59 protein-coding genes and 5 pseudogenes (1 of these 64 running past the window's edge) are annotated in these 57,671 nt (G+C 36.1%); 38 read left to right on the top strand and 26 right to left on the bottom strand.

What is annotated here, in order from left to right; all coding sequences use genetic code 11:
• Window positions 1-876: the 5' portion of a SulP family inorganic anion transporter gene (locus tag B371_RS22260; protein ID WP_019416199.1), read on the bottom strand. 408 nt of this gene lie to the left of the window's left edge; only the first 876 of its 1,284 coding nucleotides appear in the window; it begins with the start codon at window positions 874-876; its stop codon lies beyond the left edge, outside the window.
• Window positions 877-2,175: 1,299 nt separating this feature from the next.
• Here B371_RS22260 and B371_RS0120455 point away from each other — a divergent pair.
• Both B371_RS0120455 and B371_RS0120450 read left to right on the top strand, forming a co-directional pair.
• On the top strand, window positions 2,176-2,754 hold the full coding sequence (locus B371_RS0120455) for a hypothetical protein (RefSeq protein ID WP_019416197.1): 579 nt from the start codon (window positions 2,176-2,178) through the stop codon (window positions 2,752-2,754).
• Window positions 2,755-2,804: 50 nt separating this feature from the next.
• Window positions 2,805-3,527, top strand: coding sequence for a hypothetical protein (locus B371_RS0120450; protein ID WP_019416196.1), 723 nt, complete (start codon window positions 2,805-2,807; stop codon window positions 3,525-3,527).
• A 55-nt stretch (window positions 3,528-3,582) separates the two neighbouring features.
• Here the strand turns inward: B371_RS0120450 and B371_RS24545 are convergent, their stop codons facing one another.
• Window positions 3,583-3,999 carry a transposase gene (locus B371_RS24545; protein ID WP_019416195.1) on the bottom strand — a complete coding sequence of 139 codons (417 nt, stop codon included), beginning with the start codon at window positions 3,997-3,999 and terminating at the stop codon, window positions 3,583-3,585.
• Window positions 4,000-4,151: 152 nt separating this feature from the next.
• Here B371_RS24545 and B371_RS0120440 point away from each other — a divergent pair, with 152 nt between their 5' ends.
• The 11 genes from B371_RS0120440 to B371_RS0120390 all read left to right on the top strand — a co-directional run bounded on the left by B371_RS0120440 (window position 4,152) and on the right by B371_RS0120390 (window position 10,530).
• Window positions 4,152-4,535 (top strand): DUF302 domain-containing protein, encoded by a 384-nt coding sequence (locus B371_RS0120440; RefSeq protein ID WP_019416194.1) that lies wholly within the window; start codon window positions 4,152-4,154, stop codon window positions 4,533-4,535.
• A 217-nt stretch (window positions 4,536-4,752) separates the two neighbouring features.
• Window positions 4,753-5,136, top strand: a complete 384-nt coding sequence (locus B371_RS0120435; protein ID WP_019416193.1) for a DUF302 domain-containing protein — start codon at window positions 4,753-4,755, stop codon at window positions 5,134-5,136.
• A 473-nt stretch (window positions 5,137-5,609) separates the two neighbouring features.
• Entirely contained in the window at window positions 5,610-5,870 is a 261-nt protein-coding gene (locus B371_RS0120430; RefSeq protein WP_019416192.1) for a metal-sensitive transcriptional regulator, read from the top strand.
• Between the two features lie 147 nt (window positions 5,871-6,017).
• Window positions 6,018-6,497 carry a DsrE/DsrF/DrsH-like family protein gene (locus B371_RS0120425; RefSeq protein ID WP_019416191.1) on the top strand — a complete coding sequence of 160 codons (480 nt, stop codon included), beginning with the start codon at window positions 6,018-6,020 and terminating at the stop codon, window positions 6,495-6,497.
• Between the two features lie 51 nt (window positions 6,498-6,548).
• Window positions 6,549-6,905 carry a rhodanese-like domain-containing protein gene (locus B371_RS0120420; protein ID WP_369751129.1) on the top strand — a complete coding sequence of 119 codons (357 nt, stop codon included), beginning with the start codon at window positions 6,549-6,551 and terminating at the stop codon, window positions 6,903-6,905.
• A gap of 20 nt (window positions 6,906-6,925) precedes the next feature.
• Window positions 6,926-7,222 (top strand): rhodanese-like domain-containing protein, encoded by a 297-nt coding sequence (locus tag B371_RS0120415; RefSeq protein ID WP_019416189.1) that lies wholly within the window; start codon window positions 6,926-6,928, stop codon window positions 7,220-7,222.
• Window positions 7,223-7,275: 53 nt separating this feature from the next.
• Window positions 7,276-7,845: a sulfurtransferase TusA family protein gene (locus tag B371_RS0120410; RefSeq protein WP_019416188.1), complete on the top strand. Its 570-nt coding sequence runs from the start codon at window positions 7,276-7,278 to the stop codon at window positions 7,843-7,845.
• Window positions 7,846-7,877: 32 nt separating this feature from the next.
• A complete protein-coding gene (locus tag B371_RS0120405) occupies window positions 7,878-8,276 on the top strand; it encodes a DsrE/DsrF/DrsH-like family protein (RefSeq protein WP_019416187.1) in 399 nt (132 codons plus the stop codon).
• 32 nt (window positions 8,277-8,308) lie between these two features.
• A complete protein-coding gene (locus B371_RS0120400) occupies window positions 8,309-9,436 on the top strand; it encodes an MBL fold metallo-hydrolase (RefSeq protein WP_019416186.1) in 1,128 nt (375 codons plus the stop codon).
• 35 nt (window positions 9,437-9,471) lie between these two features.
• Window positions 9,472-9,699 (top strand): sulfurtransferase TusA family protein, encoded by a 228-nt coding sequence (locus tag B371_RS0120395; protein WP_019416185.1) that lies wholly within the window; start codon window positions 9,472-9,474, stop codon window positions 9,697-9,699.
• A gap of 51 nt (window positions 9,700-9,750) precedes the next feature.
• Entirely contained in the window at window positions 9,751-10,530 is a 780-nt protein-coding gene (locus tag B371_RS0120390; protein WP_019416184.1) for a sulfite exporter TauE/SafE family protein, read from the top strand.
• A 591-nt stretch (window positions 10,531-11,121) separates the two neighbouring features.
• Here B371_RS0120390 and B371_RS22250 read toward each other — a convergent pair.
• Both B371_RS22250 and B371_RS23160 read right to left on the bottom strand, forming a co-directional pair.
• A pseudogene (locus B371_RS22250) lies at window positions 11,122-11,611 on the bottom strand (peroxiredoxin family protein).
• Window positions 11,612-11,653: 42 nt separating this feature from the next.
• Window positions 11,654-11,968 (bottom strand): annotated as a pseudogene (locus B371_RS23160) (thioredoxin family protein).
• A gap of 354 nt (window positions 11,969-12,322) precedes the next feature.
• On the opposite strand from B371_RS23160, the gene egtB reads away from it, so the two are divergent.
• The gene (egtB, locus tag B371_RS0120375) at window positions 12,323-13,594 is read left to right on the top strand and encodes an ergothioneine biosynthesis protein EgtB (RefSeq protein WP_026023153.1); all 1,272 of its coding nucleotides are present in this window, start codon (window positions 12,323-12,325) and stop codon (window positions 13,592-13,594) included.
• Window positions 13,595-13,874: 280 nt separating this feature from the next.
• Here the strand turns inward: egtB and B371_RS22245 are convergent, their stop codons facing one another.
• On the bottom strand, window positions 13,875-14,234 hold the full coding sequence (locus B371_RS22245) for a glutaredoxin domain-containing protein (RefSeq protein WP_019416181.1): 360 nt from the start codon (window positions 14,232-14,234) through the stop codon (window positions 13,875-13,877).
• Here B371_RS22245 and B371_RS0120365 point away from each other — a divergent pair.
• A complete protein-coding gene (locus tag B371_RS0120365) occupies window positions 14,233-14,913 on the top strand; it encodes a Crp/Fnr family transcriptional regulator (protein ID WP_019416180.1) in 681 nt (226 codons plus the stop codon). The two genes, B371_RS22245 and B371_RS0120365, sit on opposite strands and share 2 nt — an antisense overlap.
• A gap of 211 nt (window positions 14,914-15,124) precedes the next feature.
• On the opposite strand, the gene B371_RS0120360 is transcribed toward B371_RS0120365, so the two are convergent.
• The 5 genes from B371_RS0120360 to B371_RS0120340 form a co-directional block, all read right to left on the bottom strand.
• On the bottom strand, window positions 15,125-15,568 hold the full coding sequence (locus B371_RS0120360) for a hypothetical protein (protein WP_019416179.1): 444 nt from the start codon (window positions 15,566-15,568) through the stop codon (window positions 15,125-15,127).
• Window positions 15,569-15,843: 275 nt separating this feature from the next.
• Window positions 15,844-16,284, bottom strand: a complete 441-nt coding sequence (locus B371_RS0120355; RefSeq protein WP_019416178.1) for an OsmC family protein — start codon at window positions 16,282-16,284, stop codon at window positions 15,844-15,846.
• A 289-nt stretch (window positions 16,285-16,573) separates the two neighbouring features.
• Window positions 16,574-17,719 (bottom strand): nitric oxide synthase oxygenase, encoded by a 1,146-nt coding sequence (locus B371_RS0120350; protein ID WP_019416177.1) that lies wholly within the window; start codon window positions 17,717-17,719, stop codon window positions 16,574-16,576.
• A 130-nt stretch (window positions 17,720-17,849) separates the two neighbouring features.
• A complete protein-coding gene (locus tag B371_RS0120345; RefSeq protein ID WP_019416176.1) occupies window positions 17,850-18,374 on the bottom strand; it encodes a hypothetical protein in 525 nt (174 codons plus the stop codon).
• A 778-nt stretch (window positions 18,375-19,152) separates the two neighbouring features.
• Complete coding sequence (locus B371_RS0120340) at window positions 19,153-20,481, bottom strand: FMN-binding glutamate synthase family protein (RefSeq protein ID WP_019416175.1); 1,329 nt, start codon at window positions 20,479-20,481, stop codon at window positions 19,153-19,155.
• Between the two features lie 352 nt (window positions 20,482-20,833).
• Between B371_RS0120340 and B371_RS22240 the strand changes: the two are divergent.
• Window positions 20,834-21,583 (top strand): annotated as a pseudogene (locus tag B371_RS22240) (sulfite exporter TauE/SafE family protein).
• Between the two features lie 179 nt (window positions 21,584-21,762).
• On the opposite strand, the pseudogene B371_RS0120330 reads toward B371_RS22240, so the two are convergent.
• Both B371_RS0120330 and B371_RS0120325 read right to left on the bottom strand, forming a co-directional pair.
• Window positions 21,763-22,017, bottom strand: a pseudogene (locus B371_RS0120330) (SDR family oxidoreductase); the annotation flags it as partial.
• Between the two features lie 72 nt (window positions 22,018-22,089).
• On the bottom strand, window positions 22,090-22,542 hold the full coding sequence (locus tag B371_RS0120325) for an SRPBCC family protein (RefSeq protein WP_019416170.1): 453 nt from the start codon (window positions 22,540-22,542) through the stop codon (window positions 22,090-22,092).
• 486 nt (window positions 22,543-23,028) lie between these two features.
• Here B371_RS0120325 and B371_RS23670 point away from each other — a divergent pair, with 486 nt between their 5' ends.
• From B371_RS23670 to B371_RS0120315, 3 genes are all read left to right on the top strand, one after another.
• Window positions 23,029-23,178: a hypothetical protein gene (locus B371_RS23670; RefSeq protein ID WP_019416169.1), complete on the top strand. Its 150-nt coding sequence runs from the start codon at window positions 23,029-23,031 to the stop codon at window positions 23,176-23,178.
• A 29-nt stretch (window positions 23,179-23,207) separates the two neighbouring features.
• Window positions 23,208-23,543 (top strand): DUF2798 domain-containing protein, encoded by a 336-nt coding sequence (locus tag B371_RS22235; protein WP_192811920.1) that lies wholly within the window; start codon window positions 23,208-23,210, stop codon window positions 23,541-23,543.
• Between the two features lie 300 nt (window positions 23,544-23,843).
• Complete coding sequence (locus tag B371_RS0120315; RefSeq protein ID WP_019416167.1) at window positions 23,844-24,407, top strand: DUF2179 domain-containing protein; 564 nt, start codon at window positions 23,844-23,846, stop codon at window positions 24,405-24,407.
• An 805-nt stretch (window positions 24,408-25,212) separates the two neighbouring features.
• On the opposite strand, the gene B371_RS24200 is transcribed toward B371_RS0120315, so the two are convergent.
• Complete coding sequence (locus B371_RS24200) at window positions 25,213-25,323, bottom strand: hypothetical protein (protein ID WP_237721565.1); 111 nt, start codon at window positions 25,321-25,323, stop codon at window positions 25,213-25,215.
• Window positions 25,324-26,470: 1,147 nt separating this feature from the next.
• On the opposite strand from B371_RS24200, the gene B371_RS0120300 reads away from it, so the two are divergent.
• Window positions 26,471-27,406, top strand: a complete 936-nt coding sequence (locus B371_RS0120300; protein ID WP_157185253.1) for a C45 family peptidase — start codon at window positions 26,471-26,473, stop codon at window positions 27,404-27,406.
• A 244-nt stretch (window positions 27,407-27,650) separates the two neighbouring features.
• Entirely contained in the window at window positions 27,651-27,923 is a 273-nt protein-coding gene (locus B371_RS0120295) for a hypothetical protein (RefSeq protein ID WP_040681357.1), read from the top strand.
• 254 nt (window positions 27,924-28,177) lie between these two features.
• On the opposite strand, the gene B371_RS0120290 is transcribed toward B371_RS0120295, so the two are convergent.
• Window positions 28,178-29,389, bottom strand: coding sequence for an NAD(P)/FAD-dependent oxidoreductase (locus tag B371_RS0120290; RefSeq protein ID WP_019416162.1), 1,212 nt, complete (start codon window positions 29,387-29,389; stop codon window positions 28,178-28,180).
• A 761-nt stretch (window positions 29,390-30,150) separates the two neighbouring features.
• On the opposite strand from B371_RS0120290, the gene B371_RS0120285 reads away from it, so the two are divergent.
• Entirely contained in the window at window positions 30,151-30,915 is a 765-nt protein-coding gene (locus tag B371_RS0120285; RefSeq protein ID WP_019416161.1) for a GTP cyclohydrolase II, read from the top strand.
• Between the two features lie 18 nt (window positions 30,916-30,933).
• Here the strand turns inward: B371_RS0120285 and B371_RS0120280 are convergent, their stop codons facing one another.
• On the bottom strand, window positions 30,934-31,245 hold the full coding sequence (locus tag B371_RS0120280; protein WP_019416160.1) for a hypothetical protein: 312 nt from the start codon (window positions 31,243-31,245) through the stop codon (window positions 30,934-30,936).
• Between the two features lie 675 nt (window positions 31,246-31,920).
• Window positions 31,921-32,244 carry a LacI family DNA-binding transcriptional regulator gene (locus tag B371_RS0120270; RefSeq protein ID WP_019416158.1) on the bottom strand — a complete coding sequence of 108 codons (324 nt, stop codon included), beginning with the start codon at window positions 32,242-32,244 and terminating at the stop codon, window positions 31,921-31,923.
• Between the two features lie 360 nt (window positions 32,245-32,604).
• On the opposite strand from B371_RS0120270, the gene B371_RS24335 reads away from it, so the two are divergent.
• Both B371_RS24335 and B371_RS0120260 read left to right on the top strand, forming a co-directional pair.
• Window positions 32,605-33,015, top strand: coding sequence for an MFS transporter (locus B371_RS24335; RefSeq protein ID WP_019416157.1), 411 nt, complete (start codon window positions 32,605-32,607; stop codon window positions 33,013-33,015).
• A gap of 22 nt (window positions 33,016-33,037) precedes the next feature.
• The gene (locus tag B371_RS0120260; protein ID WP_019416156.1) at window positions 33,038-33,889 is read left to right on the top strand and encodes an MFS transporter; all 852 of its coding nucleotides are present in this window, start codon (window positions 33,038-33,040) and stop codon (window positions 33,887-33,889) included.
• A gap of 727 nt (window positions 33,890-34,616) precedes the next feature.
• Here B371_RS0120260 and B371_RS0120250 read toward each other — a convergent pair.
• Together B371_RS0120250 and B371_RS0120245 are read right to left on the bottom strand one after the other, a co-directional pair.
• On the bottom strand, window positions 34,617-35,108 hold the full coding sequence (locus B371_RS0120250) for a hypothetical protein (protein WP_019416154.1): 492 nt from the start codon (window positions 35,106-35,108) through the stop codon (window positions 34,617-34,619).
• 4 nt (window positions 35,109-35,112) lie between these two features.
• Window positions 35,113-36,675: a sodium/proline symporter gene (locus B371_RS0120245; protein WP_019416153.1), complete on the bottom strand. Its 1,563-nt coding sequence runs from the start codon at window positions 36,673-36,675 to the stop codon at window positions 35,113-35,115.
• Window positions 36,676-37,135: 460 nt separating this feature from the next.
• On the opposite strand from B371_RS0120245, the gene B371_RS0120240 reads away from it, so the two are divergent.
• The 12 genes and pseudogenes from B371_RS0120240 (at window position 37,136) to B371_RS0120180 (ending at window position 45,405) form a co-directional block, all read left to right on the top strand.
• Window positions 37,136-37,609 carry a GNAT family N-acetyltransferase gene (locus tag B371_RS0120240; protein WP_019416152.1) on the top strand — a complete coding sequence of 158 codons (474 nt, stop codon included), beginning with the start codon at window positions 37,136-37,138 and terminating at the stop codon, window positions 37,607-37,609.
• A gap of 787 nt (window positions 37,610-38,396) precedes the next feature.
• Window positions 38,397-38,951: a putative glycolipid-binding domain-containing protein gene (locus tag B371_RS22225; protein WP_019416150.1), complete on the top strand. Its 555-nt coding sequence runs from the start codon at window positions 38,397-38,399 to the stop codon at window positions 38,949-38,951.
• A gap of 22 nt (window positions 38,952-38,973) precedes the next feature.
• A pseudogene (locus B371_RS22220) lies at window positions 38,974-39,524 on the top strand (GNAT family N-acetyltransferase).
• Window positions 39,525-39,605: 81 nt separating this feature from the next.
• The gene (locus B371_RS0120220) at window positions 39,606-40,499 is read left to right on the top strand and encodes a DNA-3-methyladenine glycosylase (protein ID WP_019416149.1); all 894 of its coding nucleotides are present in this window, start codon (window positions 39,606-39,608) and stop codon (window positions 40,497-40,499) included.
• Complete coding sequence (locus B371_RS0120215; RefSeq protein WP_019416148.1) at window positions 40,492-40,986, top strand: methylated-DNA--[protein]-cysteine S-methyltransferase; 495 nt, start codon at window positions 40,492-40,494, stop codon at window positions 40,984-40,986. The genes B371_RS0120220 and B371_RS0120215 overlap by 8 nt, the downstream gene beginning before the upstream one ends.
• Before the next feature lie 143 nt (window positions 40,987-41,129).
• The gene (locus B371_RS0120210; RefSeq protein WP_019416147.1) at window positions 41,130-41,420 is read left to right on the top strand and encodes a hypothetical protein; all 291 of its coding nucleotides are present in this window, start codon (window positions 41,130-41,132) and stop codon (window positions 41,418-41,420) included.
• Window positions 41,404-41,901 carry a glycine/sarcosine/betaine reductase selenoprotein B family protein gene (locus tag B371_RS0120205; protein WP_019416146.1) on the top strand — a complete coding sequence of 166 codons (498 nt, stop codon included), beginning with the start codon at window positions 41,404-41,406 and terminating at the stop codon, window positions 41,899-41,901. Before B371_RS0120210 ends, B371_RS0120205 begins: the two co-directional genes overlap by 17 nt.
• A 27-nt stretch (window positions 41,902-41,928) precedes the next feature.
• Window positions 41,929-42,213: a hypothetical protein gene (locus B371_RS22215; protein ID WP_019416145.1), complete on the top strand. Its 285-nt coding sequence runs from the start codon at window positions 41,929-41,931 to the stop codon at window positions 42,211-42,213.
• A 351-nt stretch (window positions 42,214-42,564) separates the two neighbouring features.
• Window positions 42,565-42,999 (top strand): MarR family winged helix-turn-helix transcriptional regulator, encoded by a 435-nt coding sequence (locus B371_RS0120195; protein ID WP_019416144.1) that lies wholly within the window; start codon window positions 42,565-42,567, stop codon window positions 42,997-42,999.
• Window positions 43,000-43,063: 64 nt separating this feature from the next.
• Window positions 43,064-44,047: a ring-cleaving dioxygenase gene (locus B371_RS0120190; protein ID WP_019416143.1), complete on the top strand. Its 984-nt coding sequence runs from the start codon at window positions 43,064-43,066 to the stop codon at window positions 44,045-44,047.
• Between the two features lie 12 nt (window positions 44,048-44,059).
• Window positions 44,060-44,662 (top strand): NAD(P)H-dependent oxidoreductase, encoded by a 603-nt coding sequence (locus B371_RS0120185; RefSeq protein WP_019416142.1) that lies wholly within the window; start codon window positions 44,060-44,062, stop codon window positions 44,660-44,662.
• A gap of 137 nt (window positions 44,663-44,799) precedes the next feature.
• Entirely contained in the window at window positions 44,800-45,405 is a 606-nt protein-coding gene (locus B371_RS0120180; protein ID WP_019416141.1) for an alpha/beta hydrolase, read from the top strand.
• Window positions 45,406-45,620: 215 nt separating this feature from the next.
• Here B371_RS0120180 and B371_RS0120175 read toward each other — a convergent pair whose 3' ends face one another.
• Window positions 45,621-46,172, bottom strand: a complete 552-nt coding sequence (locus B371_RS0120175; protein ID WP_019416140.1) for a Uma2 family endonuclease — start codon at window positions 46,170-46,172, stop codon at window positions 45,621-45,623.
• Window positions 46,173-46,592: 420 nt separating this feature from the next.
• Window positions 46,593-47,576, bottom strand: coding sequence for a GMP reductase (guaC, locus tag B371_RS0120170; RefSeq protein ID WP_019416139.1), 984 nt, complete (start codon window positions 47,574-47,576; stop codon window positions 46,593-46,595).
• A gap of 402 nt (window positions 47,577-47,978) precedes the next feature.
• Here guaC and B371_RS23660 point away from each other — a divergent pair, with 402 nt between their 5' ends.
• Entirely contained in the window at window positions 47,979-48,149 is a 171-nt protein-coding gene (locus B371_RS23660; RefSeq protein WP_019416138.1) for a hypothetical protein, read from the top strand.
• A gap of 590 nt (window positions 48,150-48,739) precedes the next feature.
• On the opposite strand, the gene B371_RS22210 is transcribed toward B371_RS23660, so the two are convergent.
• From B371_RS22210 to B371_RS0120130, 6 genes are all read right to left on the bottom strand, one after another.
• Window positions 48,740-49,759, bottom strand: coding sequence for a GTP-binding protein (locus B371_RS22210; protein WP_019416136.1), 1,020 nt, complete (start codon window positions 49,757-49,759; stop codon window positions 48,740-48,742).
• Entirely contained in the window at window positions 49,756-50,109 is a 354-nt protein-coding gene (locus B371_RS0120150) for a hypothetical protein (RefSeq protein ID WP_019416135.1), read from the bottom strand. Before B371_RS0120150 ends, B371_RS22210 begins: the two co-directional genes overlap by 4 nt.
• A 73-nt stretch (window positions 50,110-50,182) precedes the next feature.
• Window positions 50,183-51,067, bottom strand: a complete 885-nt coding sequence (locus tag B371_RS0120145; RefSeq protein WP_019416134.1) for a polysaccharide deacetylase — start codon at window positions 51,065-51,067, stop codon at window positions 50,183-50,185.
• A gap of 125 nt (window positions 51,068-51,192) precedes the next feature.
• Complete coding sequence (locus B371_RS22205) at window positions 51,193-52,623, bottom strand: NCS1 family transporter (RefSeq protein WP_019416133.1); 1,431 nt, start codon at window positions 52,621-52,623, stop codon at window positions 51,193-51,195.
• Window positions 52,624-52,731: 108 nt separating this feature from the next.
• Complete coding sequence (locus B371_RS0120135; RefSeq protein ID WP_019416132.1) at window positions 52,732-53,550, bottom strand: carbon-nitrogen hydrolase family protein; 819 nt, start codon at window positions 53,548-53,550, stop codon at window positions 52,732-52,734.
• Between the two features lie 210 nt (window positions 53,551-53,760).
• A complete protein-coding gene (locus tag B371_RS0120130) occupies window positions 53,761-55,434 on the bottom strand; it encodes a sigma 54-interacting transcriptional regulator (RefSeq protein WP_019416131.1) in 1,674 nt (557 codons plus the stop codon).
• A gap of 1,005 nt (window positions 55,435-56,439) precedes the next feature.
• On the opposite strand from B371_RS0120130, the gene B371_RS0120120 reads away from it, so the two are divergent.
• On the top strand, window positions 56,440-57,630 hold the full coding sequence (locus B371_RS0120120) for a sodium:proton antiporter (protein WP_019416130.1): 1,191 nt from the start codon (window positions 56,440-56,442) through the stop codon (window positions 57,628-57,630).
• Window positions 57,631-57,671 lie beyond the last annotated feature (41 nt).

The following is a 57,671-nucleotide window of genomic DNA, read 5'->3' as shown; positions in this document are numbered from 1 at the left end:
TAACCCAACCAACTCCTGATTCGTATTGATTTGCTCCTTATCTCTAGCAGCCAGCGTTTTTACAACTGCATAAGATTCAAGAAATGATATGAAAGCAATAGTAAAGGCGATTGGTAATAATAATTGAATTATATCTAGTGTTGGGATGTTTAAGGAAAGTTCAGGAAGGCCTTTAGGGATTTCCCCAACGATATCAACACCTTTTTTCTGTAGAGCATAAAAATTAACAAATAGAGTATAAATAATAACGACAATTAAAGGACCGAGTGACATGGATGTTGTTTTTTTTATAATTATTAACATACAGATGCTACCAATGCCAATTAATATAGTATAGGGATTTGTCTCATGTAATTTCTTTATAATTTCTAAGGTATAACTAAAAAAATCATTATAAGGGGGAAGTGAAACACCTAATAATGACTTAATTTGATTTAGAGCTATAATTATGGCTACTGCAGATGTAAAGCCACTTATGACAGCTGGAGAAATATAATCAAAGAAGTATCCTGTTTTGAGCAACCCCATAATTAGATGAATAGACCCGACTATTAATCCAAGGAGTAATATTAACTCCAAAAAGTAAGAGGAATCAGGTTGAGCGAAACTTGAAATACCCGAAAAGGCTAAAAGTGAGACAATAGATACTGGCCCAATTGATAAATATTTAGAACTTCCAAATAGTGCATATACAATAAGGGGTAGCGTTGCTGCATATAACCCTATAACCAATGGAACCCCTGCAATGATTGCATAGGCCATACTTTGGGGAATAAATAAAATAGCAACAATTATTCCAGCTGTTAAATCTCCAGTTATATATGACTTTTTGTAATGATAAATTCGTTTTAATCCCGGCATTAATCTAAAAATCATAGTTTGATCCTCCCGTGGTATCTTTTCCGACTGGGACATATTGAAAAGTTTTTTATAAATGATATTTTCATTGGTAAATTACCAATTTTATTGCATAGGTCGGTAAATTTTTACCGCTTAACCAAACAGGAAGAGCAAATATTTTTTCCAATGCTTGTCGTATTTATATGTGTTAAATATAGAAAAAATTCGAGAACTATGAAATCATAATGGGAAAATGACTATGTGCAGTAAGTTACATTCTTTTCTTTTTAACTTCTATGCACGTTTTTAAGTATCTTATGACTGTATTAGCGTTAATCGTTTTTATCATATTTTGGGCTTTTTAAGAGAAAACTCCTTATCGAAATGCCTATTTGTCAAGGTTTATAAAAATCTGAATTAGGAAAATTAAAATATAGTGACCTAATATCCGATTTATACCTTGAAAAAATCTTGGTATTTTGAAACACTTATAGTATGATTTTTCAACTTTCAAACAATCGATATTTTATAGAAGAAAGCAGTATGTTCACAGATATATGTTGTAGAAATAATACAATCGGTTCATTTGTAGTGACCAAATTAAACAATCAAATCGCTTTGTAACGGGGTTTTTCTGCCCTTCTACCGAAAGTTGGGCTAAGACGGTTTTATTAATAGCATTAAAATTTTTCGTTGAATCGACTCCAGCAAGGCTTTTAAATCTAGTACTTGTGGCGTTAAAGAAATTCCAACTTTATATGTAGAAGGGGGGTTCAACCACAATGGAATTTCTGAAGGTAGTATCCGTACATGTCCTAGTGTTATTCCTGTTCAGATTAGATGTTAATCACTCTGCTTTACTGAGTGGAGCAATGAAAAAGTGACACCTCTGCCATGAGGGAAGCCACCTTCTGTACATTGAATTTACACAATATTCGATAAAGCGAGTTGAAACTGCTTGTAAAAGAGCATGATCCTATTCACCAAAACCGAACTTTTCTAGCGAAAAAACCATTTTGAAGATAGGTCAAGCAAATTACATTCGACTTAAGCGAACCTCGGTATAATTTCATCCGCTTTTGAATTTCCTTATAGTTTTGAAAAGCCTGAGGGTCTTCAACAAAAGGTGACACCTAAGTTGAATTTAGATGCCATTTCTAATCAAATCTGTGGATAAATTTCAATTAATTGATAAAGTCAATACTTTTCTAACTAAATACCCCAATAAGTTACTTGGGTAGCCTCTATATAACATAATCATTTATTAAAAATATTTAGAATAAACATATTACATTTGAACAAACTATAGTTACAATGCTAATCAGGAGGTTAACAATGTTAAAAGTAATTGACGTGGGTCTAATGGCGAACCACTTGTCTGCTCACAAAGGTGCTATAAAGAGATTTGAGCTTTACTCTAATCTCACAAAGAATCCAAATTTGTTAACGATATTGGGACAGCAAATTGGTATGATGCAAAATCATGTACAAGTAATGAACATGCTTCTCGACCCAAATCATACAAATCAAGTTACACTCCAACCAGTTCCACAGGTCACTTCACAGTTAAACCAGAATTCGGTTGCTATCGACATTGAGATAGAGGACAGAGATATGGCATTTGACTCCCACTTTACTGCTACTTCCATGGCCAATGATAATTTTATTTCATCAACAAATATGAAAAACCCACAAGTCAAACGTATTCATAGCGAAATGGCTTTACAACAATCTCAAATAGCGAAGCAATATGAAATGTTTGCGGAACAAATGGGGTGGATGGACCATCCAATTGCAACGAGTATTCAGCAACAGGGGGCAATGAGTCCTTTACAAAACCAAACCTTTAACCCTTTACATCAAAATGGAAAGCAAGCGCAAATGAATACCCAAAACTCTCAAAGAATCCAATAATTTTTGACTTTTTAATTTAAGGTGATCTGCAATAGTAGGAGGTATATTATTTGGAACAACATCATCCTCAGCACCAACAAGGCCATATGAAGAGTAGTGTAATGGAAAGTGAAATTAAAACAACCCTTACCTATCGGGATAGTGTTTTACAAATACGTCTGGAAGATAATGAGGGCAAAGCACCAGAACTAACACTAACTCATGAAAAGTATATGCATGTTATTGTAGTTAGTAAGGATTTAGACGAGTTTTATCACGTTCATCCAGAACGAATAGATAAGCACACATATGAGATTAATCTGCCTGTTACAGGCCAATCTTATAAGGCCTTCATTGACATCAATCCAAACGGAAAACAATACCTAATCGAGCCGAATTCTATAGAAATTCAAAATCATATCCACACTCATTCAGACAGTATGAAACCACTAAAAGTTGATAAAGAAAGAGTAAAAGAAGTGCGTGGGAAAACTGTGGAGCTTAATCATGATTCATTTGTTGTCGGTAACGATGTTAACCTAAGTTTTGATACTAAAGGTGCAAAACTCTCAACATATTTAGGTGCATTAGGACATGTCGTAATCATTGATGCCAAAGTAGAGAAATTTATTCATGTCCATCCTATATCTGAAAACGAGACCAGCTTTGTTGCTCATTTTGAAGAAGAAGGGATATACAAGCTTTGGGCAGAATTTAAATTTGGACAAGAAGTAATTGCTTTTCCCTATATAATTGAAGTAGGGAACAACATTTCAAATTTAATGAGCCATTAATTATCACTAACTCAAATCCCCAACAGTATGTTTGTTGGGGATTACTTTTATTACACTAGTTTCCTGTTCTTCTCTCAAAAATTAGAGGTGCCATAATTGAAACAGAAGCTTTAGTTAAGTTTTTAAGAGGGGAATTGATTGAAAGATTACAAAGAGGCCATATTGCAGTGGTCAATTCCATTCGGATTCTCCATTTAATATGCAAGTCATCACAAAGAAGCAGGCGCTGAAAACCTGCGAATGACAACGGTTTACAAGTCGATTGTTTCCCACCTTTAACGTGAAGCCACTTAAGTAAAACAGAAGCGATTACCCCTGCGAACAGTTGATTAAAGACGGCATTTTCTGTCGTGCCGAACAGAACAGGTACATTCAAGTTCTGCTTGATCCAACGAAAAGAGGATTCGATTGCCCATCGAGACTTGTACATGTCCGCAATTTCTCCCGCTGCTACGTTCAGTATACTTGTCACGACACGCATTTCCTTGCAATAAATATATTATAGCCATTTTTAATGGAAGCGTCGCTTAAGCATTGGAACTAATAATAGATATGTGATAAGTTTTAATTGGTTGAATTGGGGAATTATAATGGAGTAAAAGATTAAAGAAGGAGTGGGATAAAATGTTTGACTATACTGTTGTAACATCAAAAACTGTTGAAGAAGCTGTTCGTTCATTGGAAGAGAATTTAAAGGAGGAAAAGTTTGGAATCTTATGGAATTTTGATTTAACGGCGAAGTTACAGGAAAAAGGCGTGGATTTTGACATACCCTATATAGTACTCGAAGTATGTAATCCCCACGAAGCGAAACGTGTGCTGTCTGAGAACTTGCTAGTCGGTTATTTTTTGCCATGTAAAATTGTCGTCTATAAGGATGGAAACAAGACCAAGATTGGTCTTCCAAAACCAACAATGTTAATTGAGATGCTCCAAGATAATAAAATCAAGGGAATTGCTGAAGATATTGAAATAAGACTAATCTCTTCTATAGATAAATCTGTTTAATAATAAGGATTTATCCTTTTTAATTTAGCGGAAGGAGGACAAATGGATGAATAAAATCCAAATGCCCTTCTTTTCTATTTCTTCAAATATGGTTTATAAAATTTTAAACTTTATTTCTATTGACATTATACCCCACAGGGTATAATGTGAGGTTATCTAAGTTTTATTTTGTTCAAATTGGGGAATAATAACGGAGATTAAAGAAGGAGTGGGATAAATGTTTGACTATACTGTTGTAACATCAAAAACTGTAGCAGATGCGGTTCGTTCATTGGAAGAGAATTTGAAGGAAGAAAAGTTTGGTGTTTTATGGAATTTTGATTTGACAGCGAAGTTACAGGAAAAAGGCGTGGATTTTGATATACCCTATACGGTACTCGAAGTGTGTAATCCCCATGAAGCAAAACGTGTGCTTTCCGAGAATTTGCTAGTCGGTTATTTTTTGCCTTGTAAAATTGTAGTCTATAAGGATGGAAACACGACAAAGATCGGTCTTCCGAAGCCAACAATGTTAATTGAGATGATACAAGATAATAAAATTAAGGGTATTGCTCAAGATATTGAAAAACGACTAATCTCTTCTATTGATAAATCTGTTTAACAATAAATGAATTATACTTGACCTTACCTGAAGGAGGACAATTGGTTTAATTAGAAACCTAAGTGTCCTCCTTTACTTTTAGATTTTTTCAAAGAATGTCTTATAAAATATTCAATTTAACTCTCTTGACATTATACCCGCAGGGGTATATTATAAGTTTATGACTTACAGGTTGCTGAATTTTTATAAGCCTTTATTGTTCATAATGTTATAGTATTTTGGTTAGCCATTCTATATAAACGCTATGTTCTAATATATTGAAAGAAGTAATGATATTAGTAGTGACTCAGCTTCGAATATGCTACATTCATATTTGAAAGTCTAGAATAAAGATTCTCCATTAGCTGACAACATATTGTTGCTTAGATTATTCGAATTGAACATTGGCATACGCTTCTTGTTAGTAAAGGATAAAAGTATAAAGTTAAGTTATGAAATAATAGACTACTTTTTTAAGAAACGGAGGATAGATCATGGAATACGATAAAAGTGTTATCAATCGCTTAAAGAGAATTGAAGGACAAATTAAAGGCGTTCTTGGAATGATGGAACAGGGAAAAGACTGCAGAGATATCGTCACGCAATTATCAGCTGCTCGTAATGCAATAGATCGTACAATGGGCGTTATTGTCAGTACCAATCTTGAACAATGTGTAAGAGAAAATGTTGAAAAAGGTGAAGGTACCGGTGATCTGGTTAAAGAAGCTGTTGAATTATTAATAAAAAGTAGATAAAGAAAGTTCTAGACACTCAAAATCTGGGGGTTGACGAACCTTTCTTTTTATCATAACATATACCCATACCGGTATATGTAATCCGGAAAAAATTTTAAATAAATATATACCTGACAGGGTATAAATAAAATCAAGGGAGATAAAATAATGACTACAAAGAAAAAGACCACAATTATATTGTTTAGCGGAGATTATGATAAGGCAATGGCTGCTTATATTATTGCTAATGGAGCTGCAGCTTATGATCATGAAGTCACCATCTTCCATACTTTCTGGGGATTGAATGCAATGCGTAAAGATGAGCCGTTAGCTTTGAAAAAAGGTTTTCTTGAAAAAATGTTTGGCAAAATGATGCCTAGAGGTGCAGACAAGATGGGGTTATCCAACATGAACTTTGCTGGAATGGGACCTAAAATGATCAAACATGTTATGAAAAAACATAATGTCTTGACGCTTCCTGCACTTATTGAGATGGCACAGGAACAAGAAGTGAAACTAATCGCATGTACAATGACAATGGATTTATTAGGACTGCAAGAAAAAGAGTTGCTGGATGGAATTGAATACGCCGGCGTGGCAGCTTATCTGGCAGACGCAGAAGATGGTAACGTAAATCTATTTATTTAACACAGGAAATTTTCGACTCCACAAACAGAGAGGTGTTTTTTCACGATGGATATGTTGCTAAATGTCATATTAATTGGTGCAGTCGGTTGGTTTATATATAAGCGAATTGCTCCGACCAAAGGGATTCGAACTATTAGTACAACCGAGTTGAAAGCTGAGTTAAAAAATAAGGATAAACAGTTTATTGATGTTAGAACGCCGAATGAATTTAAAGGGAATCACATTAAAGAATTTAAAAATGTTCCATTAAGTGATCTTCAGAAGAAAGCAAGTGAACTTTCTAAAGACAAAGAAGTTTTTGTGATTTGCCAAAGTGGAATGAGAAGTAGCAATGCCAGTAAGATATTGAAAAAGATGGGGTTTGAAAATATTACTAACGTAAAAGGCGGAATGAGCGCTTGGCGCTAAGTAAAGGAGGAAGATTAGTCATGAAAGAGATATATACGTTTGAAGTAGAAGCTTTATTAAAAGAAAAAACAGCAATTAACCTTATTGATGTGCGTGAGGCTGACGAAGTACAAGCGGGAAAAATACCGAATGCTATGCATATTCCATTGGGTTTGGTGGAGTATAAGATGCATGACCTAGATAAATCAAAAGAATATATCATGGTTTGTCGTTCAGGAGCTAGAAGTTCTAAAGCAGCAATGCTACTAGAAAGTCATGGATTTAAAGTGGTTAACATGGCCGGTGGAATGCTCGAGTGGAACGGTCAGACTGAATAATTTTTTGTGGATTGTATACCCCTATCTGTATTTGAAATAAGGAGGAAAAAAACATGATTAAAACAGACTTAGTATTAGATGCAAAAGGTTTAGCTTGTCCAATGCCAATTGTGAAAACCAAGAAGGCAATGAGCGGGTTGGATTCTGGAGAAATATTAGAGATTCAAGCAACTGATAAAGGATCGACAGCCGACTTGAAAGCTTGGGCACAGAGTACAGGACATCGATATCTTGGAACAGTTGAAGAGGGGAACGTCTTAAAACACTATCTACGTAAATCGAGTGAAGAAGAAAAAGAAGAGAAGAAGCATCCAAACGTGATGAAAAATGAAGAGTTGGAACAAAAAATAGATGCAAACCAAGATACAGTGGTACTGGATGTACGTGAGGCAGCAGAGTATGCGTTTAGCCATATTCCGAATGCCAAGTCCGTTCCCCTAGGTGAATTGGATGAATACTTAAATGAATTAGATAAAGAATCCGAAATTCATGTGGTTTGCCAAACGGGTAACCGAAGTGATTTTGCCGCACAAAAATTAACGGCAGCTGGTTTCAAACAAGTAATCAATATCGTGCCTGGCATGAGTGAATGGACTGGACCAACAGGAAAATCAGTAAATTAATCTAAATCAACCTTAAAATGGAGGTATGAAAATTGACGAACAAAAAAGTAGCAATTATCGCTAGTAACGGTGGACTATTTGACGCATACAAAGTATTTAACATTGCCACTGCGGCGGCTGCAACAGATCAAGAAGTGGCCATTTTCTTTACATTTGAAGGGTTGAACTTAATTAACAAAGAAGCTAATCAACAACTTGCAATGCCTGAAGGTAAAGAACATTTTGCTGAAGGGTTTACGAAAGCAAATGTCCCTCCAATCCCTGAGTTACTGGCTATGGCACAAGAAATGGACGTGAAATTCATTGGTTGTCAAATGACTATGGATGTGATGGGACTTGAAAAAGAAGCTTTTGTTGACGGAATCGAAGTTGGAGGCGCTGTAACATTTCTAGAATTCGCCAAAGATGCAGATGTGACTTTAACATTCTAATTTAATGAATCAAACTATAGGAGGTATAAGTGATGTCAGTAAAAGAAATGACAGCTAAAGAAGTTGCCAAAAAAGTAATCAATAAAGACGAACTGTTTATATTGGATGTTCGAAATGAAAGTGATTTTAATGATTGGAAAATAGAAGGTGAGAATATTGAAGTCTTTAACACTCCATATTTTGATTTACTTGATGGTGTGGAAGAAATTTTGGATAAAATTCCTACTGATAGAGAAGTATTGGTCGTATGTGCTAAAGAAGGTTCATCTAATATGATTGCGGAAATGTTGTCGGATGAAGGATTTACTGTTTCTTATCTAAAAGATGGGATGAAAGCATGGAGTGAACATTTGGAACCAGTTAAAATTGGTGATTTGACAAATGGCGGAGAAATATATCAATTTGTACGCCTTGGAAAAGGCTGTTTGTCATACATGGTCGTTTCAAATGGCGAAGCCGCTGTTATTGACTCGACAAGAAAGTCGGATATCTACCTTGATTTTGCCGCAAGTTTAAATGTGGAAATTACCCATGTTTTTGATACTCATTTACACGCCGATCACATTTCTGGGGGAAGAGAAATCGCACAAAGCACGAATGCAACCTACTGGTTACCACCAAAAGACGCTGAAGAAGTTGTATTTGAGTATTCACCATTAGAAGGCGGTAATGTGGTGACAATCGGTAATACGGATATCAATATTAATGCCCTATATTCACCGGGTCACACGATTGGTTCCACTTCATTTGTGATTGATGAAAAATACTTGCTTTCTGGTGATATTCTATTCATTGATTCTATTGGAAGACCTGATCTTGCAGGGTTGGCTGAGGACTGGGTTGAAGATTTGAGAGAAACTTTGTATAACCGTTACAGAGAATTATCAGATGAGTTAATCGTTCTTCCCGCTCACTTCATGATCGTTGAGGAATTAAATGATGATGGCAGTGTAGCTAAGCCGTTAGGAACTTTATTCGCCGAGAATCATGGTTTAAACATTGCCGATGAAGCAGAATTCAGACAAATGGTGACTGGAAACTTGCCGCCACAGCCAAATTCATATCAAGAAATCCGTGAAACCAATATGGGCAAAATCACCCCAGATGATGACAAGCAACGTGAAATGGAAATTGGACCAAACCGTTGTGCTGTAAGATAATTAATAAAATAATTCGCAAATAGGAGAGATGACATATGAATGCAGATAAATTATTAGATGCCCAAGGGCTAGCTTGTCCAATGCCAATCGTTAAGACAAAAAAAGCGATGAATGACATGGAAACTGGTCAAGTTTTAGAAATTCATGCCACAGATAAAGGTGCCAAAGCAGATCTAGCGGCTTGGTCAAGATCAGGTGGACACGAACTAGTACAATCCATTGAAGAAAACGGTGTATTTAAATTTTGGATTAAAAAAGGCTAATAAAATTTAGGGAACCGATGAAGGTTTCCTTCTTTTATAGGGGGAACTAAAATGGATTTAACGTATATTATTGTCATCTTTTTAATTGGGTTTGTAGGTTCATACATTTCAGGAATGCTTGGTATTGGCGGCTCAATCATTAAATATCCAATGCTTTTGTTTATTCCATCAATGTTCGGGTTGGCAGCATTCAGTGCACATGAGGTGTCAGGTATAAGTGCTGTACAAGTGCTTTTTGCTTCAATCGCAGGAGTATGGGCTTATCGTAAAGGCGGTTATTTAAATAAGACGCTGATTATATACATGGGAGTCAGTGTGTTGATTGGTAGTGTGATTGGGAGTTTTGGGTCGCAATCCATGTCGGGAGATGGTATTAATATTGTCTATGGAGTTCTAGCTTTAATAGCCGCTGTCATGATGTTTATTCCGAAAAAGGGAGTAGATGATATTCCTTTGGATCAAATAACTTTTAACAAGTGGCTAGCCGCAGTACTAGCGTTTATTGTTGGTATAGGTTCCGGTATAGTGGGTGCTGCTGGTGGATTCTTATTAGTGCCGATTATGTTGGTCGTATTAAAAATACCAACACGGGTAACCATTGCCTCTTCATTGGCTATTACCTTTATTTCTTCCATTGGTGCAACAGTAGGGAAAGTCTCAACGGGACAAGTTGATTACTATCCGGCAGCAATAATGGTGATAGCAAGTTTAATAGCTGCCCCACTTGGAGCAATGGCTGGGAAAAAAATGAATACAAGAATACTTCAAATTATTTTAGCGTTGTTAATTTCAGGGACAGCTATAAAAATTTGGACAGATATTTTACTATAAATTTTGAATAGCATCTACTATGATAAAACATCCGTAAGCACCTTATTACGGATGTTTTTTTATCGTAGGTACGAAACGAAGTACATATAAAACACATATTCAGAATAACTCCGCTTCCCTAGGATGGAAATAAATTATATTTTTCCATGATGGTCCTCGTAGCTCTCTGCAAACAAGGGAAGTTAGATGTATTTGGAAAAAAGGCTACCTCCTCCCAAGAGTTTGGGAAGGGCACTGAAAAACTTATGTTTTTAATATTTGTAAGTGTGTTTAAATTAAAAAGGCGACATTTCGTTCGATTTTGAACGAAATGTTGCCTTTTCTTTCGTATTGCTTACTCTTATTCCTTCATTTAGGTCATAGATGAAAGAAAATATAATTACAAATGATTGAAGTGGAAGGCTGCGACTCCTGTGGGTAAAGCGCCCGCATGTTTCTGCATCACTACGCTAGCTTCGAAACATGAAAGTGCGCTGCAACGGAAATCACCTGTACTAGTCCATAAGCTAAAAAATTACAAATTGACTTTTTCAGTGGCCTCGAGTTTGGGTGTGAGGTAGCCTTTATAGGTTTCATATCAATCGGTTATACTTATTTTAATTTTTTCTTAATATATTTGACAACTTTACGTAATTCATTAACATGGGGACGACCATATGGACTGGTCTGCTTTTGTTGGTAAAGGATATTCCCTTTTTAATCAAGTAGGAAATATGCAGCTTCGCCATGTACAACATGATCTTCATAAGGTGCATTTTCATCATGATAAATCACCGTATTGATTTAATAAGTCAACTGATGCATCAGATAATACAGGAAAAGATAAATGAAGTTCCTCTTTGAATGAGGTAGAATCCTCCTGATTATCGGTGGAAATAGCAGTGAAATAAACTTGTTTTGTATTAAAATAGGATTTGCTTTCTTCTATTTCTACTAAGTCCCTCTTACATATGGAACACCACGCTCCACGGAAAAACACTAAAAATCTCCATCCATTGCGTTCATTTAAATCTTAGGTCCCACCACTTGCTTCTGGTAGGTCAAACAATGGAGCTGGAGATCCGAGTTTTAGAGTATTCATATATTTCCCCCCTTCTAATTAATTAGTTGTTAGATCTTCTCTTTAAGCGAATTTAAGTGAAAACGGCTGAAGAAAGACTTGCACTTCTTCGGGTGTTTTGGCATTAGCACTACTTAGATGTCCAATCTTTTATTTGTTTTGGCATACTAGTAAACTAGGAATCCCCATGACATAGTTCTTACTGGCAATTTCTTCGAATTTATCTTTATCTATTGAATAAGAAGGGATCAATTTAAACTCTTCCATCAATTCTCCAATAAATAGATCCATTCGTTTACAATCAGAACACCAATCCATAAAAAACGTTATTAATACAGGTTGGTTTTGACTGATTACTTTTTCGAAAGTATTTGTAATCCAATTTGTTCAAACATTGAGGAACCTCCCTTCTAAAAAGTTGCTATGGGTTTTTAAATCATAATAAATAAGAAGGGGAAATAATGTGAGATGGATTACTTTTAGGTTTCAATTCTAGGGGTAGAATGAAAAATAGATATCACTAACATAATAGTTGAAATATTATGTTAGTACAAACACTTCTATTAACTAAAAAGTTTACTTTTTGTGAGCTAGTTAACAAAATCCAATTTAATGGTTTGATTAAAACATTAAATGGGGTAAAGAATATATAGAATTAGATGAAATGATTTGACAAAAATAAACAAGAATAGGAATTTTGAATTTTAACTTTTCTATTCTCTATACTAGGAGATGAAATGTGTGGAAACACAAGTCAAAAACAAATTAATCGAAAGATATACCACCATCCGGAAATACAGTGAAGAACTAGTAAGACATTTGAATACTGAAGATTATATTATTCAAGCGGACACACATGTAAGTCCAATAAAATGGCATCTTTCCCATACGACATGGTTTTTTGAAACATTTATATTAGAATCTTATAAACCAGCATATAAACCATTTAATCCTGCTTATCGAACCCTATTTAACTCTTATTATGAAACGTTGGGCTCTTATCATCCTCGTAATTATAGAGGGTTAATTTCACGACCTACTGTATCAGAGATGTATGAATATCGCACCCATGTTGATTCATTAATCATTGAATTGATGAACAGTGACGCCTTTAATACGGATATGTCTTCACTCATTGAAATGGGTCTTCAGCATGAACAACAGCATCAAGAATTAATATTAATGGATACAAAATATAATTTTTCATTCAATCCTCTTTATCCTTCCTTCCACTCTCATGGTGAAGTCAATAAAGAACAATCAAAAATGAAAGTTCCAGACTTGATCTTTCATCGTGTAGAGGGAGGGTTAGTTGAAGTTGGTCATAATGGTGAAGGGTTTTCATTTGATAATGAGGGACCACGGCATAAAGTTTGGCTGGAATCCTATACACTAGCAAATCGGCCGGTTACAAACGCTGAATATACTGCTTTTATAAAGGATGGAGGGTATCAAAATCCAGAATACTGGTTATCTGATGGTTGGAATCTTGTGAAAAATGAAGGATGGGAAAAGCCACTTTATTGGATTGAAAAAGAGGGTGTATGGTTTTATTTCACTATGTTTGGTCTTCAAAAAATAAATATGAATGAACCGGTTGTCCATGTCAGTTTTTACGAAGCAGATGCCTATGCAAGATGGGCTGGAAAACGACTTCCAACAGAGCAAGAGTGGGAACATGCGATGCAAGAGGTGATAATCGAAGGGGAATTCATGGAAGCAAATCTTTTTGAACCGACTGATGTCTATACCGAAAAAAAGTTTGATAAAGCATTTGGCGATGTATGGGAGTGGACAAGAAGTCCTTATGTTCCTTACCCTGAGAGTAAACCGTTAGACGGAACACTAGGAGAATACAACGCGAAGTTTATGTCAAATCAAATTATTTTAAAAGGTGGTTCTAGTGTTACACCACAAACTCATATTCGGGTTACTTATCGTAATTTCTTTCATCCTCATATGAAATGGCAATATAGTGGAATCAGATTGGCTGGACGCATATAAAATCTAGGGAGTGGACAGGATGAGCATCTTGTCCATTCCCTTTTCTATAATTATTTTTAAAACTATCAGCTTAGTTTGTTTCACTTTGCAGCTTTTCTAAATTTTCAGTCCATTAAGCGGCGAGTTTATTAGAAATTCCATTTGCGTTAAGTTTATCTGACTTGAATTCCTTATCTATTGCCGAATACTTTTCTTGTAGTCTGTGGGTGCATTTAAGATACGTATATTCATAGGATGATTATTGAACATTAGTATACAATAATTCCAAACAAATCTCTGGCTAAGGTTGATACACCGGAAACACTTTTAAGTATTTATCATTTGATTGATTCATCTCATTCATTTGAATGACGGTTTTTTCATACTCTCCTAGCAAACTTACTGTTTCTTTTATATTCTTAATCTCGTCATATGTATAATAATCATGATTAATTTTCAAAAGAGGAAATCCTTTTCTTTTTTTCTCATAGGGTACGTTTTGTAGTAAATCGCGATGCTTAAAAATAGGGTATGATTGAAAAGGAATGCCCTGCTCAATTAATATATTTTTTGCCCGCTCACATTTGGTGCATCCTGGAACGATAAACATAGAATTTTCAGAAGGAAAAGAATCTGATAGAAATGAGGGAATATTATTCATGGATAAACTGACACTCCTTTCGCATATTAATCTCTTTGATGAATTATCGATGAAAGATTTAAAGTTAATTGATAATAGTAGTACGATGACGTCGGTAAAAAAAGGAACCCAAATTCTTTTACCAGAGCAGCCTCTAGATGTACTGTTCTTCTTGAAAAAGGGGCAGGTTCGACTTTACCGTATGACCCCTCAAGGTAAACAATTTACCACCGATATTCTAGTGGACGGTAATGTGTTTGGCGAAACAGAATCCTTCATGCTAACGGACCAGCAAACCTATGCTGAAGCGATGATTGACTGCTATTTGTGCACTATGGATAAGGAAAAATTTGAAAATTTTATTAGAACAACACCAGATGTTTCCATTAAACTTATACAAATTTTGACGAACCGCTTGAAGGATACGTATGATCTAAGTGAAAAAATTGCACTTGGTGATGTACGTTACCGAACCATTTTTCTCTTGTTAAAAATGAGTGAAAAAAGTGGTCAACGTGAAAAAGAATGGCAATCGATTAAGATGAAAATTACCCATGAAGATATTGCCACCATGGTAGGGTCTTCACGCGAGTCGATTTCACTACTTATGAGTAAGTTGAAAAAAGAAGGCTTACTAAAGAAAACGATATTTGGTCTATCCATTAAAGCAGATGAAATGAAGAAAATGTTAACAGAATAGGTCATGAAATCGTGTTTAGATAACCATAACCAACGCTCAACTGAGAGAAGAAAGTATGTATAATAAATGAATAAATTAGAAGAGGCAACTTTTCGTTGAAAATAAAACGAAAAGTTGCCTCTTAAATAGCTTACCGTCAGAGGAGTTTAATATTAAGGAAGTTTCTCAGCGGCTTCATAATAGTGAACGTTACGTTGTCAATTTGTTTTTCTTATTCTTTTATTGACTTATTAATTAGAAAACTGAATACCCCAGCTAAAATTAGTGAAAATCCTAAGTGAGTGAAAAGACTCATTAGTTGTGGACCTTCAAACATTGCCCCAATCATTGACCCCATGCCCATCATCATTGGCATCACCATTAGTGGACCAATCACCCAAATGAGAACACCGTGGATAATCCCGACTAGATAATACCGAGAAGAGATAAGTGTCATCGCACCATATCCAAGTCCAAATATCCAACTAATCATCATATGCATTATCCAACCAATTACGAGGCTTTCACTGCCAAACATGGAAGCAATCATCCCGATCATACCCATCATCTGCATAAATATTCCTAATAAAATTCCAGCTACTGTACTACCAATTAAAGACGCCTTAATAATAGATGAATAGTTTGATACAATTGCCATTTGTTTTGTAACTACCAATTTAATTCCTCCTTTTTAACAATAATAGAACATAATTGACAAAAAAAAAGTAAGGTATCTAACAATTCTAATAACAAGAGGATTAAAGTTCTCTGAACATAATTTAGTAACAAAAACCCTATTTTCTTGAGTTAATTCAAAGTATGCGGATAAAAGATTCATACAAGTCCTTTTTTACTTTTGACAAACTGTCTTTTATAAAAAGACGACTTTAAATTCGTATTTTGAATTTAAAGTCGTCTTTATTTAATTACTTCTACAAGAAAAGTTGAATTTCAAGCTTTTTCCCAATTAGCTTCAATTGGAATGCCAGCAGCTTTAAACGTTGTATATACTGGACACCGAGCATCTGTTTTTTCTCTTAGTTCATTAATTCGTTCTTGTGTCTCATTTGTTTTTACTTTTGCATGAACAGAAACATGGTTGAAATAAGGTTGCACATCTGTTTGTCCCATTAATCCACGTGGATCCAATTGACCTTTTACATCAAATTCAATACCCTGAAGGTCAAATTTCATTTCTTTTGCAACTAAATTTGCTATTACGTTCTCACAACCAGCAAGTGAAGCAAGTAGGTTTGATAGGGGGTCAATTCCTTGATCAGTTCCACCCATACTTGGAGGTTCGTCAATCGTTATCGCATGATTTTTAGCATTCAGTTCTGATTTCATCTTATTCGATGTTCCTGTTACTTGAAAAGTCATCATATTTGTCATTTTTAACTCTCCTCCTTATTTGTTTACATTTCTAATTTATCCTATTTTCTTGGATTAAAACGTTAGCTATCTTACAATCTTGATTTCAGAGCATTTTAAAGAACAGTTATCTTCACCACGATTTTACAGCTAACGATTTATATACTGATACAGCAAAAGAAACCTAAAGATAAAATTTCAGGTTTCTTTTGTGAAGTAAACGATTCCAGGATTCGAAGTATTGTCGTGTTCGAAAAGTTTGATTCGACACTTACTAGTCATCATAATGGGTAAAAAAATTGCCCATTAATCACGAATGAAACGGACAACCTGTAGGGCGAGATGATTCTGTCATCTCGCTAATTTTTTTGAAAAGTTTTGGGCGTTTGTGCTTAATAAAATTGGGCGACAATTCTTCATTAATAATGCCTTGGTGAAAAATAGGTGTCAATGCAGGCGAAACTGGTGGAACAAGCCAAGTCCAATCCCCTTTTACTTCTCTTTGTAGTTTTTCTTCCTTTTCACGAAAGGTCTGGAATTGTTGAGCAGCTGTATAATGGTCAACCATTTGAACACCGGCTTGTCTATAAGATGAATACACGGCGTGTTGCAACTCGACTAAAGCACGGTCTCGCCAAAATGTTGTCGTACTCGTTGTATCAAGCTTTAATTGATTTGCGACATCTCTTAATCGGTTGTATCGGTAAGAATCTACTAAATTCCGTGCCGCAATTTCTGTCTCCATATACCAACCGTTAAACGGAGCCGGATAGGACAATCCTCCAATTTCAAGATAGCGATCTGAGATGATTGGTACAGCATACCATTTTAAATTTAGAGGTTTCCAGTCTAAATTAATGGGATGATTAATCTCTACTTCAAGTACTTCTTCATTCGCAATTGGAACCACACTTGGAGGCTCTTCATTCCATTGGAAAATGACCGGTAAAATGTCATAGGGAGTACCTTCTCCTTGCCAACCTAAATTTTGTGCAACTGTTGTTAATTCTAGATTAGCTGGATCCCCTAAAATGTCCCCGGATTCTTTCTGATAACCAGCGTAGCGAATTAATTGAGGGCTCCACAATTGTACTTTTTGGGACGAACTAATCTCCGGGAAAACAGTAATGGTTGATCGGATTTTCCCGTCATTCGTGGCGTGATGAATATGATGATGAATATGTTTTGCTACATCTTCTTGTGAATTAACATTCCTGGCATCAAAAACATCGAGTGTTTCCCAAAATAAACGTCCAATACATTTCGCGCTATTACGCCAAGCAAGTGTTGCTCCATAAGTGATTTCTTCAAGGGTATGTGTATAGGTTCCCGTTGTTTCAATTTCTTCTTTAATCATATGTTGTCGATTAATTATCGTTTCTTCAGACAATCCACTTTCTTTCCCATATTGAAAAAGGAACTTAAGTGCTTTATTTAGAAGAAGTGAGTTGTTCATGTCTATTCATCCTTTTTCAACTATTTAATTTCAGTTTAATCAAAATTCACTCCGCTCACAATAGATAAGGTATTTTCAAAACACGACTATGTAACAAAGTGGAAAATAAATAGAAACCTAAAATAAAATTTTAGGTTTCTTTTGTGAAGTAAACGGTTCCAGGATCAGCAGTGTTGTACTGTTTGGGAAAAAGTAATCCTTCTGTGTATGGAGATTTAATATTTTGTTTAGTAAATAATTCTGCTGTTTGTGCATAAAACAATTTTGCATTTTGAACATCACATTGACCTGTTGCGATGTCATTTAATAAGTTTAAGGAAAGAAAATTCATGGCTTCTTTATGACATTTTGCAGAAGCTTCTCCTCTAGTGCGGTCTAAATAGACACTTCCGTCATATGCGGCCACGTCATCATATAAATGCACCGGTACACAGTAATCAATAGTTTGTTCTAAAAAGTCTTTATGTGGAGTTGGAAAGTAATGTGGTACGGTCTCCTTATAAACAATCGTTCGTTTCCAAGGACCGTTATTATACCAAATCAACCTACTAATCGTTGCTTCTTGTGGGTACCCATATTTCTGAATCATCGTCTTCGCACCTTCTAACGGTTTGCCTTTCCAATGGGACAAAATTTGATTTACATAGTTCTCCATTCCATCCTCCTTACTTGCTTAGAAATAGTATATGTTTTTAATTTTTTTGTGTTACGAGTCAATTGCATAAAAAGATCTAGTAATAATATCCGAACAAATCTCAATGGATTAATAGACCTAATTAATAGAAATGATATTGTAATCAAAAAAACTTTGTATGTTTAATAGGGATATTGGCGGCGGAAAAAGGAAGTGTAGTTCATCATTTCTCCGCATTATTATTATCTATCTATCTATCTATCTGACCATTCTTGGCAATTGAAATACCACTTGAAACCCTAATCATAAAGGTGGATTGTTTGATAGAACGAATACTTTATCCTTAATAGGATTTAAAAATTTGGGTACATATTTTTAAAGTAACTTAAACCTTATATTGTCGATGGGAAAGCTGCTATTACAAGCTCTTACAAAGCATATGGACCTCAAATAATTATTAGGTTAGCAGTTTATGTATCTATTTTTCATGTGAATTTTTAACGAAGTCAGAAATATAGTTAGTTTTATAAGCTTTCTCAATTTGTAGTTTTTATGTTGTTAGAGGAACTATGCAGATTTGAGTGCTTGAAAATAATTTTAGTAAAATTAGCATTTATTTGAATAGACCTGGATGCAAGGATTCTATAATTATGTCCTAAGGGGTGTCAATATATAGTTATATTTATTTTTAAAAAAGGAAGTTTCTGAATGTTTAGTTTAGTGGCTTTAATCATTACAGATACTTTTCTTTTTCTGTCTTATTTTTTCGAAAAAGGAGACTTTAAATTACTGTCCATAGCTACTTTCTACGACTCGCCCCATAACGAATTCCTATAAACTCTGCTAAATCTTTATTTAAAGTTACGAGATCTTCTTGATTAAGTTCAGTTGTTGATTTTTTCCCAATTACTTGGACAGCGGATTTCATTTCTGCTGCGCAAGATAATAAGAAATTGGCTAAATGGGTTGCACCTTCCTCAACATCAAATTCATCTTTAAGTTTGCCGTCATAAAGGGCTAATTGTGGTGGTGGAAACTCCGGGAGGGCTTTGGTCATTTGACTTTGTAAGACAGCCATTAAGGCGATAGATCCGATATAGACAGCATCTGCACCAATAGCTAAAGCCTTTAGAAAATGACCTGGGGTGGTGAGCCCTCCTGAGACGATTATCTGGTATTTGTTTTTTAAGCCCTTTTCTTCTAACCATTGGCATGTTCTTACTAGAGTGTGCAGTGTAGGTAATCCAATATCATCCTCTAAAGTGGGTGGAGAACCTGCTGTTCCACCTTCGGAGCCGTCAATCGTGATGAAATCGACATCTGTCTTTGCGATTACTTCAAGGTCCAATTCTATAAAATCAGAGCCAGCAATTTTTACACCGACAGGTACATCATGACTACTTTTGATGCGGTTGATTAGTTTAACAATATCATCACTGGATTTAACATTAGGAAAACGAGGCATGATGGTTGACCCTTCATTTTCGTTTAGATCCCAAGTCTTTCTTAAATGGTCCCCAATTTTTTCGCTTTTTGTTTCAATTTCTGCAGCGCCTCCCCAGGCACCTTGCCCGAGTTGGATTTCAATTACATCTAAGTGTCGCAAGTCCTCTTCCTTCATTCGCATTGCTCGATTATATTGACCAATTAAAAGTTTCGCGTTATCTCTTTCTTCGGGTGTTAATCCTGTCTCACCGGTATTCGTTGACGTTCCTGCAATAGTCGTTCCTTTTGCAATGGCAACTTTCATATCGAGACTTAATGAACCACCATAAGACATTCCTGTTAACATGATTGGCATTTCCAATTTCAGAGGTCTTTTAGCGTTAGGACCAATAATTGTTTTTGTGCTAATCTGACTTTTGCTTTGAGTCGGAAGGTGGAATAATTGCCGGGGGTTCAATAGGATTTCTTCCCATGGAGATAAGACAATCGGACTTCCAAGTGGTCGTTTTAGTTCCTGTCCGGATTGTGCTCGCATCCCAGCTTCCATAATTGCACGTGGAGTCAATTTTCCAGCAATGGTAGTCATTAAGAATGGGTTTTCCTGATATTTACTTGTCAGCATATTTTTCATCGCAGCATCCATAGAAGGACCCATCATCCACAACATCATTTTCTCAAGCATCATTTCACTCCTGTTCAAATATTGATACTACTATCTTTTCCGAGTTGTGGATTTATAATCATTGATATAAATATAGAAAAGATCCATCTTAAGCTTCAAACTGAGAAAGCAAAAGAGGGTTAACTCGACTTTTTAAAGATAAATTGTGAACCCAAAGCGATCCAGTTTTAAACAAGATTATACACACTTCTCTGAGATGAAAACTGATTAAAAATTATGCAATAAGTTTTATTTGATTTAAATGGGGAATTCTAATACCAAATAGTTGTTCAGTTCGATAATAAGGGATTAAAAAAGGATAAAAAGAATAGGGAACCAACTGAACGTTCACTTCTTTTAAGGGGGGAGTAAATTGGACTTAACATTTATCATTATCATGTTTTTAATTGGATTTATCGGTTCATTCATTTCTGGAATGCTTGGTATCGGTGGCTCAATCATTAAATATCCAATGCTTTTGTTTATTTCGCCATTGTTCGGGTTGGCAGCATTTAGTGTACATGAAGTGTCAGGTTTAACTGTTGTATAAGTGCTTTTTGCTTCAATCGCAGGAGTATGGGCATATCGTAAAGTGGGTTATTTAAATAAGACGCTGATACTATACATGGGAGTCAGTGTGTTAATTGGTAGTGTGATAGGTAGTTTTGGTTCGAGATCCTTGCCGGAAAACGGCATTAATATTGTCTATGGCATTCAAGTTTTAATAGCCGCAATTATGATGTTTATTCCGAAGAAGGGAATAGATGATATTCCTTTGGACGAAGTAACTTTTAATAAGTGGTTAGCCGCAATTTTAGCGTTTATTGTCTGTATTGGTTCCGGTATAGTGGGTCCTGGCTGAAGGATTCTTATTAGTACACGGGTAACCATTGCCTCTTCAGTGGCCATTACCTTTATTGAATCCATTGGTTCAACAGTAGGTAAAGTTTCCACTGGGCAAGTGGAATACTATCCGGCCGCAATAATGGTGGTAGCAAGTTTAATAGCTGCCTCACTTGGAGCGATGGCTGGGAAAAAAATCGATACAAAAATACTTCAAACCATTTTAGCGTTGTCAATTTCAGCGACAGCTATACAAATATGGCTGGATATCTTACTTTAAATCTTGAATAGTACCTACCATGATAAAACATCCGTAGACACCTTTTTATGTATGTTTTTATCGTAAGTCTGAAAGGATGTACATATTAAACTAGCTGAAAGTACCTCTATCAATAAAAAAGCCTTCAGGAATATATATTTCATTCCTGAAGGCTTTTAAATTTTGATTAAGGTTCTTACTTAGTAAGCTGTCCAACCGCCGTCAGCAGAAACAACTTGCCCATTTATAAAGCTTGCTTCGTCAGAGCCTAAGAAAATAGCTAGGTTCGCGATTTCTTCAGGTTGTCCTACACGTGGATTGATAGCCATCCCTAATTGTTGACGAGCGATACCGGTCTGACTAATGTTATTCATTGTGCTCGCAATATTAGTCATGACTGCACCAGGCGCAATCCCATTACAGCGGATATTTTTGTCTGCATACATAAACGCCGTAGGGTCTCTGTTTTAAGAAAGCAGGAAACTCTATTTTTACCCAGTTTGTATTCTCTACCCTTTAGAAAATCCCTATAGTGTGAACTTCAACGTTTTCCCGGTTTCTAAGTATGTCTTCATATTGCTCAAAATAAAAGGCCATCCATTGTTGAACCCTTGGAATGAGTTGTTATCTTCTACATAGTCCGCTTCCAGTAAATTCTCATGGGTTAATGATAATCGCACCACATCGCCGTCCATCTGGTGTAATTTGAACGTCACGACTGTTGGTTTTTGCCTAATTGTTTCGTCATTCACGCTTTCCCATGTATACGTCATTTCGCGATTAGGTTCATAGCTTAAAATTTCTCCGTAGTCCGTCACATCACCTCTAGAGTATTCTACTCGTGAGCCTACTTTCCATTCAGATTTAACGGCCGTTCCGAAGAAGTATACTTCTGTATGTTCTGTCTTAGTCAATGCGTCCCAAACCTTTTCCAGTGTAGATGAGATATAGGTTACATAGTTAAAAGTAATTGTTGTCATATAAATCCTCCTTTACGTGTTCTTATTAGTAAGGTTCGCTTTTAAAAAGGGATTTCCTTTCTAAGTTGATAACTCACTTGGTATAACATTTCTTTTGATGGTTTAATTCCATAGTTAATAACAGGTGGTCAATATGATAATAGGCAAAATGCTTTCTCCGTTAATGTTGAATATTTCTTACAGAATATTTAACAATAGAAAAAACATGATCTATTTATGTCCAATTGTCGTCTTATGCAAGGAATAAAAAACACTTACATCATAGGAAATAATCTTAGTATAGTAAAAAATAGACCGGTTTTATATTAGGAAGAATAATTAAAAGGGATACAAAATCGCAATTGGACTAGTTAGCGACAAAAGCTTAAAGCAAAAGGATATAGAGGGATCTCCATAACCATTACCGTCACAACCATCACTTGCATTTATTCATGTATTTAGCGAATTACCAAGGTCTTAGTATAAGCTTTTTGAAAGGAAGAAAAAATGCATCAAGAAAAAAGACTGCCAAGAAACGGTAAAGAGGGTCTATTGTACGGTACAATTATTGCTACATTAACGATTCTATTTATGACATCATTCAGTATCATTCTTGCGGTTTGGGAATTCAATGGAGATGTGGCTTTAACCTTTTAAAAACTTTACCGATTATGTGGATTATTGTTATGGTTATTGAACCCATTATTTTCGGTCGTATTGAAGAAGCTTTAGCTGCTAAATTCACACAACCAACAGACAGCTTCAATTCTAAAATTTTATACCGTATTCTGTTCACTGTACTAGGAATGTCAGCCGCAATGACGCTTATTGGCGATATTGTAGGGAACGGATTTAATACTGGAATCTTCAGTAACTGGATACACAATTGGCCACGTAACTTCGTAATTGTACTTATTGCAGAAAGCTTAGTAATTCAACCGATAGCCCATTTTGCGATGGTGAAATTACATGAATCACAGGATAAAAAAGCTCAATTAGAAATAAATGCACAAATACAATAAATAAAAATAATCTCTCAGACGAATTGATTTGTCTGAAAGCTTTTCCTGTTTTATGACATAATTGCTTCATTATAAAACCTGTATTAAATTCATCTATATTAAATTCTATGACGGTTTTATCAATAGAAATTGAACTGAACAAGATTACTTACATAAATGAACGGAAAGACTATCAGGAAGGAGAAAACAGTTAAAGAAGATGAATGTATATAAAATAATGTGTTTTAATTAGATTCAAATGCGGAAGAGTTTGAATCATGATACACTTCTTTTAGGTATTGAGGCATTAGGAGGGAAATAATGCAGGAAATTTTACTTATATTGTTGTTGCAATTGATTTATGTTCCAACGTTTACGCTACGAACAATCATGCTGGTAAAGGGAAGGTCGGGAGCGGCTTCATTATTAGGTTTTGCAGAAGCGTTGATATATGTGTTTGGTTTGTCCATTGTATTCAGTGGAGAACAGACATTTATAACCATGTTCGTTTATGCTCTAGGTTTTGGTATAGGGATATTGATAGGTACAAAAATCGAGTCAGAACTTGCGATTGGGTACACTACACTACAAGTCATTCTTACCAATAACAATGAAGCTCTCATAGAGGAGTTAAGAGCCGATGGATATGGTGTAACTACTTTTGTTGGACATGGTCGAGATGAACCTCGCTATAAACTAGAGATATTAACAAAGCGTAATCAAGAAGAGGGTTTATATGAAGTTATACAGGATTATGAACCAAACGCTTTCATTATTGCATATGAACCAAAGGCTTTCAAAGGCGGTTTCTGGGTAAAATCAATGAAAAAACGTAAAAAGAAAAAGAAGGTTCAAGAGGTAATTAACAAAGATTTAAAGCTTTAATTACATAAAGAGGTTGTTCAAAAAGTCCGCTAAAAATAGCTGTCGTATCTCTTCGTTGGCTTGCTTCTCTGCTCCTCACGTATCAACACCATACGCTCCGGTGCTCGAAGGCTACGTCGCCTCGACCTACTCGGCTCTTTTTATGCTCCTTTTTGAACACGCACTTAAGCTACTTTAAACCGATAAGAACATTATCGGTTTTTTGGGATTAAACTACTTTTTAACCAATTCAACTACAAAAGGGACCGCTATTGTAGAATTCTAATGCATATCTTTAATAGACTCACTACACCCAATTAAAGAAAATTAGATATCCTATAAAGACTAATAAAATACGACAAACAACAAACTTAGTAAGAAGACTATAGACGTAAAAGTGCCTCCACCATATAAAGATAGAGAAAAACTCCTTGCAGATTTTAGAAACTGCAGGGTTCGTATGAAAGCATGTTCTTTATTATAGAAGTAGCTCAGTTTTCAAGTGCTGTGGTGGCTCACTTTTAGGTTGCCGTATACATGTAGTCCAATATCAGCATGTCTTACTTTGTCTTGATTTGTTTAAGTTTACCAATGTGCGTTCTCTTCTTTTCTCAAGACAAGATTTCGATACTCCTAGCTGTAGAACAATTTCATCCAAAGAACAACCTTCGACAAATAAAAGGTGAATGAGCTGATGCTCTTGGAATTTTAATTGAGCTAATGCCTCCATTATCTTCTCTGAACACATCGTGTTTTCAAGCGGGTGAACTTGTCTGTTTACCATCAGCAAGGATTTGATCCTCTTCAGGAATCAACATATCTTCAATTATCCCTTTTTTAAATTCATCCAGCAGGCTGCCGCATATGCTACAAAAGCAAAAGGTGCAAAATTCCCTTTGGTTGAATCATAGCGATGCCAAGCTTTCCAAAGGCCAATTCGGCCGACTTGAATAAAAGAGTCGTGATTCTTATAGTTGCGTATTTATGTAAACATGCATAAATCATTGGTTCAAACTGATTTTACCTCTTCGAAATTCGTCATTATCTACTGCCTTGCCAATGTGTACAGCAGGGTTAAAGGTAAATACAGTGTAGAAGATTCATACATAACGTTCCATTAACCAAACGTAACGTTTTCCCTGCCAAACTGTATGTTTGATAGGGGCGTTCATGTAGTTTCATTTACTCAAACTTCTAAAAGACACACATATTTTTTAAAAAGATTAGAAAGTCTATAAAATAGATGTGCCAAGAACCCAGAGTTCATGGTGTTTTTAGTATATGGATACTAACATTCTAGAAATGTATTTTCTTTGGTGATACTCTTCGCTAAACCTTAATGTAAATATTTTCCATTCTGTGAATCCTTAACCTGAAGAACATTGTTTCTACTACATAGGTAATTGACAGTATGTTGATACCCTCTTATTACGCAAGGTAGCTAAAAGAAACTACCCAACCTTAAAGTATGAAGAAAAAGGCCGAAATAGTATCTTCGGCCGCCACTCCTTATAAAATCAGTGTTTTTTCTTTCATCAACCCAAATCAAAAATACGATAAGCCCCTTGGTTGAAGGGGCGCTTCGGACGCAAACCCTCCGCAAGATTGCCCGTATGGGGACCCTAGTGAAGTGACAACGTCACTTCACTAGGGTCCTTCATTCTTCAGGTTATGATGCAGTAGGTTTGCCGTCTAAAGCGACCCGGAAACCGAAGTCGATACAGAATGGAAAATCATCTTTACTGACACTTAAATCATTAGTAATTGCTTAAAAGGACCGGGAGCACTTTGCCCATTTTCTTATGTTTGAATCGACTGACAAGGGACGTTTTCTGTAATTATTCTTAACAGTAACTATTGAATACAAACGATTGCTCATTTAAACTAATAAAAGTAGTTGTTAAAATAACTGAATATTTCTACAACATACTTAAGGGATACCTAGAAGCTTTGATTCAATAAAATAAATTGAATACGAGAAGAGTAACTATTGAGAACGATTGAACTTAAAGGGTCATCTTTTGAAATCGGTTTTAAGCATGGTGAAGTTGGAAGAAACGAAGTACATCGTAGTTTGCTAACATATGAGGAACTCTTCAAAGGCTATGCTTTATTATCATGGAAAGAAGCGAGGGAAAAAGCTTTACTACAATCTTGAGGCAATCCAATCATATCGACCTGAGTATATTACTGAAATGGAAGGTATAGCTCGTGGAGCGGGAGTTGACTTTGAAGATATATTGACCTTAAATACAAGAAGTGAAATTGCACTTACAAATGCACCTGATGGATGTACTGCACTAGCCATTACTGAACCCCGAACTTCAAAAACTTGGCTTGCGCAAAATTGGGATTGGAAAGGGGATCAATCTTCTGCTCTTCTTTTTTTGAAAATTAATCAACAGGATAAACCAAATCTTCAAATGATTACGGAAGGTGGAATTATTGGTAAAATTGGTTGTAATGATGCGGGTGTAGGGGTTTGTTTAAATGCTATAACGACAAATACAGTAGAAAGAAAAGTGCCAATTCATCTTGGTTTAAGAGCTGTTTTAGATTCATATACATTTGAAGAAGCTCTAACTTCTATAAACGACAACCAAATTGCATCACCTGCTCATATTTTAATTGCGTCTAGAGAGAAAAAAATCATAAGTCTTGAAGTATCACCGCTCTATACTGCAGAAATTGAACCTATAAATGGTGTGCTTGTTCACACAAATCATATTTGTTCATCCGCTATGAAAGAATTTGTTTCCGATAGTCCGAAAGAAGATTCTTTTAAAAGGCTATCAATAATGAGCAAAAGTCTAAGTACTTTAGGTAGAGATATCGAGAAACATGATTTATTTTCCCTACTAGCAAATCATGAAAATTATCCGGACTCTATATGCCGACATGATAATCCCAAAAGGTTAGCGCATGAGAATATGGAGACTGTTTTTAGTATTGTTATGGACTTAACAAGTGGTGAAATGTCAGTGATAGTGGGGCATCCTTGTGCTGGTGATCATCCATGAAGTTCACAACTGAAAAATTATATAAAATATCAATTAGCATCCAAAATTTTATCTTCGGGCGCTTGTTAAGTTTTCAGCTACATTTGGCTTTATGTCTTCATTCTTTATGTTGCAGTAGATTTAGAAACAGTCTTTTGTATTAAATTAATAGAAATATCTTACTTATACGAAAGGAATAGCTTAAAATAGAGAAAAAGTTAATTGCGCTAAGGTCATGAAGGAGTGAAACGTTAAATGAGGATGAATGTACAATATGCTTATGGGTTTTAATGAGGATTCAACTAGACTTGCCACATATCTTCAACGTCGAAATGAAGTTGTTTTTATATGTAATGATCGTGTCATAGGTGTACAAAAAATTAAAGATATTACCCACGTAGATCACCATTTTATCGATTCAATCGACCACACCTTGTTTAAGGGTTATGTCCACGAACCACCTTATAAAAAAGGAAAACTTCTTCGAGGGTCAAAGACGTTTATGATGGAGAAGAAACCAAGTGATGGTATAGGGTAGTGAATTTTATAACCGTATAGAGTTAAAGGTCTTGGGATTATAAAAGATTTCAAAAGCTGATTCAAAATTATTATACGGACCTTTGAGTCAGCTTCTTTTAACCTATAATTAGCGAAAGTCTCTTGATTGGTCCTTATTTTGGCTTGTGATTCTATATCCCACTGTAAAAGCAATAATTAGTATTATTCCATACAACATACCTTGTCTCACTCATACTTACCCTCCTTATTTGGTATCTCTATATTTGATATAACCTAAAATGGGCGTATTTTTCCTTTTTTAAGGACCAATTTCACTCCACCCTTCAGGTAAAGGGCACGATTATCTGCGATTTTTTTCATAGTTGCTGCTGTCTTTCCAGTTATTTTATTACCTGAGAAGATAACACCTATACCATCTGAGAGACCTAGTGAAGCGATAGTACCTTTATCATCAAATACAAAGTCTTTTAACGGCTGTTTTGTAAGTAGTGCCTCTAAATTAGCTGCCACAACATCCGCTTCTTGCATAGCTAATTGAGCAGTTGATGGATATGGTCGATCGGCTTCTTTGTTCCAAACCCAAGAACAATCTCCAATTACAAAAATATTCTCCTCACCAGGCATCCGAAGATCATTGTCAACATTAACTTTCCCTTTAGTAAGTTCAAAGCCAGACTTTTCTAAAATGGGACTACCTTTAACTCCGCCAGTCCATACTACAGTGCCTGCTTTAATTAATTCTTTGTCATCTCCTACAATAAAACCTTCAGGTGTACATTCAGAAATTGATGACCCAATTTTAATTTCAATCCCACGATCTTCGAGGGATTTCCTCGCATAATCAACAAGTTCCTTGTCAAACATAGGTAAGATAGATGGGGATGCTTCGACATTGATAACGCGTACTTTACTGCGATCAATACCATACTTTTTACATAGTACAGGTATTTTTTCAGCAAGCTCACCGACAAACTCAATCCCTGTAAATCCTGCTCCACCAACTAAGATATTCAGACTGTCATCGTCAGCATTCTCGTCTTTATTAAATTTAGAGAATTGATTTTCAATATGCTCACTGATTAAACGACTGGAGTTAATATCCTCGATTGCAAATGCATGCTCTGACATTCCCTTAATACCAAAGTCATTTGATTCCCATCCTAAGGCGATTACCAAATAATCATAAGTAGTTTCACTATTTTTCATTACAACACGTTTCTCGTCTTTATTAATTTTTACTACAGTGTCATAAACCAATGTCGCTTTTTTCGGATTAATAACATCACTTATCATTACACGAGCATCGTTTGGAGAAATCGTGCCGGCAGCAACTTCGTGCAACCATATTGCTTCATAGTGATAGTTATACTTATTTACTAATACAATCTCGGCTTGTTCTAGTGATAGCCTTTGAATTAGTCTTCTCGTTGTCGTCAATCCAGCATAACCTGCCCCAAGAATAACTATTTTTGGTTTGTTACTCATAAAGTTTCCACCCTTCTTTTTGTGTTGAATACAACTATTAGTTTATATAGTGCTCAAGATGTACTTATTTATAATTGTTCGAAGGTAAAAATGTTATAAAGAAATCAAACAGTTAAAGCAATGGCAGGTTTTATCAATTTCGACTAGGAACATTAGTTTGCAAATTATATGGTGAATGATGTTGAAAAGAACATGTTCATAATAGTAAAAGGTACTAATAAATAAAAGGTGATAGCTTTTAATTGGCTAACACCTTTTACTATTCCCTTGAGTTTCAATTAGGCATTACTCAACAAGGAGTAATGCTTCTTTTATTAAATTAAAGGTTATTATACTTGAAGGAATAGAATGAGAACTAGTTTGAATAATGCAATTGGAGATGGCAATAACTGTCCACAAATCACGTTGTGCTCTTTTATCTAGTACTCGTATTTAAATGAAGTCGAAAGTATGGGATATTTTGCTTAACTACAATAAGATAGGTGGAATATTATTGAAAAGAAAGTAATCCTTTATCCAGCTTCTTATTGAACGGTAAAACTCCTAAACCCGATTCATAAACGAGATATTTCTCAGGGTAAACTGATAGAATTGAAAAAGATTAAAGGAATAATAAACTTGCTTTCAAAATGAATATTTTTAGTGAAGCTATCTACAAGGGATTATTTTTGATTATATGAGGATACTGAATAGAAGGTCGAATTGCTCTTATTCTAATTAAAGAAATAGAGATTAGGGAATAAAAAAGGGGGATATATATTATGAGTGAAAAACAAATGGTTTCTAAAGAAGCAATTACTGTTTTAGAAAATAAGATTCAGATGATCCCTTCAAACGAAGGTACCATTTATTTAGTGGGGCCAATTGAACTACCGGTGAATTTGTACGGAGAAACTGTAGTGTTTCAGTGGTACTGTTGGTTGCACACGAAGGAAGAAATAGAGGATTTACACCAAATTATTGATAAACTGTCATCGGCAAACTTGGCAGAATTTCAACAATCTAGTGTACTAGTTTATGGTGATTTCCAACATGAAGAGGATGTACTAATGAGAATGCATTCCATCTGCCATACCGGAGATATTTTCGGCAGTAAGAGATGTGATTGTGGATATCAACTCAAACAGTCGATGCAAATGATTGTGGAACATGGCGCTGGTGCTTTATTTTACTTAGCGAACCATGAAGGAAGAGGCATTGGTTTATTTAGTAAAGCAATGGCTTATATTCTTCAAGAAAACGGTTACGATACAGTAGAGGCAAACGAGAGCATAGGTTTTGTTGATGATTCACGAGACTATGATGATGCCATTCAAGTTCTTAAAGCATTACGCTCAAAACCAGTAACTCTATTAACAAACAATCCCAAAAAACTCTCTGCCTTAATAGATGCTGGTCTTCCGATTTCAGGCCGAACGTCTTTGTGGGGCGATGTTTCGGAGTTTAATGAAGATTACTTGAAGACGAAAATCAAACGCTCCGGACATTTAGAGGCAGAGGATAAAGGGACTTGCCCAAATGACTAACCGTGAATTGTATATGGATTAGGATTTGACCAGGTTGCGCCAAGGCATGCGTTCGTTATTTTTCAGATGGTAGAAGGCATCCTTTTTCATCTCTGCCATGTAGTGATAACTGCTTTTGTAAAGGGCGTTAACACTATTGATTAGCATGAGTGGAAACAGTAACAATAACGTCATTATATCGGTGACAGAATCCCCTTGTTGCTTTTTAAATCCTACCTGATGACAAAGGGAACGAAATTTGAACTTCTTCATTACATTTTGTATAATAGAATCAATAGAAAAACCATGTGATTGAAATACATTTTCGATTTCTTTTACATTTTTCCGCATGATAACACGTCCTTTTTGGTTGATTTGGAATGGTAACTTAATTATACCAAAAGCCAGTGCTCATGCGGGTTTTTCTTGCCTTTTTGTCTCTTTCAAAGAGGCTTTTTTTATTGAATTCTCAAGGTGCGAAACTTAAGTACATAAAACTGAAATTAGGAAAGCAAACAGTATTTGAAATTGTATCTTCGGCTGATATTCATTGTAATAGAGAATTTTGTTTTCCGAAATGTGATCCATTAGAATCGACTGCTAGTAGGGGAGCGATGGACGCAAACCTGTCGCAGGAAAAAGAATCAAACGCTGGCCATTGGTCACGCTTGGTTCTTTTGTTCTATAGGTTAGATGCTACAAGTTGTGACCGAAAATGTCCCGGAACCTTATCTGTTTCGGATTTTTAGTTCGTTTGCACATTCTCTATTCGGCGTGTGCTAGTGTAGACAGAGTTTAGGAGTGAACTTCCCTATGGGGGCTACATGAACAAAACATGTCTCCATGTTTTTGTAACGGTTTATTCTTTTCAAATGAAACCAAATCAGTGGTTCAGGTGCGACGTTATGTTTTCTTATAAATGGACATCCATTTTAAAGTTTCATTTGCATTCCGTCAAGAGATCTTCCCATTTGTTGTTCCATTCAATCTGCAGTTTCAATTAACTTATCCAGATCAGTGCTCGTCTTAACACCCATCTCTTCGAACATATTTACCATATCTTCTGTACAAACATTTCCTACTGCTTTCGGAGCGAATGGGCAACTCCCTAAGTCTGCCCAGATCTGGGAAAAAGGGATTCGTAATATCAGGCAAAATGAGTCCAATAAAATTCGTTTGCTTTTTGCTCAGCGAGCGAGCAATGGCATTCGGCTTATAGTTCAGTTTTTTAATCGCCTTCCCAATACCACTTCTTGCATCTTCACTCACATAACCCTTATTGTTTATAAATCTCGAAACAGTTGCTACTGAAACATTCGATTCCTTCGCTACATCCCTAATTGTTGCCATTCTCGTTCACCTACTTTCAAACATTTATCTAGATTAATCACTATATGTAACCGGTTACACATAGATTACACTTTGAAATCAAATCTGTCAAATAATGCTTAGTCACATATCTTGTAAAACCTGTACATATGCCTGCGCTCAAATAATAAGGTTGGCTGCTTTACTAGTTGACCATACTCATTAATTTGAACGAGTTACAATTAAGCCTTATGAATGAATGAATAGTAAAAGATTTAACTTATACTGACACTATAAACAACATTAATAAGGAGTGAAGTCAGGATTAAATTAAAGTTCATTTTTCTTCTTCAATTAGTAGGAACTAACTAACTGATAAGACGCCTTCGAAAGGGGTTCGACATGTATATAGATTTATTGAAGAATAAGAATTTCAGGAGATTTATCGAAGCTATAATATTATTGAATATTGGAAGAAAGTTATCTTGGCTTGCATTGGGATGGTTTGTTTATGAAATAACAGGGTCTGCAGTTGCAATAGGTGCAGTTATTTCAACAGCCACATTAGCACCATTAATTTCTAGCATTTTTGTTGGCGGTTTACTAGATGAATATAATAGAAAAAAACTTATGGTTTATGAAAACTTTACAAGAGGTATATTGCTAGGTTTAATCCCCTTACTATTTTGGTTAGATATGCTGAGTCTAATGTTGGTACTATTTATCATTGCCCTTGATGGATTACTTTCATCATTCACAACGGTAGGATCTAGCTCTATTTTGCCTTCATTCATAAAAAAAAGAACGGCTTGAAGAAGGAAATGCTGTCGTCACTTTGGTTAACCAAGTTGGTTCATTAATTGGGCCAGCACTTGGAGGATTTGCAATAGCATTTTTTACTGCTCCAGGTACGTTATTAATAAATGTTATCTTCTTTTTCATTGCAGCTTTACTGTACATGCTAATACCTGAGGAAGTTTATCATAGAGATATGGAGAGAGTAGCCCAAGAAAAAGTTGAAATGAATATTAAAGAGAAATGGAAAAAGTTTATTCACGAGACTATGATTGGAATAAAGTTCATAGTAAGCTATCGAATTTTAATCGTTATTGCTTGTATTACTCTGTTTTTCAACTTTGCGTATGCGCCTCTAGAAAGTGCTTTTCCGGTATTTGTAGATCGTATCTTACGAGCAGGTCCAGAGGTTCTTGGCATTATGTGGTCTATTTTTGCAGTGGGATCGCTTACAGGTTCGGTACTTTGGACAAAACTCTCTATTAAAATATCATATTCGTATTCTTTGGGGAGCGTCATCATTTTATGGGGACTTATTCCATTACTTTTAAGCATCACAGTAGAGGTGAAATTCGTCTATTTACTTATGCTCCTAGGAGGAGTTGTGTACGCACCATATAATATCGTTGCCCCTACAATCAGACAAAAGTTAGTCCCCAATAAGATAAGAGGAAGAGTGTTTGGTGTATATGGTCTTATTAGTGGAATTGGATTTCCAATTGGTGTTTATTTAGGTGGACTTCTTACCGAACAATTAGGAGTGCTAGTAACAGTTTCCGGTTCAGGTATTCTAACGATAATTGTTGGCATTTTTGTACTTTTTTCAAAGTCTTTGAGATTTAATGATACCGAGCAATTAGCTATTAATAATGAGGATGTTCCGGATAGTTAATAGATCTATTGGTTGGAACAAATTAGTGTAACGGTCTAGTAGAATTGATTTACCACAATTAAGTTCGATTGTTTTACTGCTATGATAAGTAGTTAAACGAAATTAATGAAGAATTTTCAAGGAGTATTCAATCAGGAATTTATTAATCCAATGCTAAATTTAGTTAAATTTGATAGAAACGATATTCTAGATTTGATTGGTCTCTCTGAATCTGTTGGATGGGATTATGATATAAATGAGATTAAAACGGCTCAAGTCAGGTAAAATTTATGGACATAAAAGTCAAATCGGTCATGCCATTGGCGAATTGACTTTTCAAAACCTTCTTCTAATGTCCCTGTCAAACCATATCAGGACTATCAAAGATATAGACTAGATCCTTCAGTTCAAAAATTGGTAAATCATAAAGATAAGAGTTAATTTTGGAAGGTCCTAAACTTTCAAATCATAATTCCGGTACTAAAGTAGGGACTAAATCTCTCCAAAACTACTCTAGTAGGAGCAATAGGAGAATCCAAATGAAAAAGAAAGTCTATTACAACGGCGAGCATATTTAAGAAAAACCAGGCTACCTTACACCCAAATGATGGGTGTAAGGTAGCCTGGAATAGATGTTTTATGTGTGTCTCATATCGCTAGGCCATCATGTCTTCAAACCTTTGGTATTACCGAGTTGGCTATGCCAAGTTCGAGGTCATTTATATGACCCTGCTATTTTTGATAAGAGTTATAGAGGATGAAATTTCCCTGAAATTGAATCCACTACAAGTGAGAACGGTTTTTTGTGTTTTCTCTTGCCTTCGACAATCCAATAAGGTCGGTAAAACAAGACATTATGAAGCAGTTCCACCTTAGGCGTCATCAATACTTTTATTTTCGAAGAAATGACGCGGAATAGATGATCATCCGCTAACACTTTTGCTTTCTCTTGATCCAATTGAATAGGGATGATCTTTTCAAGGGCAATACTGTCCGTTATGAATACCGGTGTTTTGTCGACCATTGCTGCAATTCCGGAAACTGCATCAATTGTTGATCCAATATTACCTTTTAATGGTGAAAGTGGATTTTTTCTTTCAAAAGAATGTTCAAAAAACATATACGGATAGTAAATAAGATCCTTCACAGTGAATGAACTATTTGAATTCATGGTTTCCAAATATCGTATAATTTCTTTTTCATCGTATAAAACCACTTGTGTCTTTATATCCTGTGTCATAGTTTTACTCCTTCAATGGCATCTTATTGCCGAAAAATTCCGAGATATTTCTCGCTTCAGGACCTAATTCACGTGCTGTATTATTTTCAATTTTTGCTGGAATATGGCGAATTCCTTTGGCACGTTCTACTGTTTCTTGCATTGGTCCGGAAGGTTTTTTACCTAACTTAGTTCCGATAATCATTCCGATGATGGAAATAATAAGGCCGGCAAGGAATGGGTGGACTGCCGTAACAGCTTCCAACTCCATCAAAGTCCAAATGATGTTGGTCAACCCTCCACCGATCATAGCGCATAAAGCCCCAAGACCGTTCGCTTTTTTGGAGTAAACAGAAGCTACGTAAGGGACCATGAAACTGTTCCCTAGCACACCGAAAGCGAAAATGACCAAAGTAAATATGGAAGGTGGTTGCCAAATGGCTACGATAACTCCGATGATGCCTGCGAGTAAAATTGAAATCCTAGAAACGAAAATCATTTTTGTATTACTTGCATTCGGATCAATGAAACGTTGGTAAATGTCTCTTGAAAGAGTCGTTCCTGCTTGCATCAATATTGAATCCGATGTTGACATAATGGCTGCCATGATGGCTGATAGCAGAATTGCGGCGAAAATTCCTGGGAAAAACGTATATGCCAGTGTAGGAATGACCATCTCGGGATCAGTGAGATTCGGCAACATGATAATTCCAACAAGGCCTAAAATATAAGGCATAAAAACGAAAAACTGATTCCAAATAGCCGACCAGATGACAGCGCCTTTCACCGTCTTCGTGCTTTTCATCGACATGTGACGGACTACAACGTGTGGGAGACCCATATATCCGATGGAATAGATGAGGAGGGCGCCTAATACAACTCCCCATTGACCATAGTAAACAAGATCTTTACCCCATAAGCTTAAATATGTAGGATCAATTGCAGCTATTCTTTCATTCAGTGCCGAAAGTCCACCCACTTTGAAGAGTGCAACGATTGTAATCCCTGTTACACCAAGAACCATGATGATACCTTGTATGAAGTCTGTCCAGATGACAGCAAGATAGCCCCCTGTCACTGTGTAAATTAGGATGACACTGACACCCAATATAAGAGCCCATTCGTATGGCAGACCAGTTAATGTAGATAACGCTTTTCCTGAAGCGATGAACTGTGCGAATACATAAGCGAACAAGAAAATAATCGATATGATGGAGCCGACCACTCTGACCGCCGGACTTTCAAATCGCTTTTCCAAATACTCAATTGGCGATAATGCACCGAGCATTTCAGACAACCTTCTCATCCGTTTCCCTAACACGGAAAGGTTGATAATCGAACCGCCTGCGTCCCCAATTGCATACCAAAGTGCATACCATCCTTGCTGGAAGGCGAGGGCGGGACCACCCATAAACATGTAACCGCTCATAGAGGTGCTTTGCATCGTCAAAGCGGTTACCGCAGGCCCCAAACTACGACCACCTAATAGATAATCCTCGACTGATTTTTTTGCTTTTTTAGTGAAATATAAACCTACACAAAGTAGTACAAGAAGATAAACAATAAACACAATCAAATCCGTTTTCATATACGTAAATTCCTTTCCCTATATTAGCTAGTTGTTTGAATCTTCACGATCATCTTCACGTTTCATTTTGAAATACATGACAAAAGCTAATGTTAGCCAAATGAACGGCCAAGGTACAAGAAACCAGAATGTTTCAGCCGGGAGATTAAAGATAATATCACCACCTATATATGAATATATGAAAAAGGTAGATAATATATGAAAGAGTTAGATCACTAATGTAAGAGATTTCAAAATAAAATAGGTACTCGTGAAAGTTAATTAATTTAATATTGATAGAGAAATAACAGCTATAAGCCAATAAATTTATTGTAATGAACTAGATTTATCTAACAAAGGAACAAAGACTTTCAGCTCTTCTTTGCAGAAATCGTTGCTCATTCTTCGTTAAATTGGAAAATACAAGATAATATAAAAGGATGAGGGATTATCCCCTTAGTACATAGAGAAGGTGATAACAATGAGCGGAGTTAATAAAATCCAACAAGAAGTACAGGTACTTAAAATAACAAAACAATTTGAAGAGGAAGCTAGAAAACTGATTCTCAAAGGATTAGAAGAACGCTTTGGTTTTATAGATCCTGCTTATAATCCAGACTTAATTAACATCATCAAAAGTTACAGCCAAAAAGGACAAGTTTTCCTGATTGGTGTTTATGATAACAGAGTGGTTTGCACGGGTGCTGTATCTTGTGAAGAAGCGGGTGTAGGAAGAATCGAGCGTATGTCTGTGAAGAAAGAATGCAGAAGATTAGGATTGGCTAAGTTGATGATTCAATGTTTGGAGTTAAGTGCTAAGCAAGAGGGATATCATAAAGTAGTATTAGAAACAAACAATAATTGGCAGAGTGCAATCGAATTCTATAATAAAAATGGATACGAATTATACTTAGATGATGAAAAATGTAGCCACTTTTATAAGCATTTATCGTGATTCGCAATAGTAGTAGCGACTTAGGATTTCCGTTAGGCACTTAGGGTTGGTATTGAGATATTATGAATTTGGTAGATATGAATATTCAATAAAATAAAAGTATGCATATCAGCAAATTATCAAAAATGACATCCAGGAGAAAATGAATTTTTTAAATACAAGGAAATAACTAGTGGAAAGTTCGAATGCTAAATCATTCGCCATCAGATTTTCTTTTTTATTTGAGAGTGTATTTTTGCGAGCGATTTAAATTTTTGATTTAGCGGGTTCAAGAAGGGCTTTTATTATAGAAAATTCTATTTTTAAATGAATTGATTGGGCATTTTTGGTGTAACTTATGAGTGTTGTCAGGCAATTTAAGGGGGATTTTAAAATGAGAAAACTTTTAATTCTTGGAGCGAGTGGATTAGTGGGGAAAGCATTGATGGAAGAGTGTAAAGATAGTTTTGACGTGTACGGTACGTACTGCTTGTGGGTATACAGCAATACCAAGTATCATTTCCCACACAGGGGATTGTTCGACTTTTAAAGAAATAGTTTCTGCCGTTTGGGCGGAGTATAAATTTTTCATATAATTTGTGCCTCCTTAATAAGTATTCTATATTATTGGAATGTAAAATTCAATAAATAATGAATATAATTAAGAGGAAAACTATCAATTAACGATGTGATAACATATGACTTATATAAGTACCGATTTGCAATAACAGATATAATTATAGAAAGGCATAGAAACACCAAAATGCCATTGAATATTTAGTAATAAAGATAATTAAGAGGTGAAGCTATGTTTTCGAGAGAAGTTGTCTGGGAGAATAAAGAGACTTTCGGTTGCGAGTGTTTAAAAACTTTCACAATAGAAAATATGATTCATGTTGTCAGTACAGTGATTTATATGAATCAAAATGCACCTATACAAGTCGATTATCAGATAGAGCTGGATAGTTCATGGAATACTAAAAGATTGAGTATTCATAATGGAAGAAAAGATGACTTACATATTACCTCTAATGGAAAAGGTGAATGGTTTGATCAATACGGGTCTAAAATTGATGAATTGAATGGAGCGATTGATGTCGATATATCAGCGACACCCTTTTCGAACTCATTGCCTATTAACCGATTTGATTGGGAACCTAATCAAAAAAGAAGTTTTGAGATGGTCTATATCTCTGTCCCCTCATTAAAATTTCAGAAAGTAAAACAAACCTATACATATATCGAAGGCAAGGGGAACATACAAATTTTTAACTATTCATCTCGAGATTTTGAAACACGTATTTCAGTCGATGAAAAAGGTCTTGTCATAGATTACCCGAAATTATTCACTAGGAGATATTAATGTTCGAGAAGGGGGAGTAATAATGGTAAAACATTTTCCTGTAATTGAAACAAAAAGATTGATTTTACGAGAAGTAACAATAGAAGATGCTAATGATATGTTTAACTATCTATCTGATAAAGATGTTGTGAAACATACGGGGTTAAAACCATCCAAAACAGTAGAAGATGTATGGGGGAAATTGGATGGTATCAATCTATATACAAAGAAGGAACAGGCATTAGATGGGGAATTACAATGATAGATTCTGGTAAGGTAATAGGAAGTTGTGGTTTTCTTAATATGCGTACCCAACATTTTAGAGCTGAAGTTGGATTTGAATTAAGCAAAGATTACTGGGGAAAAGGGATAGCAAGTGAAGCACTGGAAGCTATTGTTCAGTATGGTTATCGACACTTTCAATTAGAAAGAATAGAAGCTTTAATCGAACCTGCTAATTTCCCATCGCAAAAACTAATAGAAAAGCAAGGCTTCAAAAAAGAAGGGTTGTTGAGACATTATGAATATACTCTTGCTAAATTCGATGATTTATATATATACTCAATCATAAAAGAAGAACTTAATCTTATGTAAGAATCGTTGTGCAAAAGTCGCTTTAATTCTTCTCTATTTAAATGATTGTCCAAATAAGTGTGAATAACTGGGGGATTCCAAATGGGAGAGTATCTGGATGTTTTCACACCGTCTGAATTTAATTTTGAAGAATGCCTCGTTTTCCTGGGAAGGTCAGAACAAGAGAACCTGCATCAAATAAAAGATGGCGGTATTACAAAGTTAATTAACGTAAATGAAAAATTGATTTTATTTAAGATAACACATGCGAATCAGCACCTTCGCATCGTATTTCTCGGTGGGACTCCTTCTAAAAAGGGGAGGGAAAACGTTGCTGCTAATGTAGAGGAATGGTTTGATTTGCAAACAGACTTGCTGAGTTTTTATGAGATGGCTTCTCAAGATCAGGTGTTAAAAGAAGTTGTAAAGAAACATTATGGATTAAGGGTCATGTGTATTCCGGACTTGTTTGAGGCTTTAACGTGGGCGGTGATGGGACAGCAAATCAATTTATCTTTCGCTTATACATTAAAGAAACGTTTTGTTGAAAACTATGGGGAATCTTTGATTTTTAATAAAGAAACCTACTGGACATTTCCCTCCTACCAGAAAATTGCCACCATAACTGTGGATGATCTAAGAAAGCTACAATTTACCAATAGGAAAGCAGAATATATAATTGGAATTGCGGTGGCGATGACAAAAGGGCATCTTCTAAAAGAAAAATTGCTCCAGGAGTCTGACATGAAGAAAGTTGAGAAGTCTTTAATGGCCATTAGAGGTATCGGCGCATGGTCAGCAAACTACGTGATGATGAAATGTCTCCGCTGTACATCTGCTTTTCCGCTAGCAGATGTTGGTTTGCACAACGCTTTAAAAACTCAATTAGGACTCGATCAAAAACCGACATTAAAGGAAATTGAAGACCTATCAAAAAATTGGGAAGGGTGGCAGGGTTACGCTACTTTTTATCTATGGAGGACTTTATATGAGTGAATTGCATCAAGTGGATTACCAGTCGCCAATCGGTGTTGTCGAAATTATAGGAAAAGCCGAAGGAATAATGTCGATTTTTTTCAGCGAACGGGATACCGCGACTCATCCACTACAGCCGGATACGCCTCAAGTATTGCAAGATTGTCTTAGAGAAATTGAGGAATATTTCAAAGGCGAACGTATTGAATTTACGGTTCCTTATATCACCGAGGGGACAGAATTTCAAAATAGAGTATGGTCTGCTTTAACGGAAATACCCTATGCCGAAACAGTGTCGTACAGGGATATAGCCATAGCGGTAGGAAGTGAAAAAGCTGTAAGGGCCGTAGGGAATGCCAATAGCAAAAATAAAATTAGCATTATTGTTCCCTGTCACCGGATCATCGGGTCGAATGGAAGACTCACCGGATATGCAGGGGGGTTAAGCAGAAAAGAATGGTTGATTCAGCATGAGAAAACTTTTATATCATGGCCTGAACAATTATAGTGCATGGCGAGGATAGAAGGTCGTATTATGTTTTTTCTTTAATAAAGTTGCAACGCCGGACTATTGTTGATTATATTTCGATTTTTAAGTTTTGCATTTATTTAGAAAAGTGATAATATGAAAAAAAGATGGGAGGCTACCAATTGTCATTACCTTATTTAAAAGACGCCATAAAAAATGGTGATAATGAAAAGCTAATTCGCTATGTACGACTACACTTTGGCGATGGAAATGAGGAAGCCGGGTCTAAGGAAATTAATAAATCTTGGATTGAAGCACTTAAATTGTTGCTGGATTCACCTGAGACAGATCGGGAGTTTATTTTTGAAACACTAGAGAATAAGGATCCTGAAACTTTAGCTCACCTATATTTTCATCTTCACTTTCATCTATTAAAAAGATCGGGGGAATGGATTCATGACGGAAACCTCTAAGCCCAACCAATTACGTCTAGAAGTTTGGAATACGGTGAATGAACGATATCCTGGATCTATGATTTCAAAAGAGGACTTTGTTCCGTTGTCATTTTTAACTAAGCCGTTATCAGAGTCTAAGTTATCTTTTGTAAGTACATCTGGCGTGCAGCCAGTGGGGACAATGCCTTTTGATACTGTTCATCCTATAGGTGACTATACATATCGAGAAGTGCCATCCAACTTGAAACCTCATGAGTTAGAGATTCATCAGTTAAAATATCCGACAGTAGGGGCAAATCAGGACATCAATGTTATTTTTCCTATTGAACGATTACAAGAATTGGCTCAAGAAGGGGTTATCGGCGGCCTTACAGATAATTTTTATTCATTTATCGGTTACAATATGGATCCCGATAAACTCGAGCAAAAATTAGCGGAAGACATTGCAGACGCTGTTGTAAAAAGTGGTGCAGATATAGCCTTACTGTGTCCTGCATGACCCATATGTCATCAGTCTGTCGCGCTCGTGCAGCGCGCTTTAGAACGTAAAGGAATTCCTACTGTTTCTTTAACAGTAGCACTTGATGTAACAGAACATATAAAGCCACCAAGGTCTATGTTTTTGCCCTTTATGATGGGACATCACTTTGGAGTGCCATACCATAAAGAACTCCAACGTGAAATTATTCTAGAAGCTCTTGACCATCTTGTTGAGGCAAAAGAAAGTGGAGAAGTAAAATTCCCCCCTTTTACCTGGGCTAAAGCAAGAAAAGAAGGAATTGCAATTAAGAGATCACTTGGTTTAAAATGATTTTCGTTTAAATCAAGTGGTAATTTAACACCCCCTGTGTCGAATTAGTTTCGCAACTAATTTTGATAACAGGGGGTGTCTTTTTATACAAGGGCATGGGAGATCCAGTGGGAAACCTAGCTATTTCTGTCTTATTTCCTCGGAAATAAGTAAATAGAATATTCAATTTTAATTTACTGCAATAGGCTCACCTGGTTTAGCTACTAACATTGAAGAGAAAGCTTGTATAACAAATCAACTTTAATCTCAAACGATTGACAAGTAGTAAAATACATGTTAAATTTACACTGAATTAAAGATATATGAATTTAGGATAAACAAAAATAAGATAATTTGGAAGAAGGGAAACGAATGGAATCAGCTAATACTAAATTAAATGCAGTTGCAGTTATACTTCGTGCCTCCCAAGCCATTCAAGAAGCGATTAAAAACCATGCCGCCACACACGGATTGAATCCAACTGAATTCGCTGTTTTAGAATTGTTATACAACGAAGGAGATCAACCCATACAAATTATCAGCAAGAAGATTCTTATTTCTAGCGGTAGTATCACGTATGTCATAGATAAGCTTGAGGAGAAAAAGTATGCCATCCGAAAAGCATGTCCGAATGATCGTCGTGTTACTTTTGCTACGATAACGAATCATGGAAAGACATTTATGGATCAAGTTTCCCCTCAGCATGAAAAAAAGATTGAAAACATCTTTGAACAATTAGATGACGAGGAAATTAATAAAATGATTGACCTTCTTAAACGAGTTGGGCGACATGCAGAGAAGGTATAAAAGTTTTAAGTAGATGCCTGTCATTTGAGACATTCAGATTCAGGAAAAAATAAGGAGGATAATGATGAACCATTTAAAAGGAATTCACCACGTAACAGCTATTACAAGTAGTGCAGAAAAAAACTACGAATTTTTCACATATGTATTGGGTATGCGATTAGTGAAGAAAACGGTTAACCAAGATGATATTAAAACATATCATTTATTCTTTGCAGATGACAAAGGAAGCGCTGGAACGGATATGACGTTTTTTGATTTCCCAAACATACCAAAAGGGACACATGGCAAAAATGAGATTTTAAAAACATCATTCCGAGTGCCAACTGATGCGGCGATTGACTATTGGGTAAAACGTTTTGACCGACTACAAGTGAAACACACTAGTATTAAAGAACAATTTGGTAAAAAGACATTATCATTCGTCGATTTTGACGATCAACAGTATCAAATGATTTCAGATGAGTTCAATGAAGGGGTGGCTTCTGGTACGCCTTGGCAAAAAGGACCGATTCCATTAGAGTTTGCCATTACAGGATTAGGACCGATTTTTGTAACCATTTCAGATTTTACTCACTTTAAACAAATGTTAGAACAAGTCATGCAGTTTAACGAAATTGGTGAAGAAGGAACTAGTCATTTATTTGAAGTAGGTGAGGGTGGAAATGGAGCACAAATTATCGTGGAGCATAATACAGAGTTGCCTGATGGAAGACAAGGTTTCGGTACAGTTCACCACGTTGCCTTCCGTGTAGAAGACAGAGCGGTATTAGATGAGTGGACAGAAAGACTTGCAAAATTTGGTTTTCAGACATCAGGTTATGTGAATCGTCACTTCTTTGAATCACTATATACACGCGTCACACCACAAGTTTTATTTGAGTTTGCAACTGATGGTCCAGGGTTCATGGGCGATGAACCTTATGAAACACTTGGTGAAAAGCTATCATTACCTCCATTTTTAGAGCCAAACCGTGCTCAAATTGAAAAACTTGTAAGACCAATTGATACAGTAAGAAGCACAAGAGAAATTCCTAAAAAATATGAGTAAAGAGGGTTCAATATGAGTTTTATCAAAAAAATATTTGGATTAGACAATAAAACACAAGAAATAGGGGGAAATAAAATGTTAAAAATTGGGATTGTTTTAGGAAGTACACGTGAAGGAAGAGTTAGTCCACAAGTAGGTGAATGGGTAAAAGAATTAGCAGACAAACGCGGAGACGCTGAGTATGAAATAATCGACATCGCAGATTTTAAATTACCACTATTAGGTGAAGCGGGAGGCGATGCATCAGGCGCAGCGGCTTGGTCTACACAAATCAATGGTTGCGACGGATTCGTCTTTATCGTTCAAGAATATAACCACTCCATCACAGGCGCACTAAAAAATGCGGTAGATTACTTACGCGACGAGTGGAACAATAAAGCAGCGGGTATCGTATCATACGGTTCAGTAGGTGGTGCTCGTGCAACAGAACATTTACGTGGTATTTTAAGTGAATTACAAGTAGCACATGTTCGCGTACATCCGGCATTATCGTTATTCACTGACTTCGAAAATGGGTCAGTATTAAAACCTAAAGATGAACAAGAAGTTTCAGTAAGTCAAATGTTAGACCAAGTAATTCCTTGGACAACAGCATTAAAAACAATACGTAAGTAAATGATTAGTTAAGTATAAAATTTTAATAATGAACATGTCTATGAGATGACACATGTTATTATTTTTATCAAAGGTCAATGCTTCGGCTAGGAACTCCTCTGACCTGAAAAAAGAACCTATGAAAGGAGAGAGTCAATATGAAACATATTTATAAACAAGGCACAGATTCAAAAAAACCGGTCCTACTGTTACTACATGGGACAGGTGGAAGTGAGCAAGACTTATTACCTTTAGCTGAAATTGTTGATAAGGAGGCTTCAGTTTTAAGTGTTCAAGGAAATGTTTCAGAAAATGGGATGCCACGATTTTTTAAAAGATTAGCAGAAGGTGTATTTGATGAAGAGGATTTAATTTTCCGTACAAATGAACTGAATGCTTTTTTAGATGAAGTAGCCACAAAATACGAATTTGATCGTCAAAACATTATTGCTATTGGTTATTCAAATGGTGCAAATATTGCAGCGAGCCTTTTATTCCATTTTAAGCATGCGATTAAAGGAGCGATTTTACATCATCCTATGGTCCCTAGAAGAGGAATATCTCTTCCTGACTTAACAGGAACACATGTGTTTATTACAGCAGGAAAAAACGATCCAATTTGTCCGCAACAAGAGTCAGTGGATCTTCAACAATTGTTAGAAGATGCAAAGGCAACAGTTAATATCCATTGGGAAAACCAAGGACACCAATTAACAATGGGTGAAGTAGAAGCTGCAGCCAAATGGTATCGAGAATTAAAATAGGTACTCTTAACAAAATATTATAATAGAAGAATCTATTCTTGTGTAACCTAAAATCGAATTCATATGAATGAGCAGATTGTCGGGGATCGAAGAGAAAAAGAGTCAAGCAAGGGCCTTAGCCATCGCTTGGCTCTTTTGTTCCAAAAAACTATATGACTAAAGAGTACCAAGAACCAAATGTTCATGGTATTTTTGTATATGCAGACTAACAGGTTTTAATCCACAAATACTTGAGATAACTCAACCAGCAATTCTGGGAATACGAACGATAGAAGCGAATCATTCCGTCCAAACACCTTCCGTTTACGGTACCGATTTTCTGAAAGTGCATACACTTCAATCGTTTCATTGTGTGGATCGACAAGCCAATACTCTTCTACACCTACCCTTTCGTAAAGAGTGAACTTATTGTTACGGTCCTTCAAAGCTGTCGAGGGCGAAAGTACTTCAACAATAAGGTCAGGTGAACCGATTGCTCGCTTATCTCCTATCAAATCTGTATTGCAAAAAACAGATATATCGGGTTGTACAATTGTATAGTCATCCGTAGCGTCTAGCTGAATGTCAAATGGAGAAACGTACACAGAACACCCAGTTTTTCCGAAATGTGTTCGTAACGCGAAGAAGAGTTCCCCAACAACTCGCTGATGTATGGGTGTAGGAGCTGGCGTCATATTGTAAGGTGTTCCGTTGATTAATTCCCAACTTCCATCCCAATCATTAACCTCCACAATCGTCATTCGTCGATTAGGTTTTGACTGTGCCATCCAAACACCCCCGAATCATTTTTATAAAGTATAGCATAAAAAACAGATAACTCAGGAGTTCAAAGCAAGTGTCTGTGCGAAAAACTATTAAAACTATTTACTGCAATTATCTAGTCAACTTGAAGTAATGAAATGTTGTGTTTTATGTAAACCAAATTCAATAAATGTAGAAGTTTATGCGGTGCCACCCGTGATAAAGGATGTTTGTTAAACAATTATCACATTAAATTTTTTATTAATTCTCACTCGATTTCGTTCTGTAGGTCTGGGTACTTCAGGTTTGCGTCTGAATGCTCACCTTAAATCTGACCAATTTAGTTTAGAGATTCTATTTTCATGTTCTACTCATAAAAATAACCCATCCTTGAGTTAGTAACTCAGATGGGTTATTTCTCTCTATATTCTTCCGGAAGAAAACCGTTAGTATACTTTATCTCCGTTAAATATTGAATTCTTGACGATGACATAATCTACAGTACGAATGGCTTCCAACGTATTGCCACCCGAATACGAAATAGATGATTGGAGATCTTGCTCCATTTCGTTTAACGTATCTTCTAAACGACCTTTATGCTCTACAAACATTTTCTTGCCTTCCACGTTTTTCTTTTCACCTTTTTGAAATTCAGAAGCTGAACCAAAGTATTCTTTAAAGCGCTTTCCGTCTTTCTCAAATGTTTCACCTGGTGATTCTTCATGTCCAGCGAATAAAGAACCAATCATGACCATGGATGCACCAAATCTTACTGATTTCGCGATATCCCCGTGTGTACGAATTCCACCGTCAGCAATAATCGGTTTAGTAGCTGCTTTTGCACACCAACGTAGTGCGGCTAGTTGCCACCCACCAGTTCCAAATCCAGTTTTAATCTTTGTGATACATACTTTCCCTGGTCCAATACCGACTTTTGTCGCATCAGCACCTGCATGTTCTAATTCCCTTACTGCTTCAGGAGTACCTACATTACCAGCGATCACAAAACTCTGAGGTAAGTGTTTCTTTATATGTTGAATCATTTCAATGACTGCATTCGAATGACCGTGGGCAATATCGATTGTGATGAATTCTGGATACAGCTCTTCATCGGCTAATTGTTGTACGAACTTGTACTCTTCTTCTTTTACTCCAACACTGATAGAAGCAATTAAACCGCGCGATTTCATATCTTTAATAAATGATGCTCGCTTATCTGGTTGAAAACGATGCATGATATAGAAGTAACCATTTTCCGCTAAGTATATAGCAATCTTTTCATCTATAATCGTCTGCATATTGGCAGGTACTACAGGTAACTTAAAAGTGTGCTCGCCTAGAGTAACGGATGTATCGCATTCAGAACGACTATTTACAACACATTTTGCAGGAATTAATTGAATATCTTCATAATCAAATACATTTTCCATTATTAACACTCCTAAAAACGAATAATAAACTAAATTAATATGAAAACGTTCGTTTATAGCGTAAATCATTTTTATCAATAAGTCAAAAGTTTTTTACTTATTAGGAAATTATAAAATTTTAGACATGTGGGTAATTGTTCAGTAAACTGTTCGTATAAATTAATGATAGGATATCTAATATTACAACATATCTCATCGAATCATTTTCGAATGGTTGGGCGTTTGAGTTGTAAAGTAGAAGAGCTTACCAACGAGCAAAAGATATCCTAAGTCTCCATGCATTTATGCAACAAAACAGCTTTCTTTATTATTGGAAACAAAGAAAAAAAGAAAGAGCTATCGACAACGGATGATAGAGACATTGAATAAAGATCCTTTTATTGCCCATGTTGCCATCGTGAGATGGACCTGGTAGAAGTTTGGCACGCTGATTATGGTTTCCTGTATCATTACATGGAAGACATGAAAATTATCCAAACACGGGGGATAGCTGCCAATGAAAAAAACAAAGAGCTGGATGAATTAAGCAGAGAGTTTTTGAAGTCGTTAGAGGAAGAGATCCATTCGGATTAAATGACGAAATAACTCTGATTAAATTTAAATGTAGGGATTGTCAGTAAACAGACGACATTCCTGATTTTGTTGTGCAGGATTTTCAAGATGACTTGCGTAAGGGTGGACAAGTCGAGATTGAATGTCCTTTTTGTGGTGGGACGATGCACAGAGCGAAAAAATAGTCCCGAGTCTTTCAGTAGTAGACTCGGGACGTGAGCAAGTGCGCTTTAGCGCTTTTGTTACTAGGAATGTATTTATAAAGTTCGTAACTTTATGGCAAGTAGGAGGGGAGTGAATTGTATCTTCTTCTGCTATTTTATTAAAAGGAAAGCTTGATCTACGATGCAGAATCCAGAGAAACAATAGTTGAGCAATGGGCCTAAAGTGTAGACTTTAGACCCATTTCTCGGCAATACTTCTTTAAGTTTGGTGTTACAGAAATCGTGTCCGAAAGCATGCCTAACACCTGTGCGTGGGTTAGTCAAAAATGGGAGTATATAAATTTGGAGCTTGGAAAACTAATTAAGCCTCTTTCAAGAATCAGGGAAAAACCTAAAGTATGTTAGTATCGTTCTAAAAGAACATTTTTAAATTAATTATCTTAAATTTCAGAGTGCTGTAATTAATTCTAATACTTCAATATCAGTTCCCAAAAAGAATTGAAAAGATTTTAATGATTTTTCAATATCCATTGGTTCGATGGATCTTAAAATAAATACTAAATGCGAATGTTTAACATTATCAGGCCAAGTATCCAAATGTTCTGGTGGATGAATAATATGCTGCACACCATTTAAGACAATGGGTCCGTCTTCCCCTACGTCAAGTAGTCCTTTTACACGTAGAACATCTTCACCATTTGCATGAAGAAGAGCACTTAACCATAGTCCGAAAGCTGTCCAGTCAAGTGGAGAATTAAATGTAAATGAAATTGATTTTATGTTTGAATCGTAATGATTAGTGTTTTCTATTTTCAGAGGTTCTGCCTCGATTTTACTAATTGATAATGACTGATGATCTACTTTTAAAATGTCAATTCCGATATCCCCGTGAATAGCTTCATGAACTTCACAAGAAGGGTTTATGCGATGTAACTGTCTCATCAGTTCTTCTTTCTCTTCTAGTGTTGAAATATCTGTCTTCGTTAATATTATTTTGTCTGCTACTATGACTTGTTTCACAAGTTCAGGATTGTTTTTTAAATGAAGCAATCCATTTTTTGTATCCACAGTTGCCACAACACTTTCAATGTAATAATGATGCTGAAGCAACGGGTTCGTTAAAATAGTAAATAGAATAGGGGAGGGGTCTGCCATCCCTGTTGTTTCAATGATAATTCTGTTAATTGATGCATCCTTATTATGGTCCATACTTAAAAAGGATTTCAATTCATTTTCCAAGTCTTCCCGATTGTTGCAACAAATGCACCCACCATTTAATAGTACTGTTTTTTCATCTGTTTTTTTCAGTAAATGGTGATCGAGCCCAATTTTTCCAAACTCATTTACAATGACTGCTGTATTATGCTGTAATTCTGGTTTCTTTAGAAGTTTCCGTAATAAAGTTGTTTTCCCACTTCCAAGACAACCAGTGATGATGGTGATAGGCTTTTTATTGGAGTTAGTCATTTATTTTCATTCCTTAGTAGATTTTGTTCCTCTTGAATCTGCTGAAGTAAATTTGGATCTAACGGATTTATTGGTCCACCTAGCATTTTTTCAGCAGTGCCCCAGAGCGCCCCTAAATCGTGGACAATTTCTTGATTGCCTTTTAGGTCTCGCAAAACAAATTTGCTCCCATGCCAGTCTTCCAACTTTAAACGGTAGTAACTGAGAATTTTATTGCATAATTTCGCGCGGTGTAAACGTGTTCGCATGCGTGTCCGTTGAAGGTCGCCAACCAGTATTTCTGTTTCATCAGTCGAAGTTTTGTCAGTCCAGTGGATTTGCATAACGAACTCCCCACATAAGATGCACATTCGAAACCCTCCTTTAATGTTTAAATAGAACTATCCGCTCTAAAACTAAGAGCGGATAATTTAGATATAGGGATTACCCTTTGAACGGATTGCGTTTTGCAAAATCATCGGCAATTTCGTCAAATGTCACCCATCTAACATTCTCATGTTTATTTATATGCTCAATTAGGCGCTCGTGCATTTTTAATACTTGTGGACGGCCGCTGACATCGGGGTGAATTGTCATTGTAAACACACCATAGTCCATATTTTCGTATACCCAATCAAACTGGTCGCGCCACATTTCCTCAATATCGCGAGGATTTACAAAACCATGGCTATTAGGTGATTTTTTAATGAACATCATAGGCGGAAGATCGTCCAAATACCAGTTTGCTGGGATTTCAATCAAGCTTGTTTCTTTCCCTCGTTGCAATGGTTTCATCCATTCTTCGGCTTGCTTAGAATAATCTATTTTGGTCCAACTGTCACCGATTCGAACATAGTATGGAGTGAAATCATTATGCATTAAACTGTGATCGTATTTAATACCATTTTTATGAAGCAATTCATTTGTCACATTGGAGAATTCCCACCAAGGTGCTACATATCCTGTTGGTTTCTTTCCAGTCAGTTTTTTGACTAAATCGATAGACTTTAATAATACAGCTTCTTCTTGCTGTAAAGTCATAGCTATTGGGTTTTCGTGTGAATACCCGTGAATTCCGATTTCATGACCTCTGTTATGCACGTCTTTCATTTGCTCAGGGAATGTTTCTATAGAATGCCCCGGGATAAACCAAGTTGTTTTTAAGTTATATTTATCAAATAGGTCTAGCAAACGAGGTGCGCCGATTTCTCCTGCAAAAAGGCCTCTTGAAATATCATCTGGTGAATCTTCTCCTCCATATGACCCGAGCCAACCTGCTACTGCATCCACGTCCACACCATAAGCCACCAAAATTTCTTTTTTTGCCATTTGTCATCGCTCCCTATTTTTGATAGAAATTGCTGATTATGTATCATCAACAATTTGTTTCTATTATTACTTAAAATTTGTTCAGTTCATATTGCCCAGTTCTAAATGTTTGATACAAAATACAACTATTTAACAGACTGTTCACCATTGTCCTTAATAACCCAATCGCGACCCACAGTAGTGCCAAGGTATTCGTCCGAGTAATTTGATTCTACTTCTTTTTGAGGATGTCTTTTCAAATACCAAAATTTCATTAACAAATAGTAGCAAATAAATCCTAACGGGAATCCTACGAGATACATGTACTGAAGGAAATAAACAGCAAGTCCACCTGCAACCACCCAGGAAATCATGCCTGCCCAGTTGATTCCGTTATCAAATTTAAATTGACCTTCCGGATTGTATAGGTCTTGAACAGCAAGACGTCTTTTGCGAATAATATAGTAATCACAAATGATAATTCCAGCTACTGCCGATAATATAGCACCATAATAACCCAAGAAGACAAATAATTGATTTAATATAGCCCATGGTTGGAACAATGTGCCTACTACCCCTGCAATAATAATGCCCGAGGTGTAAGACACATTAAATTTTGCGCCCGCGTTTACAAAAGTTAAAGAAGCTGGAATTAAATTGGCAGCTGAGTTCGTCGACCATTGTGCCAAAACAACCATCACTAGAAGGACCACCATAATCCAACCAGTCGAAGTAGCTTGAATAACTTCAATCGGATTCCATAGTCCTGCTGCAAGAAGGCTAACCGCACCAATTATCCCCATAAATGTCTGGACTAAAGGTAACGCGATGATATGCGGCAAGTAGTTATTTTTGTTTCTCTTAAACCAGTTACGTTCATTGGTTGGTGCCTTGACGTATCTTGTGATATTTGGAATGTCCACGGCTAATGCTGACCAGAATCCCATATTGGCCACCATGATCAAAAACCAAGTAGTGGTCTGGCCTGTACCTACGTAGCTGAATACGTTTATTCCGTTATCTGCGGCCATTCCTACCATATCAAAGAAAATCCAAACAGAAATGATAATAATAGCAGGTGCAGCTATCGCTGCAAAGCGGTCTACTGCTTTAATACCAATAGCTGTATTGATGATTTGTACAGCTGCAAAAACTAAATACCATGTAAACCAAGAGTCGAAGCCAGTCATACTATTGACGATATAGTTAATGGCTGTTGCTCCTAAATATGTTTGAATTCCAAACCAGATGGCTGCAACGATTCCCCGACTAAGAGCAGGAAGATGTACACCCACTGTTCCGAATGGAGCGCGCATATAAGCTGCAAATGACAGTCCGTGCTCGACGCCGATATCTCCGCTTAAGCTTCCAACAATTGCAATAACTATGTTCGCGATTAGAATTGCTCCTGCAAGATGCCATAAAGACATGGATTCAATTCCGTTTGCGCCAATTTGAAAAGTAGCAATGATAACTGCCATTCCCACCCATATATTAAAGAATCCCCAACCGGAAATAACTCTATTCTTACCATGTGTAGGTAAAATATCTCTTGAAATCAATGTGTTTTTTTTCACTTTTATCTGCCTCATTTCCCTTGGTTTTAATAAAACACAAAACCCAACCCAACTGTAAGCGCTTTAATTTTTGCTATGAAAAAGCTCTAATCTATATATGAAAACACCTTAAAAAGGTTTTTTAGCCAATCCTTGTGGAAATAAATTTTTGTTTAAATCTCTTAAGTAAGGAAGCATTCTCCGCTGTTCCGTTACTTTGTTTAGCTCAATTTCTATTAAAATAACATCACTTTCATTTTCTGTCTGAACTAAAATCTCCCCGAATGGGTCAACTATTCTACTACCTCCACCGAATATTGTTTCCCCTTTTTCAGTACCTGTTCTGTTGGCGGCAATTATGAATATCCCGTTCTCTAAAGCTCGAGCTCTTGATGCTATGTCCCATGCATACCTTCGGGCTTTTCCAAAAGCAGAAGGATATACAATAATGTCAGCCCCTTTTAAGGCTAATATTCTTGCTCCTTCAGGGAAGCCTATTTCATAGCAAATCTGCATGCCTATATTCCCTATGGGTGTTTCAAAGACAGGAAAATCTTCGCCTTTTGTAAATCGAATATTTTCAAGATCCCATAGATGCGTTTTACGATAACTTCCGATTAGTCCTTCCGGTCCTACCAAAATGGCAGTATCAAATACAATCCCTTTAATAGCTCCTTTTTCCAAAATAGCAGTAGAAAAATAGACATTATGCTTTTTTGCAATCTCGGTTAACCAGGTTGTGGTGTAACCGGGAATTTCTTCTGCCATTTCAGTATCTTTGTCTTCCACTCTATAACCTGTATTGAATAATTCAGGAAGGACAATTAGTTTCCCGTTTTTCTGCAAAGCTTGGGTAATCAATTGTTCCGCCATCTTCAAGTTTCCTTGAAGGTCGTATGGAACAGAGTTCATTTGAATTGCAGCAACCATAACCTTTTGTTTATCCATTATATTGCTGGCTCCTTCCTTTTTTTAAAACTTGTTATTAGTTATAACATCCTTCAACTTCGGTTACAATATGTGCGCAACTTAAAGTCTATGCAATAATGCATAGACTTTAAGTTAAAATGCTTTATTTAGTTTTATTATTAAGGTAAATTCCTACCAAGTACCAGTTATGCATTGGTGCATAACTGGTATGCAATGGCGCAAAAATAATTAAGTTTTTTTATATCTTTGAATTTTTCTACTAATTGTTGATTGGTTGACCCCTAAAACTTTGGCAATCTTTGTCGTTGATCCATATTTTAGTTCAGCCATTTCCAGAAGTTCTTTTTCCACCAGTTCTATTGCTTCTTTAAGTGGAATAATTTTATTAATTTTAATGCTTTTTTCATGGGTTTTATCCACTTTCATATGTTCTGGTAAATCTTCCAACTCAATCCAGACTCCTTCAGAGGTTACAAATAACCGCTCAATAATGTTTTGTAGTTCTTGTACGTTACCCGGCCAAGAATATTCCTGTAACTTTTTTAATAGTAAGGGCTTAAATTTTTTCTCTTCGTTGTATTTTTGGCATAGCTGATCTGTAAAATGAATGACCAAAGGGATAATGTCCTCTTGCCGTTCTCTTAATGGAGGAATATAAATGGGGACTACATTTAATAGATAATACAAGTCTCCCCTAAATTTCCCTTCTTTAACCAATAGATTCAAGTCTTTAGTGGAAGCTGTGACAATCCTCAAATTCAACGTTTCACCAACACTGTTTTTTCCTTGTAGCGTTCTCAGGAATTTGGTCTGAGTGGACATTGGCATTTCGTCGATTTGCTCTAAAAATAAAGTGCTGGAGTTCGCCATTTCAATTAAACCCATTTCGGCATTTTTTTCTCCATAGCCAAATAACTCGGCTTCTAATAAATGAGCGGGCATTGACCCGCAATTAAGCGTGATAAAGGGCTTAGTGCTTCGATTACTCCATTTATGGATAAAAGAAGCAATTACTTCTTTCCCGACGCCGGATTCTCCTAAAATCAATACTGTAGAATCCACTTTTGCGATTTTCTGAGAAAAGTTTACTACTTGCTTCATTTTTACACTTCTTGAAATAATTTTTTTTTCGATTTCATCCCTTGCTCGAAAGCCTTCTATTTCCTGCCGGTAACCTTCTGTCATCTGTTTTAATAATTCGACTTCAGATTCTAATTTTTCCACTTCTGTTACATCACGGGAAGCATTTACCACCCTGGTTATATTACCTTTTTCATCTTTAATCGGTATACCGACCACCATTAAACGTCTTCCAGTCTTTGTTGTTTGAACAAAGGAAACCTTTTCTTTTTTCTCCAACACTAACCTAGTCACTGAAGGTTTAAATACACCTTCAGCCTCTAGCTGGTAAACTGTTTTACCTATCAGTTCGCTTTCCTTGTAGCCCCATAGCCATTCAGATGCGGCACTGACTGATAAGGTTTTCCCGTTGCCATCTGAAACATAGATAACATCATATGATATATCAAAAATTGCTTTAAGGTCGGCCACTAAATTTTGATAAGAATCCATTTCTTCAGTGAATTCTTCCAACGATGATTTCGTCATGAATAACAAACTAAATCCTGCTGTTCCATCCGAGATATAAGGCGATGTCTTCGCAATAAAACTTTCCCCTGCAAAAGTAAATTGAGATATTTCTGCGTCTGCCATTTTTCTTGCTTCTGTCATAAAGTTAGGGAATACATCAGTCCAATATTGATTAATAAGGTTAGATTTGTCGCAAAACAGCTTGTCTTCAGCAAACTTATTCATATTAGTAATTTTAAATTCTTTATCGAGTAAAACTAGACCAATAGGCACCAAGTCGATCAATTGAGAATTGCCATTTCGTTTTTCCATTATTACACCCCTCATCAGGTTTCATTTTAATGCGCTTCCCAAATCATAAAATCATAAAAGAAACACGTCCATTTAATCAACATCGTCATTGCTAATGATTTTACCATTTGTTTTAAAGTTGTAGTCACTTCAGTTTGTATAAATCTACAGTAGGAATGATTAAGCTTGATAATTACTTTATTGTCCAGATAACCTATTGTAAGATTATCATCATATCTTTAGTGTAGAGATTTCAAAATAATTTACCTTCAATCAAACAACTCATTAAATCAGTTAATACTTACACAAACCTAAATCATCGAATGGTGGATGGAAATGCTTAAAATACGTGTTTGTGGATTATACGGAGATATAAAACGCCAATAATAGAAGGATGCAACTCCAACATAAGGGAATGTAGAAGTGTTCAAGGTCATGGAAAAGAAAGAGTTTATATTTCCAAACGTTTCCTATCAATTGTGGGATGACCAAGAATCAGCCAAATAGCCATGAGCGGGATAATGAACTTGTGACATTTACCGAGCTAATGACAGAGTCACCAGATTCGTTTTCCATGAATTGTCGTTTGACCGTCTCGAAAGACAAAACGGAGTTTCAATCGTAATTCCAATGAACGCATAATAAACCCCTAGTTCGATCAAGTTCCAGTGTGTTGAAAAACTTACACCGCAACTGGTGTTACAGTTGGAACCGATTATATAATGCAGGAATGAATAACCATAAAAAATAACACTAACATTTAACTCCTGAGACATTGTGGAAATTGAATAGGCAATTGTAGTAGCGTTTAGTGTCGTATGGGCGTCATGCCGAGGAGATCTGCCAAGCCTCCACTTATGATTGGTATTATAAACATGAGTTAACGAAATGAAACTGTTTACTATTACGGACGGTAGGGTAAATTTAAACTGTAATAAAGATACGAGTCTAGCTAGTATAACGGGAAAACCGTCATATGCTGCAAAAGGTATTAAATCATATTCATTTCAGTATGGAGGAAATTTGATGTCTACAGCACTAATAATTATTCTACTAGCCATTGGTTATATCGTTTTTACAATCGATAAAAAACAAGAAAATTTCCCGGTGCCCGTCGTACTTCTGTTGATTGGGATAGCATTATCGTTTATCCCCTATTTTTCAGATGTCCAAGTAACGGGAGATATCATTTATAATGTGTTTCTTCCAGGGTTACTATTTACCTCTGCTTATCGTTTTTCCACAACTGCGCTACGAAAAAACGCAGGTATCATCGCAATGCTAAGCACTTTTGGAATCATTTTAACTGCTGGGCTTATGGGGGTGGTGGTATATTATTTAGGCGGCTTAGTATTTTCAATAACCTTTTTAGGAGCCTTATTGGTCGCTTCAATTCTGACGCCTACTGATCCTGTGTCTGTAGTTGCGATACTTAAAAAAGCATCACCAAATAAAAGTATTGCTGATATTGTTGATGGGGAATCGCTGATTAATGATGGAACGAGTATTGTGCTGTTTAGCGTCATTTCAGGTATGTACATAAATCATAAAGCATTTAATGTTTGGTCAATTTTAGGTGAATTTAGCTATGTCTCTATAGGCGGAATAGGTCTTGGGATTGTAGTAGGATGGTTATTAAGTAAAGCTGTGCACTACACACACCATCGCGATTATCAGGTCATGCTCAGTATCATCATCGCTTATGGGGTTTTCCAACTTGCTGAAAGTTTTGGTTTTTCTGGTGTGCTGGCGACTGTTGCCGCAGGGATTATGTTGTCATGGGAGTTTACACATATTAATAAAGAAGATCATTACAGTGAAGCATTGTCAGGTTTTTGGGACGTTGTCGAACCCACATTACTTTCACTGTTATTTCTACTAATTGGTATTGTGGCAACAGACTATTTAACATTTACTCACTGGGGGCTAGCTATTGGTGTATTTATAGCCACGATTCTTATCCGTTTCCTCGTAGTATCTAGCACAATGCAATTATTTAGCGGGTTGCGAAAAATGGTCGATTGGAAAAAAGCATTCCTCATTTCCTGGTCGGGTATCCGTGGATCGATGTCGGTGTTTTTATTGTTAAGTTTGAGTACAATTAACGATGTGCATACGAATAATTTGATTTCTCTTGCATTTCCAGTAGTCATTATTTCTCTAGTCGTCCAGAGCCTCGGAATATATCCGCTTTCGAAATGGATGGGAGGCAAATGATTCTGTGAAATTTATTTTTCATAAGTGAGTCAATTTCATAA

Origin of the sequence: Paenisporosarcina sp. TG20 (assembly GCF_000286315.1) — a bacterium.
Classification (GTDB): Bacteria; Bacillota; Bacilli; order Bacillales_A; family Planococcaceae; genus Paenisporosarcina.
This window is presented reverse-complemented; position numbering and strand designations above follow the sequence as displayed.

Coding starts and splice junctions, on each gene's coding strand:
- B371_RS0120425 (WP_019416191.1), top strand. CDS start 6,018: ATGACTACAAAGAAAAAGACCACAATTATATTGTTTAGCGGAGATTAT.
- B371_RS0120290 (WP_019416162.1), bottom strand. CDS start 29,389: ATGAGTAACAAACCAAAAATAGTTATTCTTGGGGCAGGTTATGCTGGA.
- guaC (WP_019416139.1), bottom strand. CDS start 47,576: ATGGAAAATGTATTTGATTATGAAGATATTCAATTAATTCCTGCAAAA.
- B371_RS0120400 (WP_019416186.1), top strand. CDS start 8,309: ATGTCAGTAAAAGAAATGACAGCTAAAGAAGTTGCCAAAAAAGTAATC.
- B371_RS22245 (WP_019416181.1), bottom strand. CDS start 14,234: ATGAATAATATTCCCTCATTTCTATCAGATTCTTTTCCTTCTGAAAAT.
- B371_RS0120300 (WP_157185253.1), top strand. CDS start 26,471: ATGAGGAACTCTTCAAAGGCTATGCTTTATTATCATGGAAAGAAGCGA.
- B371_RS0120190 (WP_019416143.1), top strand. CDS start 43,064: ATGAACCATTTAAAAGGAATTCACCACGTAACAGCTATTACAAGTAGT.
- B371_RS0120350 (WP_019416177.1), bottom strand. CDS start 17,719: ATGAACAACTCACTTCTTCTAAATAAAGCACTTAAGTTCCTTTTTCAA.
- B371_RS0120435 (WP_019416193.1), top strand. CDS start 4,753: ATGTTTGACTATACTGTTGTAACATCAAAAACTGTAGCAGATGCGGTT.
- B371_RS0120415 (WP_019416189.1), top strand. CDS start 6,926: ATGAAAGAGATATATACGTTTGAAGTAGAAGCTTTATTAAAAGAAAAA.
- B371_RS0120185 (WP_019416142.1), top strand. CDS start 44,060: ATGAGTTTTATCAAAAAAATATTTGGATTAGACAATAAAACACAAGAA.
- B371_RS0120295 (WP_040681357.1), top strand. CDS start 27,651: ATGTACAATATGCTTATGGGTTTTAATGAGGATTCAACTAGACTTGCC.
- B371_RS22210 (WP_019416136.1), bottom strand. CDS start 49,759: ATGACTAACTCCAATAAAAAGCCTATCACCATCATCACTGGTTGTCTT.
- B371_RS0120315 (WP_019416167.1), top strand. CDS start 23,844: ATGCAGGAAATTTTACTTATATTGTTGTTGCAATTGATTTATGTTCCA.
- B371_RS0120215 (WP_019416148.1), top strand. CDS start 40,492: ATGAGTGAATTGCATCAAGTGGATTACCAGTCGCCAATCGGTGTTGTC.
- B371_RS22225 (WP_019416150.1), top strand. CDS start 38,397: ATGTTTTCGAGAGAAGTTGTCTGGGAGAATAAAGAGACTTTCGGTTGC.
- B371_RS0120135 (WP_019416132.1), bottom strand. CDS start 53,550: ATGGATAAACAAAAGGTTATGGTTGCTGCAATTCAAATGAACTCTGTT.
- B371_RS22235 (WP_192811920.1), top strand. CDS start 23,208: ATGGTTATTGAACCCATTATTTTCGGTCGTATTGAAGAAGCTTTAGCT.
- B371_RS0120130 (WP_019416131.1), bottom strand. CDS start 55,434: ATGGAAAAACGAAATGGCAATTCTCAATTGATCGACTTGGTGCCTATT.
- B371_RS23660 (WP_019416138.1), top strand. CDS start 47,979: ATGGACCTGGTAGAAGTTTGGCACGCTGATTATGGTTTCCTGTATCAT.
- B371_RS0120430 (WP_019416192.1), top strand. CDS start 5,610: ATGGAATACGATAAAAGTGTTATCAATCGCTTAAAGAGAATTGAAGGA.
- B371_RS0120120 (WP_019416130.1), top strand. CDS start 56,440: ATGTCTACAGCACTAATAATTATTCTACTAGCCATTGGTTATATCGTT.
- B371_RS0120455 (WP_019416197.1), top strand. CDS start 2,176: ATGTTAAAAGTAATTGACGTGGGTCTAATGGCGAACCACTTGTCTGCT.
- B371_RS0120285 (WP_019416161.1), top strand. CDS start 30,151: ATGAGTGAAAAACAAATGGTTTCTAAAGAAGCAATTACTGTTTTAGAA.
- B371_RS0120440 (WP_019416194.1), top strand. CDS start 4,152: ATGTTTGACTATACTGTTGTAACATCAAAAACTGTTGAAGAAGCTGTT.
- B371_RS0120355 (WP_019416178.1), bottom strand. CDS start 16,284: ATGACAAATATGATGACTTTTCAAGTAACAGGAACATCGAATAAGATG.
- B371_RS0120245 (WP_019416153.1), bottom strand. CDS start 36,675: ATGAAAACGGATTTGATTGTGTTTATTGTTTATCTTCTTGTACTACTT.
- B371_RS0120280 (WP_019416160.1), bottom strand. CDS start 31,245: ATGCGGAAAAATGTAAAAGAAATCGAAAATGTATTTCAATCACATGGT.
- B371_RS0120365 (WP_019416180.1), top strand. CDS start 14,233: ATGGATAAACTGACACTCCTTTCGCATATTAATCTCTTTGATGAATTA.
- B371_RS0120175 (WP_019416140.1), bottom strand. CDS start 46,172: ATGGCACAGTCAAAACCTAATCGACGAATGACGATTGTGGAGGTTAAT.
- B371_RS0120395 (WP_019416185.1), top strand. CDS start 9,472: ATGAATGCAGATAAATTATTAGATGCCCAAGGGCTAGCTTGTCCAATG.
- B371_RS0120205 (WP_019416146.1), top strand. CDS start 41,404: ATGACGGAAACCTCTAAGCCCAACCAATTACGTCTAGAAGTTTGGAAT.
- B371_RS0120345 (WP_019416176.1), bottom strand. CDS start 18,374: ATGGAGAACTATGTAAATCAAATTTTGTCCCATTGGAAAGGCAAACCG.
- B371_RS0120145 (WP_019416134.1), bottom strand. CDS start 51,067: ATGGCAAAAAAAGAAATTTTGGTGGCTTATGGTGTGGACGTGGATGCA.
- B371_RS0120410 (WP_019416188.1), top strand. CDS start 7,276: ATGATTAAAACAGACTTAGTATTAGATGCAAAAGGTTTAGCTTGTCCA.
- B371_RS0120220 (WP_019416149.1), top strand. CDS start 39,606: ATGGGAGAGTATCTGGATGTTTTCACACCGTCTGAATTTAATTTTGAA.
- B371_RS0120180 (WP_019416141.1), top strand. CDS start 44,800: ATGAAACATATTTATAAACAAGGCACAGATTCAAAAAAACCGGTCCTA.
- B371_RS0120325 (WP_019416170.1), bottom strand. CDS start 22,542: ATGACAACAATTACTTTTAACTATGTAACCTATATCTCATCTACACTG.
- B371_RS0120195 (WP_019416144.1), top strand. CDS start 42,565: ATGGAATCAGCTAATACTAAATTAAATGCAGTTGCAGTTATACTTCGT.
- B371_RS24335 (WP_019416157.1), top strand. CDS start 32,605: ATGTATATAGATTTATTGAAGAATAAGAATTTCAGGAGATTTATCGAA.
- B371_RS0120340 (WP_019416175.1), bottom strand. CDS start 20,481: ATGCTTGAGAAAATGATGTTGTGGATGATGGGTCCTTCTATGGATGCT.
- B371_RS0120250 (WP_019416154.1), bottom strand. CDS start 35,108: ATGACACAGGATATAAAGACACAAGTGGTTTTATACGATGAAAAAGAA.
- B371_RS0120270 (WP_019416158.1), bottom strand. CDS start 32,244: ATGGCAACAATTAGGGATGTAGCGAAGGAATCGAATGTTTCAGTAGCA.
- B371_RS0120420 (WP_369751129.1), top strand. CDS start 6,549: ATGTTGCTAAATGTCATATTAATTGGTGCAGTCGGTTGGTTTATATAT.
- B371_RS0120240 (WP_019416152.1), top strand. CDS start 37,136: ATGAGCGGAGTTAATAAAATCCAACAAGAAGTACAGGTACTTAAAATA.
- B371_RS0120150 (WP_019416135.1), bottom strand. CDS start 50,109: ATGTGCATCTTATGTGGGGAGTTCGTTATGCAAATCCACTGGACTGAC.
- B371_RS23670 (WP_019416169.1), top strand. CDS start 23,029: ATGCATCAAGAAAAAAGACTGCCAAGAAACGGTAAAGAGGGTCTATTG.
- egtB (WP_026023153.1), top strand. CDS start 12,323: ATGAAATGTGTGGAAACACAAGTCAAAAACAAATTAATCGAAAGATAT.
- B371_RS0120390 (WP_019416184.1), top strand. CDS start 9,751: ATGGATTTAACGTATATTATTGTCATCTTTTTAATTGGGTTTGTAGGT.